The sequence below is a fragment of the Desulfatiferula olefinivorans genome, from assembly GCF_054657895.1.
This window is the reverse complement of the sequence record NZ_BAAHXV010000017.1, coordinates 1-57,671: the sequence shown is the minus strand read 5'-3', so window position 1 is coordinate 57,671 and position 57,671 is coordinate 1. Positions and strand designations below refer to the sequence as shown.

The window sequence follows — 57,671 nt, the reverse complement described above, 5'->3', positions numbered from 1 at the left end:
TTCATCAGCTCATCGTCGATTTCAAACCCGATTTCCGTCAGGTCGTTCAGAAAGGCCTTCCGGGTGTAACGCTGTTTTTTCGTCAATTCATCGTCCTCGATTTCGCCTTCGCGCTCGACCAGAAGATGAAGGGCGGCCACGGTGACCATATCAAGCTGCACGTCTTTCCCGAGCACGCTGATCTGGTCGAGTTTCCTCAAATTCCTTTCGAGAATGGCATCGAGTTTTTCCTTGACTTTTTTACTGTCGGAAGCGGCCGTCGTATCATTATTGTCCATGAAGTATCCTTGATGCATTATCCGTTAGCGGATCGGAACGGACCCACCGGGGGACGGGTCGTTTGCGTGCCGAATGACTCTGTGAGCGAAAAACCCTATATCAATACCGGATCACGTCGAATGAAAATACTTGAAATGACTGAATCATATAGTCAATATATATATCACTTCATTTTTGGATAATCAAGAGCCCCAAGCCCTTATAAAATAAGATTTTTCCAATGATCGAAAAAAAACGGACCGGTTCCGGTCGACCGGATACGATGAGAAGCCGTCAGCGAATCACGTCGAAGCGTCCGACCCCGGGTCGGATCACCGCCGGGTTAATCATTTATTTCATTAATGATATCAGCGATATGGGATGCCATAACCTGGGTTTTGCGCTGATGCTGAAGCTGTCGCAGGTCAGACACGTCGGCTGAAAGCTCCGGGGCCTGTTCCTGGGCAGGGGGTATGGGACCGTTAGACTCCGCAGAGGGAAAATCGTGGGGCACGTCATCGTCCCCGCTTCCCGAAGCCCGGATGTCAACGCACTCGCCGTCGCGCCCCACATAAAGAGACAGGGTTACACGCACATCAAAATCCAGCTTGTAGGCAATTTTTTTGTCATGGACGATGATATCGCCGGACGTGTAGGCCACATCGTCATGGAGCCTGAGGTGATACTTCTCCCTGAGCAGGGTTTCGATCACCTGCCAGTCCAGTTCGCCGATCAATCCGTCGATCAGATTGTTTTCACTGTTTTTGATGGTTTCCGAATCCGTCACTTTCACTTGAAGCCGCCTCGGGGTGTCTGATGCCGTATGTGTGATGCGTTTTCACGATACAGAAACTCAAAACACAAATCAAGAAAAGCTTCGGCGGCCGGGGATTTTAGGTCCGCAAGACACAGGGGGGAAACACGGTGTTCCTGCGGGATCTCCGGAATGGTCACGGGAAGAATGGCGCCTTCCGGCACGCCCCGGGAGGGATCGGTGGAAACGAGCGGAGCGCATCGACTGTCCGTGCAGTTCAACAGAAGGAGCCCGGACAGCGTCAGGGGGTCCTTCACGGCTTTTCGGACGTCACCGGCAAACCCCAGAAGGTCATCGAGAAGGTCGCCCGTGGACGGACCGGGCACAACGGGCATCAAAAGGCTGTCACAGGCAAGAAAGGCGCTTCGGGTGATCAGGTTTTTTTCATGGGACGTATCGAAGATAATGTAATCGTAGCGTTTAACAAACGGTCGAAGCACGATGGACAGAATTTTTTCTTTATCGGGATTCTGGGCCAGGGTGGTTTCGATGTCGCCCAGGCACAAACCGGGTGGAATCACGTCCAGAAAGGGCAACGCGGTCTTTCGAACCACGGCCCGGCCGCCGACAATGCCCGTCAGGAAATCATCCAGGCCGAAGTCCCCGTCGCCAATCGTGATCCCGAGGCAGCCTGCTGCCTGCCCCGTCGGATCGCAATCCACAAGGAGGACCTTTTTTTCAAGAACGGACAAAGACGCAGCGATATTGACGGCGGTAAAGGTCCGCCCCGCCTTCTCCGCGAGGTTTGCGACACAGATGACATGGCCCATGGTGTATTCCCGATGCTTACAATTAGAAAGATTTTTTATGATCTACCATACATTGATCCGTTTGTGAAGACAGCGGTGGGCCAAAACAGACAACCCCCTTACAATACCTTGATATACGATTGATTTTACTGTAACATCGGGCCATCGTAACATGAATATCGGTCGTTTTTTCTTCATTGACTATAGGCCCGACTGCATCATCGTCCATCCATCCGGGAGCCATCGTGAGCCCAGAGCTGTCCCTTTCACAGATCAGCGGAACCCTGACCGAAAACGGAATCGAGCAGGCCGTCTCCGGATTGAACTACACCAGCCCCGGCAGCCTGAAATACAAGTACCTGAACGCCATCAGACGGCGCTATGACTCTCCGGACGCCATAAGCACCCTGACCCGCATCGATCAGGACATCCTGATCCGTGAAATCTGGACCACCATAGACGACCCCGATGCGGTCCGGGCCAAGCGGAAAAACCTGAGTTCCATCCGCTCGACGGTCAATGCGGACCTCAACCGCCTGTACGAGTCCGGCGGCAACCCCGAAGGCATTACCATCAGCCCGGACCATGTGTTCGTCATGTCCGAGGAAGCCAAGAACGAACGGCTCAGCGCCTTTTCACAGACCATGCGGGCAGACGGGGCCATGGATCTGGACAAGGTGTCCGAAGTCCTGTCCCTGATCAACGAGTTCATTGCCTCCTACGAAGGAAAAACGCAGGATGCCGACACGGACCAGACCCTGGACAACATCAAAAAAATCCTGAACAGCCTTCGAAACATGGCCTTGGACGAAGAACCGCCGCCCGAGGCCGACGAGGTGGACGATACCGAACTTGATATCATCGACGACGACGATATCCTCGAGGAAATCGATGACGATGTCGAGATCATCGATGCGGACGAGGCGGATCTGATCGATGATGAACCCCTGGACATTGTCGACGATGAAGAATTCGAAGACATCGACGACGAGGTCGAGATCCTCGACGAGGACGAGATCGACGAGACGGACGGGGCCGAAACCGGACCGGGCGGCGGCGAAGACCTCGAACCCGTCGACGAGGCGGAGGTCGAGATCCTCGATGATGACGAAATCGACATTGTCGACGACGAGGAATTTGAAGACATCGACGACGAGGCGGAGATCCTCGATGAGGACGAGATCGACGAGACGGACGACGCCGAAACCGGACCGGCCGGCGGCGAAGACCTCGAACCCGTCGACGAGGCGGAGGTCGAGGCGGTCGATGAGGACGAGATCGACATTGTCGACGACGAGGAATTCGAAGATATCGACGACGAGGTCGAGATCCTCGATGAGGACGACCTCGACATTGTCGAGGACGAGGAATTTGAAGACGTTGACGACGAGGCGGAGATCCTCGATGAGGACGAGATCGACGAGACGGACGACGCCGAAACCGGAGCGGCCGGCTCCGAGGACCTCGAACCCGTCGACGAGACGGAGGTCGAGGCGGTCGATGAGGACGACCTGGAGATTGTCGACGACGAGGAATTTGAAGACATCGACGACGAGGTCGAGATCCTCGATGAGGACGACCTCGACATTGTCGAGGACGAAGAATTTGAAGACGTTGACGACGAGGCGGAGATCCTCGATGAGGGCGAAATCGACGAGGCGGACGACGCCGAAACCGGAGCGGCCGGCTCCGAGGACCTCGAACCCGTCGACGAGACGGAGGTCGAGACGGTCGATGAGGACGACCTGGAGATTGTCGACGACGAGGAATTCGAAGACATCGACGACGAGGTCGAGATCCTCGATGAGGACGAGGTCCGGCCGATCGAGGGGGGGGCGCCGGCCGGGGGTCTGCCCGACGACGGCCCGGATCGATCTGTAACGCCGGAAGAAGAAACCCGCCGGCTGGCCGAACAGTTCGACCGTCAATTAAGCGCCATGGACCGGTATTACAACAGCTATCTGAATATCCCCAAAGGCACCTACCGGGTGGGGAGCCCCGCTCCGGTAAAGCATGAACTGCCCGAGCGGGAGGTCTGGGTCGACGAATTTTTCATGGGTAAATTCCCCATCACCAACGCCCTGTTCGAGGTTTTTGTCTCCAAAACCGGTTACCGGACCACCGCGGAAAAGATCGGCCACGGCCTGGTCTACACGGGGCGGTTCAGAAAAACCGTCGATAAAAAAACCGGGCAGATCCGTTCAACCTGGTCGTCCAGCCACCGATACGATGTGGTCAAGGGCGCATGCTGGTATCATCCGGAAGGCCCCGACAGTTCGCTGATCAACCGGCTGCATCATCCGGTGGTTCAGGTCAGCCGGGAGGACGCCCTGGCCTTTGCGGCCTGGGTCGGAAAAAGCCTGCCCACGGAAGTAGAGTGGGAGGCGGCGGCCCGGACGGTCAAGGGCTATGCCTACCCCTGGGGTAACCAGTGGGTGCTTCACGCCTGCAACATGGAAGACAGCGCCGTATCCGGAACAACCGCCGTGGACCACTATCTGGATTTCATGAACGACTACCACCTGGCCGATCTTCTGGGCAACGTTCTCGAATGGACCTGCGACAGCATTCCATCTCCCTACAACGCCAAAAAAAACATGCGCTATCTGGTGGCCAAGGGCGGCAGCTTCATCTCCGGCGGCCCTGTGCCCCTCTGGGCCCGGTTCGTGTTCAAAGACGACTATACCTCCAACATCGTGGGATTCCGATGCGCCGTCCGGTAAAACCAATCGAACGTTTTTTGGAAACGATTCCGTGACGGCATCGTAATTTTTCTTAAAAAAAAACCGATTTCCTGATAATAAAACAACCCTGACCCAAACGACCGGACCCCCCGGAGAGGAGACAACGTTGATCGGATTGTTTGAAAAACGCGTACAGGCTTTCAGAAAGAAACTACGGCAGAACAGCGTCGACGGATTCCTGGTCCTTCACCAGGCCAACCGTCGATTTTTGAGCGGTTACACCGGCCACGACACGGGCATCGACGAATCGGCGGGCGCCCTGTTCGTGTTCGAGGACGCCCTGATCCTGGCCACCGATTCACGCTTCGAACTCCAGGCGGCCCGGGAATGCCCCGAGGCGGATGTCATCTGCTACAAGACCGGTATCCACGAAATCCTCCCCGAAATTCTGGGCGCTCATCCCTGCAAGAATCTCGGATTTGAAAGCAACCGGCTGTCCTATGCCAATTACTGCAAGATCAAGGAAAGCATCAACGCCACCAGCCTCAGGACCCAATTGTCCCCGGCGGACTTTCTGGTCGAGGATCTGAGGGTGGTCAAATCCGACGAAGAGGTCGCCACGATCCGCAAGGCGCTGGCCATTGCCGAAACAGCCTTTGTGAAAACCCGTGAACGCATAAGAAAAGGGGTCCGGGAAATCGACCTGGCCTGGGAACTTGAAAAAAACATGCGGGAGCTGGGCGCCGAAGGCATGTCCTTTCCTCCCATCGTGGCCTCAGGGCCCAACAGCGCCCTGCCCCACGCCATTCCCGGCAACCGCATGATCCAAAAAAACGAACCCCTCCTGTTCGATTGGGGTGCCATTTATGACGGGTACTGCAGCGACACCAGCCGGACCCTTGTCCTGGGATCGCCCGATGAGACCTTTCAGGAGCTTTACACGATTCTGCACGATGCCCAGGCCCTGGCCATCGAGGCCATCCGCCCCGGAGCCGGGACCAAAGACGTGGATGCCCAAGCCCGCCGGCACATTGAAAAGGCCGGATACGGCAAAAAATTCGCCCATGGCCTGGGGCACGGCGTGGGTCTTGAAATCCATGAGGCACCCCGGCTCAGCCCGCTCAAGGACACCCTGCTTGAGGCGGGCATGATCGTCACCGTGGAGCCGGGGATCTATCTGCCGGACTGGGGGGGCATCCGCCTTGAAAACATGGTTCTGGTGACGGAGACGGGCGCGGAGGTTCTCAACACCCTCAGCTACGACGACTATCGAATCGACGGGTGATGATGGCTGCCATCGATACCCATATCGATGTCTTTCTCAATTACATCCTGGTGGAAAAGGGCCTGGCCGACAAAACCCTGGAATCCTACAGCCGGGATCTTGCACGGTACGCCGCCTTTCTGGGTGAAAACGGCATATCGACGGTTTCAAACGAAGACACCTACCTGATCCTCAAGCATCTGATCTCCCTGAGAGACGAAGGGCTGTCGCCCCGTTCCCGGGCCCGGCATCTGGTCAGCCTGCGTGGCTTTTATGCCTTTCTGTTCAAGGAAAAAATCCTGACCCAGGACCCGTCCCGGCTGATCGATTTTCCCAAAAGCGGCCTTAAACTCCCCGACACCCTGGATCTTGGGGAAATCACCGCCCTCATCGACGCCCCGGACCCCACCAGCCACCGGGGATTGAGGGACGCCGCCATGATCGAGCTCCTCTACGCCGCAGGCCTCCGGGTCAGTGAACTGGTCTCGCTGAAAGTGAGGGACGTCAACCGGGAAGCCTCCTTTGTCCGGGTCTTCGGCAAAGGGTCCAAGGAGCGGGTGATACCCATGGGGCAGTATGCCCGGGAAAAAATCGACCTGTACCTGGCAGGCGCCCGGCCCCACCTTCTGAAAACAAAAGCAAGCGAGTATCTTTTCGTGGCCCGCCAGGGAAAGCCCATGACCCGCCAGGGATTCTGGAAGCTGCTCAACCGATACGCCCTCAAAGCGGGCATCCGCAAAACCATTTCTCCCCACACCCTCAGGCATTCCTTCGCCACCCATCTCCTCGAAGGCGGCGCAGACCTGCGCGTGGTCCAGATCATGCTGGGCCACGCAGACATCGCAACCACCCAGATCTACACCCACATCACCCGCGACCACCTGAAAAAAATCCACACACGCTTTCATCCCAGGGGATAAGTTGCCCTAAAAGCGAACGCAGAGCAATCGCATGTCTATCCCGCACGACACATGGGTCATGCCCTGTGGGGAGCGGCTCATGACATGCCGTGTGCCGGGAATTGACAACCCCCATTCCCTTCGTGTCCTTCAGGGAGCGCAGCGACCGGGTGGTTGAATGGTTTGACCATGACGGAAAAGAGGCGGGGCTCTTGTCCGTCACGGCATGGGATGCCCACAGGAGCGTTGCCGTGCGACATGCCCCGGCATGTCCGGCGTTCTCTGTGTCTCCGTGACTCTGTGAGAGCGATTAAACCGGCGTCTCCCAAGGGGGCGGTCTAAGTGATTTCTCACAAAGACACAAAGTCACAGAGAGGGTGTCGTATGCTCAAGCGGTGTATTTCTTGCCGGCACGGATGACGTGTTTAAATCCGGATATGAAACATGCGATTACCCTGGAAGGCGGACGTCTTGACACTTGACAATTCAAGGCCGATCTTTTAAACAGACAGTTTACGAAATTCGTTGCCTGAACCGTTTTTCGGTGGCATCATCAAAACAGACCTTAACGGGATGAACGGGTTATGACGTCAACCGGCAAAAAAGATTCCAGCGGCATGATGAAAAGCATCTTTGCCGCGCATCTGATCCTGGTGCTCCATGTTTTACTGATTGCGGGCCTGGGATGCCTGATTCTTTTTTTCGGCGTGATCGTTCAATACCTGGTCTGGATCCTGATTATCGGGTCGGCGGGCATTTTTCTGGCCGGCTACCTGCTCAAACGAAAAATGGTCCGTGAAGGGAAACAGCTTCGTGATATGCTGTCCCTTCCGGCCTTCACGGGGCGCACCATCGAGGTCAGCATCCTGGGCGGCATGGCGTCCCTGCGCCTGGAGAACCCCGGCAACACCTCGATTGACCCGCGCCCCCGTCTTGCCGAACACAGCGGGCACCTGATCGACTCGGGCAACTACCAGTTGCGGGAGCTGTCCGAACTGGCGGATCTTTACAAAAAAAACCTGATCACCCTCGACGAATACAACAAATTCAAAACCAAACTGATCAATTCCTGATGGTCTTGTAAAAAGTCAATGTTTGGACGGCTTCGTAAAATATTCGAGATCAAGGCTTGCGAGTCCCGAGGAATGAGGCGTACTAAGGGTACGCCGCAGTGACGAGGGATGATGCGTAACGCAGATATCAAACATTTTACGAAGCCGTCAATTCCTGAACACTCATTTTGTACCCCCCAAGAAGGAGACACCTCATGCAAACCAGCGACCGGACCAGGGGTCTGAGGCAATCGGAAATCCGGGCCATGACGCGGGCCTGCACGGAGGCGGGCGGCATCAACATGGCCCAGGGCGTCTGCGATCTGGATATTCCGGCCCAGGTGATCGAAGGGGCCAAGCAGGCCATGGACGAAGGCCAAAACATCTACATGCCCTGTGAAGGGTATCCGGATCTCCGAACGGCCGTGGCGAATCGTCTCGACCGGGAGCACGGCATGGCCGTGGACGCGGAAAGCCAGGTGTTTATCAGCGCCGGAGCCACCGGGGCCTTTTACGCGGTGTGCATGGCCCTGTTCAATCCCGGCGACGAGGTGATGCTGTTCGAACCCTATTACGGCTACCACCGGTCCACCCTGTCGGCCATGGGGGTCAACGCCGTGTTCTCCCGGCTGAAAGCGCCTTCCTGGGCCTTCGACTGGGATCAGATGGCCTCGCTCATCACCGACAAAACCCGGGCTCTGGTGCTGAACACCCCGGCCAACCCGTCGGGCAAGGTGATCAGCCGGGATGAGCTTTCCCTTCTTGCGGATTTTGCCGGGACCCACGACTTGTGGATCATCACCGATGAAATGTACGAATGGTTCGTCTACGACGGTCTTCGCCACATTCCTCCGGCCGGCCTGCCGGAGCTGGCCGACCGCACGGTGACCATCTCGGGTTTTTCCAAAATTTTCAGCATCACCGGCTGGCGGGTGGGCTACGCCGTCTGCCCCCCTGCCGTCACCACGGCCGCTGCCCACATGAATGACCTCATTTACGTCTGCGCCCCCTCCCCCTTGCAGGTGGGCGTTTGCCGCGGCCTGATGGAGCTTCCCGAATCCTATTACCAGGCCATCTGCGATGACCACCGGATCAAACGGGACCGTTTCTGCACCGTGCTGGCCGATCTGGGCCTCACCCCCTCCGTTCCCTCCGGCGCCTATTACGTCCTGGCCGACATCAGCCGTGTGCCCGGCAGGGACGATCTTGAAAAAGCCATGCACATCCTGGCCAAAACCGGCGTGGCCTGCGTCCCCGGCCGCGCCTTCTACCACGACGACGGGGGAAAAAACCTGGCCCGTTTCTGCTTCGCCAAAAAGCCCCGGATTCTGGACGAGGCCTGCGAACGGATGGGCCGACTGTTTCGCTAAGGAATCGGCCCTTTTTTCAGGCAGAGCCCGCCCAATGAGCGGCCGCCTGGGTGGAGAAGGTGGGGAGGGCGTCCCCGTTTCGCATCAACCTCAGAAAGGTGAAAGGGGCTTCTTCATGATGGCCACGTTGAGGGCCGGAACCATGCAGGTCCATCCGAAACGCCCGGCCAGACAATGCATGGTCTCCTCGCGGTAAAATATCACATGGGTCGGGTCACGCCGGTAATGCCAGGTTGAAAAATCCACCGTGTCCGTCCGAAATGTCGTCATCACCGCCAGAATTCCCCCGGGAACCAGCAACCTGTCCAACGTTTGAAACTCCTCGATCGGCCGGTAAAAATGCTCCGCCGCCTCGGTGCAGGTGACAAAATCATAGGTCGTTTCAAGCGGAGCCGAATCCGCGAAAAAAAAGGGATCGTACACGGCCGTGGGATGCCCCGCCGCGCGAAGCATCGTTGCCAGAACCGGCACGGGGCCGCAGCCGTAATCCAGCCCCCGGGCGCCCGGTTTGAGCATCGGGATCAGCGGATCGGCCAGGGTTTCCAGAAAACGCCGGTATCCCTTATCATCCGGCCTGTTTCGATGCAGACCGTAGCGTTTCCGCTCCTCCTCAGCCGACAATCTCTGATCCGGCTCAAGAAACGTCACCCCGCAGGCCGCACAGGAATAATACACCCCGGCTCCCGCCCTCTCGACCGTCTTCGCCCCCCCGTCACCACAGATCACACAGAGCCGCGTGCACGCCATCGTTCCTCCATGCCCTTCGCCAAAAAATTCCCGCAAACACTACCACGGATTCCCCTTCACCGGCAAGCCGCCCTGTGAATAAAAAGAAAGGGCCGGAGATGTTACATCTCTTCCATTTCGAAACCTAAGTCTCATTCGCCCAATGGGGCAACGCTGTCCGGGTTTCCGTCACAAATACCATTCCAGTCGGTGAATAAAGCATGGAATCAGGTCACGTAGGGGCTTCGGCGAGAAAAAATGATTTCTGATAAGCCTTACGATCTGTGCTGAAATTCGGGAGATGTGGCGGCATAGATAGAGCAAGGGATGCACAAAGCGATGATGTGCCTCGGCGATCTTTGATCTTTTGTCCAGTTGATCACGGTATTTTTTTTCGGCTTTTTTATCCGAGGTCTGGTGCTCGTTCTGAACCGTTTCAGAAAGGAAACGGATAAAGTTGTAAATGATGCCAATGGAATGTCCTTGGATTTGAAGCGCATTCAATCCGGTGGCCCAGGCTTTTTTCTCACCCAATGCGTTTTTAAAACAGTCAAAGGCCTTTTCGATATTCCAGCGCAAAAAATAAAGCCAACAGATAAGACCCGGCCGGAGATCATTTCCGAGAGTTGTGTAAAACGTTATTTCTTCACCGGTTTCGGGATGAACGTAGTCGATAATTCGAACCATGGCGGAAGAGTTTGGAAATCCCCCTGTGCGATCTCTGACGACCCCTTGGTTGACAGGATCATCGGCATCGAATGGCCTCTCTCCACAATAGATGGGCGACATGTTGGACTTGGTCCTTGAAATAACAAGATGGCCCCGCTTCTTCTGTTTTTCCCACCATGCGTAGTCCACATAGGCCCGATCGACAATCCAAATCAGGTTAACCATTATATTCATAGTCTCGATGGCTTTCCTGAAGTGTGGCAGCTCATGAGCTTTAGATGTCCCATCCGTAACGGGTGTAAGAAGTTGGACAAGGCCGTTCCGGATATTTTTCATGTAGATATTTCCAGGGGCATAAATTCGTTGATCACTCATTTTTTTCAAGTGGCTTGGATGTTCAATGAAATGGCCGTCAGCAGCGAAAATATCAAATTCGTTGAGTTCAGGAAATGCCGAGAGATTGTCAATGCCTCTGCCGGTCAGTCCCGCAGATAAAAGGTCGTGATAAAGGGCGCTCAATTCCTTGACGGCACGGCATCTTCGTTTTGATTTTAAAGCATCGAAAAACGTCGATCGGGGGACATGACTATTGAATACATCATGAAGGAATTGCAAAAAATCCCTTCCGCTTTGATTGAGAGTTATAACTCTCTTGACACAGGCGAGAATGAATTCAATATCAGTCAAACCAGGACATTTTCGTTTATGATGTTTAAGGCATGCCTCCAGCTGGTGGGAAAGCGTTTCGTGGATGGGCAGAGTTTCAACGTTTTTGAACGTAACCGGGCTGTGCGTCGCCATGATTATATCTCCTTTAATATCGGATATTTATAATTTTTGACTCACATATTTACCGTAATGTCAAGGGCTTATTTGATCCGGCACCATTTTTTCCACTATCTGTCAGGCAATCATGGCGGGCAAGGTTGTGTAAGGTCGTGGCTGCCGAAAGATTCTTCCCGACGTTGCGGATGACGTTGTTGGTTGCAGCCTGATCCTGATGATTTTGCCCCACGAAGAAAAACGTATGGACAGGCGGCCAGGCAGGAGAATCTTCACGGCATCTTTATAAAAGGAAGGTTGGGTCTGTATAAGCTCATATCGCCGTGACGGCTCAGGTCATGATTTTTGATGCGCCGTTTGAGATATACGCACAGCTTGGATGTTCAGGCGTCTAATGGGGGTCGGCCGGGTGGGGTAATGATTAAAACCCGGACACCGTTGCCTATCAGTCAAGATCGATGCCGCGCATGGCAAGAAGACTGCCTTCGGCCAGAAACAGGCGGATCAGGGCCATGCGGTAGGTGACCAGGGCCTCGACTTCGGCCAGGCGGGCGGATAGAAGGTCTCGCTGGGCCTGGGCCACCATCAGGGATGTGCCGGCGCCCACATCGAAGCGGTCCTTTTCAGCGACACAGGTCTGTTCCTGGAACAGACAGGTGGTCCGGGTGGCTGTGATCTGCTTTCTCAGACGCTCGACCTCATTGATGGCCAGCTTCACATCCAGGCGGATCAGGGAGATCAGGTTGTCGACGGCCAGCCGGGCCTGGAGCCGGGAGGTCCGGGCGGCCTCCTCCCTGGCCCGGGCCGATCGGTTGCCCAGCGTATGGCTGAACGACAGACCAACGGCGATATCGTCGGCACGGTTTTCGGATTCAAACACGTTGTCCAGCCGGTTGCCGTCGACGGTCCGCCCCAGGGACACGAAAAAATCAAGCTTGGGCAGCAGCCCGTTTCGGGTCATCACCGTCTCCAGATCATGCCGTTCCAGCCTCAGCCGGGACTCGGCCAGATCGGCCCTCAGGGCCTCGGCCAAAGCCAGCCGTTCGGAGGCATCGGTGATGGGAAGGGTATCGATGGACGGCGGTGTCAGAGCCCGGACCCGGGCCTCGTCCCGCTCCGGATCGATCAGGTTGAGAAGGATCAGGCGGTAGCGTTCGACCCGGCTCCGGGCGTCGATCAGATCCTGTTTACGTAGGGCCTCCTCGCTCCGTGCCGCCGCCGCTTCGGTCCGGGGCAGATGACCGATGGCGATCTGCTCTTCGATCTCACTCCGCTGTTTTCTGGCCACGGCCAGGGACTGCTCGACAATGATGATCGTCTCTTCGGCCAGCACCAGATTCCAGTACGCCAACTCCGTATCGGCCACCAGACGTTCGGTAAAGGCTTTCAGTTCTTCACGGCTGATGGTTGTGTCCAGAGCCGCCTGCCGGATTCGGACCCGGTTCACCGACGGTCCGAATCCTTTGAGCAGCGACTGGGTCAGACTCATCCCCACGGAGGATTCCCGGCGTTTCGGTTCGTCGGTTTCGCGAATGTGCTGTCGGGACAAGGAAAGTTCCAACCGGGTGCCGGTGTCAAAGGCTTTGCGCATGCCCAGCCGGGCCTCGCCCTGTGTCTCACGCGCAAGGACCGGATTGAGACGATCCTCGTCCCGGGTCCAGGCCAGTTCGGCAAACAGCTCCGGATCGAAAGCGGCCTGTTCGATGCGCGCGAAGGTATCGATGCGGATCGGTTCCAGGCGCTGCACACGCAGATCCCGATTGTGTTCCAGAGCCGACGTCACAGCCTGCTCGATGCTCAACGGCAGAAGATCGTCTGCCGGCAGGTCCGGCACGATCCCGTCTTCGCATCGAAGCGGGTCGGCATCGGAATCGGCTGATTCCGCCCGGCCCGACCCGGCCGAAAGCAGCAGACACAGAAGAAACATCGCACAACAAGCCACCTGTTTGAGCCCCAGACGAATCATCATCACACCTCCCCCGACCGTTCGGGATGGAACAGGGAATACATCACCGGGATCAGCACCAGGCTGATCAGGGTGGACCCGATCAGCCCGCCGACCACGGCCCGGGCCAGGGGGGCCTGGGCGTCGGCCCCCTCCCCGATACCCAGAGCCAGGGGCAGAAGTCCGAACACCGTGGTCAGGCTGGTCATGAGAATGGGTCTCAGACGCCTTCGGCCCGCCTCGATGACGGCATCACGGACCCCATGGCCCCGGGTGTTCAGCCGGCCGGCCTGATCGACCAGAAGAATGGCGTTGTTGACCACGATGCCGCCCAGCATGATGCAACCGATGTAGGACTGGATGTTCAGGGTGGTGTGGGTGAGAAACAAGGTGAAAAGAACACCCACGGCGGCCACGGGTACGGAGAACATGACGATCAACGGATTGACAAAGGATTCGTACTGACAGGCCAGAACCATATACACAAGAATCAAAGCCAGAAACAACGACAGCAACAGCTCACGAAAGGATTTCTGCTGCTCTTCATAGTTTCCGGCCAGGGCCAGGTCATAGCCCATGGGGCGAGGAATACGGTCCAGTTCTCGAAGAACGTCTTCGGCCACCGAACCCAGATCCCGCCCCGACACATTCCCTATGACGGTGATCAGCCGCTGCTGATCCTTGCGGTTGATCTGAGACGGCCCCAGACCGGCCTCGACGGTGACCACGCTTCTGAGGGCGACGGCATCTCCGGCGGGGGTGTTCAGGGTCAGATCGAGAATCTCGTCCATGGACCGCAGATGGGCCTCCTTCAGCTGGACAAAGATCCGATAGGCATCCCCCTCCGGCCTGAATTCCCCGGCCTTTGTCCCGGCCACCGCCGTCCGGATCACCTCGGCCACATCCCTGGCGCTCAATCCCAGGTCGGCAAGTTTGTCCCGATCCACGAGAAGGGTCTGCTGGGGAAGCCCCGCCACCCGATCGGAATCGATATCCGTAATGCCGTCAACCCGGCCCAGGGCCTCGATCGCATCGGTGGTCAGGGCATCGAGCAAGGACAGGTCGAAGCCCCGGACTTCCACGGTGATGCCTTCATCGCCGGCCAGCAGGCGCTGAAGAATAAACTGGCCCTGGGGGGCACGGACCCGAACGGTCATCCCCGGAATCATGCCGGTCAACCGTCGTCTCAGATCATCGGCAATGTCCGTGTTCGACCGGCTCCGAAGGCCGGCAGGCGTCAGTGACAACCGGATCTCCCCCTCGGGTTCGTCGCCGCCGCGGCTTGCGGCCACCACGGACACCGTCTCGGGCACCGCGTCCCTGACCACCGCCTCGATCCAGAGGAGCTGACGATCGACCAGATCAAGCCGCGTGCCCATGGGCATCTCCCCGGTGACCCGGACCTCCCCCTCATCGCTGGGCGGAAGAAACTCGGTACCGATCAGGGGCAGCAGCAGAAGACTGAACGCCAGCATCAGGCCCGTGATCACAAGGGTCGCCGCCCGATGGTCCAGAACCCTTGCAATCAGGGTTTTGTATCCGGATTCAAGGCCGTCGAAAAAGCCTTCGGCCCGGGCGCTCAGCGCATCGATCCACGTCAATGAACCGCTTCGTTTAGCAGGCATGCGGAGCAACTTCGATGAAAGCATGGGCACCAGACTCAGGGCCACCAGCAAGGCACAGATCAGGGAAAAAACAATCACGTAAGCCAATTCCCGGAACAGAACCCCGGTCACCCCTTTGAGAAAAATCAGCGGCAGAAAAATCACCAAAGTTGTGATGGTGCTGGCCACGATGGCGGCCGCCACCTCTCCGGTACCCGTGACTGCGGCGATCTGGGCGGACTCTCCCTCATCGGTTTTCCGGCGGAAGATATTTTCCAGCACCACGATGGAGCTGTCGACCATCATGCCCACCCCTAAGGCCAGTCCGCCCAGGGTCATCAGATTGAGGGTCAAGCCCCCGAAATAAATCAGGGTGAAGGTGGCGATGATGGAAATGGGAATGGAAAGAGAGATCACCAGGGTGCTTCGAACGTTACGCAGAAAAAACAAAAGCACCAGGATGGCGAAGCCGCCGCCGTAAAGCACGGAGCCGGCCACGTTTCGGATGGACCGCTCGATGAAATTGCCCTGGTTGATCACGGGCACGATCCGCAGTTGGGGAAATTCCCGATTGGCCCGTTCGATTTCCAGAAGGATGTTTCTGGCCACGTCCACCGTATTGGCCTCGGCCTGCTTGCGGATACCCACCCGGATACCCGGTTCGCCGTTGACACGGACCCGGCGGGTGACTTTTTCGTAAGTATCCTGAACATCGGCCACCTGGGAAAGGGTCACCACCGCCCCGTCAATGACATCCACCACGGTGTTTCGTATCTGATCGAGATTCCTGAACTCCGACGGCGCCCGCAACACCACCTCGTGTTGCCCTTTTTCGATGTTTCCGGCGGGCAGATCCACGTTGGACTGCTTGAGGACCTCCAGAATCCGGGGCAGAGAAACGCCCAAAGCCCTGATCCGTTCATGGTCCACCGCCACCCGGATCTCCCGGTTAAAGCCGCCCCAGACATCCACCTGGGCCACCCCCTCGAGACGGGAAAAACGATTTCTGACCCGGGTTTCGATCAGCTCGGTCATTTCAACCGGGTCCAGCGTTCCGGCGACGCCGAGAATCACCACCGGAAAACTGTTCACATCGAACTTGCGGATCCGGGGACGATCCACGTCGTCGGGCAGCTCATTGATTTCATCCTCGATGCGGGACTGGAGATCCAGAGACGCCGTGTTGATGTCCGTACCCCAGGAGAAACTCACCCGGATGGTGCTTTCCCCTTCCCGGGTTTCCGAACGGATGTCCGCAACCCCCGGCACCGTGGCCACGATCTCCTCGAGAATCTGGGTGACCAGACGTTCCATGACCTCGGGTCCGGCGCCCTCGTAATCCGTCCGGATGGACACGGTGGGCAGTTCGATGTCCGGCAGCAGGTCGATCCGCAAACGAAAAAGCGCGGCCAGCCCCAGGCTGATCACGATCAGGGTGATCATCATGGTGAAGATCGGCCGACGGACGCTGAACGATGCCAGGCTCATAGGGCCTCCGAGCCTTGGTCGGATGCCTGTTCGGGAATCGTCACCGCTGACCCGTCGGAAAGCATCTGCTGCCCCAGGGTGACCACAAACGATCCGGCGTCAAGACCGGATACGGCCACCACATCCCCCTGACGGATCCCCACCGCCACAGTCTGCCAGGCCACATGCCGGCTGTCGGCCTGAAGGACAAACACCCCGGTCTCCCCCTGGCGGACGGTCAGGGCCGCCTCGGGAATGACTCCGGCATCGTCCCGGTGATCGAGCACCACATCGGCCCGGATGAACATTCCCGGTTTCAGGCGGTGGTCCGGATTGGGCACCCGGATCTCCACCCGTGCCTGTCGGGTCTCCCGACGGAACACCGGGGCGATACGGGCGACGATGCCGTCGAAGTGTTCGCCCTGATAGGCGTCCGTGCTCAGCCGGACCGTCTGTCCCACCGTCAGCCGGGCATAGTCTTTTTCCGTGATGAAAATGACCCCGGTCAGGGGGTCGAGATTCACGATGGACAGCAGCGCATCGGTGGCCGATACCGTATCGCCCTCGTCCACAAACCGTTCCGCCACCACCCGCTCGTCGTCATCGCCCATCCATTCGGCCGTAACCCGGGTGTAACCCAGACGAATCCGTGCCGATTCCACCGAGGCCTCCGCCCGGGTCACCTGGGCTTTGGCCACCTCGAGGCGGGACGATTTTTCAAGTTGTACCGTTTTGGCCGCATCGAGCTGGGCATCGGAGGTGATCCCCCGGCGACTCAGGGTCCTGACCCGGTCCATTTCCCGGTTGGCGATGATCAGGGCATTTTCCGCCTCGGTCAGATTGGCGTTGGCCACCGTCAGATCGGCCTGGGCCTGGGCCAGATCCTGGACATACTCCTCGTTGTCCAGTTCACAGACCAGCCGGCCCCTCTGAACCGTGTCGCCGATATCCACCGACAGCCGCTTGACCCTGGCAACGATCTTGGGAGCCACGACAAACCGGTCCCGGGCCTCCAGGGTGCCGCTGAAGGTGCGGGTCCAGGTCATGGGCCGATGCTCGACCGGGGCGATCTCCACGGCAATGGGCATGGGCTCGCCCGCTCGCCCGGCACGTCCCGTTTCGCCATCGATCCGACTTGCGATGATCCAAGCCAGAACGGCGGCCGCAACCAGGGCCAGGGCAACGACGATGGTGCGTGTGGGGATGTTCATGTCCTCATTCCTCTATGAAAGATGATCCCACGGCCCGGACCATATGAATCAGGGCCACACGGTTGCCGGCGTAATCCGTCCGTTCTTCGATGCCGTGGGGCGTGAAACCCAGTTTTGAAAGGCACATATCGCAGGAATATCCTTCGCATCGACGGCACGGTATGTCAAGCGCATGGGAACTGTCTCCTTTTATCAGGCAATCAGGCTTTTTTTATCACGAAAACTAAGCGGTGGGAATACATCAGGGGAAACACATACAAATCGCATACGTCAGGTTGTTTAATATTTCGGAAACGACGCCCTTTGGGCCTTTTCGCCCCTCACCGTTCGCGGCCCAATGTCATCTGACACGGGCAGACGACTGACCGGTGATATCGACATAATAGGCCTGAAGCATCAGGCGGTCCGCATCCGGATCACCGGATGAGTACAGTATGGACCCCGCAGGCTCGATGATGCGGCTGTAATCGATGTACATGTAATCGTCGGTGATCAGACTCACATCGCTGGTCAGGTCCAGGTATTTGCCGGACACGTTGCCGTAAAAACTTTTGATCAGTTTCATATCCTCGTCGATGTCGCCGGTGGGCATCAGGGCCGGACCGATCCCGCCCTTTTTCAGCCTGTAATCAAGAAATCCCAGGGCAATGGGAACGCCTGCCCCATGGGCGATGTGGTAAAAACCTGTTTTCCAGTACCGCGCTTTGGATCGTGTGCCCTCGGGGGGGATCACCACGATCAGCTGATCGGCCCGGTCAAAGGCCGCAACGGATTGGGCCACCACATTGTCCGATTTGCTCCGGTCGATGGCGATACCGCCCATCCATCTGAAAAAATACCCGAAAGGCCAGCGAAACAGGGTGTTCTTGCCCATCCAGTAGATCTTGATACCCATGGCGAATGAGATCAGCATGGTGTAATAGAAGTCCCAGTTTGTCGTGTGGGGCGCCGCGATCATCACGTATTTCTTCAAATCCGGGGCCTTCCCCGCCACCGTCCATCCGCTGAGTTTCAACACCATGACCGAAACGAGGCGCATGATGGTCCGAATAACCGGGGTGTCAAAAATCGTGTAATGCATGGCAACTCCTGCTTCTTGAACCAAAAAAACCCGTCACAGGAATACCTGCAACGGGATCACTGAAAAAGCCGAACGAAATTTTTGCCATATTAACAGCTATCCCGTTGGCTTACAATACATCATTTATTACAGGATAAACGCAGGTGACGCTGAGGTTGTTTTCATTTGCAACACCGCTCGATGTTTTGTTCCGCCGCGTCGATTCTGAGCCTGTCTCTTTTTCTCCCTTCTCCGTGGTGTCCAAACGTTTCGCACGCGCCTGGTGGACAGGGTGGACGGAGTGGACCCCGTGGACGGGTGGCGGGCATTTGGTGGGCAGGCTTTGGGGTCGCTTGGTCAAGGGGTCCGCTGTGCGTGTTTTTCCGTGACCATGAGGATGGCCTTTCCAAGGGCCCGGTTGAAATCGGGGATGCGGTTCATCATCAGGAAATGATCGGCTTTTTGAAGAACAATGGCGTTGAAGGACTGCATGTGCCGTCGGTTCGCCTCGACATTGACGGGCCACATGTCGCCGTTGACCGTGACGACCGGGATTCGGATTTTTTCGAAGATCGTTGCCGCCCGGCCGGTGACGTACTGTGTCAGCATGTCATGCATCGCGCTCAGGGCAACGCCGGGCGGTGCGGCCGACATGTCGGAAAGAATCCATTCGCGGAGCCCGGGATCGGTTTCGGCTGAAATCATCTCGCTGACAAACTGCCTGCTGCCCTGGCGAAAATTTTCCGCAAGGGGTGCCGTCATCGCGTTCAGGGCTTCCGATGTCATCGGGTACTCGATATTCACAAGGGTATCGATGCCGATCAGTCCGACGACACGATCAGGCATCAGACAGGCCGCTTCGGCGATGACCGTACCGCCCATGGAATGACCGATCAGAATGACGTTCCTGCTTCCCGTCGATTCCGTGACGGCCCGCACATCCTCTCCGAACGAGGCCATGGTATAGTCCGTGCGGGACATTCCGGAATGGCCGTGGCCTGCGAGATCAAGCACTACGACACGATGCTTTTTTGAAAACACCGGCACCTGACCACGCCAGTAACGGGCATCGCAGCTCCAGCCATGAACGAACACCAGCGTCGGTTCGCCTGTGCCAAAGACCTCATATGAGATCGGCGTGCCGTCCTTTGAAAACGCCACGCGGGGCCACTCGGCCTCGGACGGTTTCGCCCCGGCCAGGAAAAACAGCGCCACCAGACAGACCCAAAGGGCCGCCCCATGGGTGGCCTTTGCTCGGGCGTACCGCGCCCGAGCCGATCGAACGATCGTTGACATACCGGTCATGATTCATCTCCTCCTTTATTGACATGATACGAGACCATCAAAAAATACCCAAAAATAGATATCATCCCCACCAGGAAGTCAAGCAAAAGGGCCGGGTCAGCCATTTCTTTTCCTATCTCTTTTTCTCCCTTCTCCGTGGTGACCAAACGTTTCGCACGAGTCGGGTGGACAGGGTGGACGGCGTGGACGGGTGGCGTGGTGTCCCTCGTTCACAGGTTCCGGCCATGCCTGTCCAAAAAAACAGCATCACATCACATGCCACCGCCCTTATTGAAAACCCCAAAACCCGTTTGGCCGCCTTTTCAAAAGGCGGTCCCCCGGAAGGGACGCCGGAGGCGTTTTTTCGATTTCGATTTGAAATTGGGGTTGGCGTCAGCTGTCCAGAGGGTTGCGGCCGGCGAAGGAGAGGGCTTCTTCGAGCCAGGTGTCCATGGCAAGGACGTTTTTGCGTTGGCGGTAGGCCAGGCGCTGGGCGGAGAGCTGGGCTCTGTGGTAGAGGGTTTCGCTGAGTTTGCGGACGGTGGGGCGGTTGGCGGCCAGGGCGTCGGCCAGGCGTTTGCGTAAGGGTTCGGCCACGAAGCGGGTGATCAGTTCGTCATCGAGGCTCATGAAGGCCCGGGCGCTGCCGGGATCGCCCTGGCGGGCGCTGCGGCCGAACAGTTGGCGGTCGATCCGGGCGGATTCGTGGCCTTCGGTGGCGATCACGTGGAGGCCGCCTTTGTCGGCCACGCCCTGCCCCAGCTTGATATCCGTGCCGCGACCGGCCATGTTGGTGGCGATGGTGATCCGGCCCTGCTGGCCTGCGGCCCGGACGATGCCCGCCTCCTCCTGATGATAGACCGCACTCAAGAGGTTGAAGGAAAGGCCCCGGTCACGCAGAATTGCCGCCACCGTTTCGCTGGCCGCCACATTGCGGGTGCCCACCAGAACCGGGCGGCCCAGGCGCTGAACGGCCTCGACCTCATCGGCCACCGCCTGCCAGCGTTCGTCGGCCGTGGCGAAAATCCGGCTGGGATAAAGGTCACGGATGCAGGGGCGGTGGGTGGGAATGGTCATCACCGTGAGATTGTAGATCTGCCAGAATTCTCCGGCCGCCTCCAGACCCGTGCCGGTCATGCCGGACAGATGGCGGAACAGACGGAAAAACCGCTGAAAGCTCAGACGGGCCAGGGTCTCGCTGGGATTGGAAAGACCAATCCCCTCCTTGGCCTCCACCGCCTGATGAAGGCCCTGACGCCATGTCCGGTTGGGCATCAGACGCCCGGTAAACTCATCGACGATGACCACCTTCCCGTCCTGAACCACGTACTGTTTGTCCCGCGTATAGAATTCCCGGGCCGACAGGGCCTGGATCATCAGTTCGGTCCGGCGGTCCCGGCTTTTCCACAAACCGGAAAGGGTCCGGGTCAGACGGTCGATGCGGTCCTCACCCTCCTCGGTCAGACGGATGTCCTTGTACTTCAGATCCTTCGTATAATCCCGATCCGGCAGTAAATGACCGGCCAGACGGCCCGCCTGTTCGATCACATCGATCAGCATGCGGTTTTCCTGGGGCCGGGAAATGATCAGAGGCGTCACCGCCTCATCGATCAGCACGCTGTCCGCCTCATCGACAATGGCCGTGAACAGGCCCCGCAGCACCAGATGATCGTGGGTGCGGGTTTCGGGAAAAAGAAACCGCCTGATCAGACGGCGGGAAGCCTGGGGTACAGCGCCCAGCATCAGCCGGTCCCTTAAAAAATCGGCGGTCAGTTCCTTGCTGGTGGTGTACACCACCCCCTTGTCATACTGCTCACGCCGTTCCTGCGCTGCCATGGTCGTCGTCACGGCCCCGACAGACAGACCGCAGGCCTGGTAGAAGAGCTTCATCTCCCCCGCATCCCGACTGGCCAGGTAATCGTTGACCGTGACAATATGACAGGGGCGTCCGGACCAGGCGGCCAGCACCGCCGGAAGGCAGGCCGTCAGACTCTTGCCTTCCCCCGTGGCCATCTCCGTGAGGCAGCCCCGTGACAGGGCAAGGGCCCCGGCCACCTGGACCGGATAGGGGCGAAGACCCAGGGTGCGTTCGGCACACTCGACCAGAAGGGCCAGGGCCTCGGGAACCCGGGCCTCCTGATCCCTGCCCTGCCGTCGGAATGTCTGTTTGATCTCCCGGAGCCGGGCGTTCAGATCCCGGCTGGACAGATCCTTCAACGCAAGGGATTTCTCCGCCACGTCCCCGGCCTCGACCAGCAGGCGGCGACGGTGAACGGCCCGGCGCCCCCACGTTCCCAGAAGACCGTGGGCATAGGCGTCCAGCCCCTGATGCAGCTTGCCGGGGATCTCGATTTTCGTCTTGCGGTAATCGGCGGTGGGACGCATCATATCCGGTACCGTTTCTGGAGAAGTCTGCGCAGGGCGCGGAAACCCTGGACCAGCAGGGGTTCGGGATCCATGGTGAAGCGGATTTTTCCGGATCGTCCGTGGAAAAACACGACCCCCTCGGTGGTGTCAAGCGTCGCGTCAATGCTGAAAAATGATTCGGCGGCCTGGGTGCCGCCGGCATCGTCGGCAGACACGGCGATATCGCCGCCGCCCAGCCAGCCCAGGGCTGCGGAGGGGAGTTTTTTCTGTTCAAAGGGAATGATGGTGTAATCGTTGACCGCCACGTTGCGGGCCGCATGCCCTGCGATCCTGACCTCGGCCTTTCTGATCCGGTCCACGAACAGATGGGCCGCGTCGTCCTGGGAGACGATGGAGGAAAACCGGAAGGCCCCGTGGTCCACGATTTCTCCGATGGGCGAGCCCTTGGGCAGAAAGGAACCGATCCGCTCGGCGGCCGTGGGTGCCACCCAGACACCCTTCTGCCGGGCCCGTACCACCAGATTGTTCTTCTGGTGCTCCAGATCGGCCAGTCGGCTTTCGATGACCGACAATCGCCGCCGCAAGGGTTTGAGATCCGCCACATCCTCGCTCATGGCCCGCATCAGAAGGGCACGGGTTTCCTGTTTCTGGGCTTTGGCGTTTTTCGTGTCGATCACAAGGGTCGGATCCGACAGGGTCAGAAGGGGCGTCCCCGGTGTCACCAGGGTTCCGGAGGGAACCAGCAGATGGTCCATGTAGCCCGGCGCCTCGTTGATCACCTTGATGTAGGCCACCGCTTCAAGAACGCCCGGCGCCCGGAACCGATTGGGAAAAGGGAAAATAGCCAGGGCGAACACCACTGTGAGAAAAAGGGCCGCCGACACCCCCACGGCCCGTCTGCGTGTGCGTTCCAGCCGGGGACTGGTGGCCAGGTAGTTGAAAAAGCGGTACAAGGGCACCAGGCCCCAGGAAATCAGGCAGATCACCGCCATGATCAGACCGGCCAGCAAAAACTTGTCGGCCACAAACAGCACGATCCCCGTGAACACCAGAATCCGGTACAAGCCGCTGAGCACACCGAAAACGCTCAGCCAGAAGGCTTCTTTGGACGTTCGGGCCGGGCTTTGGGAATCCTGATATCCGAACAGGTGTTTTTCGGCCAGATGGCGCAGTTGGAGGTTGGACTGCCGGGCCAGATTGGGAATGTCCAACAGGTCCGAAAGAATGTAGTAGCCGTCGAACCGCAGCAGGGGGTTGCCGTTGAATACCAGGGTGGACACCGAGGCGATGAACATGATGTTGTAGGCCAGGCTGTTGACGGTGCCCTGCCCGGTATGGGCCCAGACCAGGGTGGCCAGGGCCGCCACGAACAATTCGATGATCATGCCCGCGGCCCCGACGAAGGCCCGTTTCCAGCGGTTTCGAAACGACCAGCTGGAGGTGGCGTCCATGTAGGGAAGCGGCGTGAAGACCAGAAGCATCACCCCCATGGTGTGGACCTCGCCGCCGAACCTTCGGCAGACCACGGCATGGCCCAGTTCATGGAGGCTTTTGACGAACACCAGCCCCACATACAAAAGAAAAAGGTTGCCGGGGGAAAGGATCCCCTGGGCCTGATGGCCCGCCAGATCGGCGTGGTCGATGACGGTTTTCAGGGCCAGCCCCACCACCGCAAGAAAGACCAGCGCGCCCAGGGGACTGATCAGAAGGCGGAACAGCGGCATGGCGGCCCTAAGAAACCGGTCCGGATCCCAGAGGGGTATCCGCATGAACATGATGCTCAGAAACCGGGATTTTATTTCCCGCTGACGGCGTTTGCTGAACCGCTCGAACAGCGCCCGGCCGTCCGGGGCCTGCTCTGTGTAAAGAAGGTTGGCATGATAGAGCTGGGTGAGCAGCTGAAGCACATCCTCCTGGCCCGGCGCCGAGTCGGGCGCCATGGACAGGCACTGTTCCCAGACCTCCTCCACGGTCCGCGTGGGGCTAAGGCGGATCAGAAAGTCATAGGCCGGAGGACGGACCCGGTAAAAGCCGTTGGTGAAGGGATCGCTGAACACATACCATTTCTCACCGCGAAAGCGCTGCATGCGAACATGGACGCCGGGGCGCAGCGAAAGCCTTAGACCCGCGATACGGTGCCAGGATTCACTGAAGGTCTTGCCCGATCCCGCCATATCACCACCAGAAAAACAGACGCAGGAACTCCACGGTCCTGTGGGTGATGATCCACAGCACGTTGCGTTTGCCCGCGTTGATTTTAGAAATCCCGCTCATGCCCGGACGCCACCAGGTCTGGGCCGCATCGTCGAGACGGCCGCGCACGGGAAAGACATTGCCCTCATCCCGCGACAGGGCCACCGGATCGATGCGTTCCACCACGATGGGGTAACTGAACTCGGGACGGCTGACAAAGGCGATCTGACCGATCTGGGCCTTTTGGATCTCATGGATATCCCGCTCGTCCACATTGAGCTCGGCGTAGAGGTTTTCGATCCGGGCCACCTTGAACAGCACGTCGCCTTTGCGGACCGGCGCACCGAGCATTTCCCGCAGATCCCCCTCGACCACGATGCCGGCAAAGGGCGCCCGGATGTCGGCGTTGGCCAGATGATGGCGGATCAGCTCAAGCTTGGCTTCGGCCTGTTCCCGGAGGGCCTGGGCGATTTTCATTTCCGCCAGGGCGTAACGGGCCCGTGATTTTTCCGATTCCCGCTGATAGCGGCTCTTGTCGGCGATGGCCGCCGATTCCTCGATCAGAAGCTCACGGGTGTCGAGACTCAAAAGGGGTTGACCGGCGGCCACCTCATCCCCCACCTGGACATGGACGGTTTTGATGTAGCCCTCGAAGGGGCTGGGCAGGTAGGCCACATCATCGGTTTTCAGAATGAAGGGGGCCTCGACCCGGTATTCCAGCCGACCGAACAGAAGAAAGGCCAGAAGAAAAAATCCGACGATGGCCAGCGCCTTGGCAAAGGTGTGTTCCACCCCCAGAAGGCCCGACAGTTTTTTCCGGGCGGTCCGAGCCATCCGGCGGCCGAACCAGACATCGTTCACACGCAGATCGTCAAGGCGCCGGGTCGCCTGATCACAGAACAGTCGCAGACCCTGAATCTCGTTGTCCGAAAAGGGTTCTTTGTCCCGTTCACACATCAGAACGGCTTTGGGCCTGTCACCGGGCCGGATGGGCAGCGACAAGAGATAGCGTCCGCCGTGACTTTCGGCAAAGGCACCGTGGGCGCGGACCACGGCACTCTGGCCCTCGGGCGGGGGCAGGAGGATTTCCTCGTCCTGATCCAGGGTTTCTTCCATGGCGGCTTCGAGGCCCTGGACGGCTTCCATTTTCTTTTCGAACTGCTCCATGTGGCTGATGCCCTGGATGCGCACGTAGTCTCCGATCTGCCAGCCCAGGCTGACCCGGGAGCAGCGAAACCGCGCGGCCATCTCGTTCACGAAGGTCATCACCGCAGCCCGGTAGCGCTCCTCGGCGTTGAGCAGCACCATCAGATCCAGCGTCTCGGCGAAGCGGACCACATCGCTTCGGGCCTTGTCCGCCTGTTTCCGCATCTGATACAACAGGGGCACATCGGCCACCAGCGACAGACGCACCCCGGCCTCGTCGGCATTGAGGCCGTCTTCAAACCGGTCCACATGGACCAGGGCCACGGCCCGGGCGGCGGCCTCCCCCGCATCCAGCCTGAGCCCGATCAACGTGCCCCCGGGGGCCCGGTCCGTGACCAGGAGCCCCTGGTCACAGGTCGCATCCGCCACGCGGAGCGATTCGGCCTCGGCCTCGGGCTGATTCGCGTCCCGTCGCCGGGCCGGGGGCCAGACACCCATGGTTTTCCATGACGTCTGCCCGGTCTCCATCACCATCAGCCGGGCATACGCCCCGCCCACCAGCCGCCTGCAGGCCTCCATGTATTCCGCCCAGAAATCGGGGGGACTGCCGTCAAACCGCCTCAACCCATCAAAAACGCGGAGAGCCGCCTGGGCTTCCGCGTCGTGATTCCTGTGTTCAAAAGACATGGTCCGTCCGTTCAATAGGTCTCAAGGGTTTTGTCCGAAGCCACGGGGATGATCATGGACCCGGCCACACCGGGGCGGACCCGGCCGTCCGGGTTGTCGAAACGGGCCTTGACCATCACCAGTCCGCTGGCCGGATCGACCACCGGGGACACGAAGATCAGCCGGCCCTTGAACGCCAGCTGATCGAATCCCACGGGGATGGACAGATCCACCGCCTGTCCCTCTTTCAGGCCCTGGGCCAGGGGGGCTTCGATGTTGCAGACCAGAAGGCACTGGCTGGTGTCGACCAGATGCACCAGGGGCTGACGGTTTTCACAGCTTTCCCCCTCATCGAGCAGAATTTCGGTGATGGTGCCCGTAAAGGGAGCGGTCATGATCAACTTGTCCCGTTTCTCCACGGCCATACGATATTCCAGGTCTTCGCGCTTTTCGGCGATCACGCGGCTCTGGTATTCGGCCTCGGCCAGTTTGTATTCCAGTTCCTTGTTGTCCAGTTCCTCCTTGCTGATCGATCCGGTTTTCCGGTACAGGGCGAGGGTGGATTCGTAGACGGTTTTCATCGTGTCCGACCGGGCTTTGGCCGATTCGAGTTCGACCTTGCTTTCAAAGATCAGTTTGCTGTGCAGCACCTCGAGTTCCTCGATCTGTTTGGCCAGCGCGAGAATTCGTCCGCCCTTTTCGACCCGGTCCCCTTCCTTGAAATGAATGGCACCGATGACGCCGTCCACATCGAAACTCAGAACCACGTCCCCGATGGGTTCGGTCAGGCCGGACACGCTGACGGTGTAGGCGGCCAGGGCCGGTGTCCCGGAACAGAGGCTGACGGCGGCGAAAGCCGCCGCCAACAGGAAAAACAACTTATTCACCGGCGTCCTCCCTCAGATCGACATCATAGCGGCTGAGCAGCAGCCCCTGGGCCATGTCCAGGCTCACCTGGGCTTTTTTGCCGTACACGAAGCTGTCCACTTCCGATTCCCGGGCGAAGTTCAGATCCTCTTCCTTGTCCAGAACCAGGCGGCTGTTGCTGCGGCCCGCATCGAGCATGGAAAGTTCCGCGTCCAGCAGCCGCTGGTAGACCTTGCGGGCCCTGATGGCGTAGTCCACCTGTTCGTAGGCGCTGTACACATCCTTGACGGCCGTGTCCACCCGGTTGACGATCTCCACTTCCACGGATTTGAGCTGAAGGATGGCCTGACGCTTCTGGTGCCGGGCGATGGACAGACCGCTTTTGGACCGCAAGCCTCCGAACAGGGGAACGGTCAGGGTGGCCCCCACCTTCCAGGTGTGATAGTCCTCGTCCATGCCGTCGTTCCAGGAATCACCGGCACTGTCCCCCAGGCCGTTGATTCCGTAGCTGCCCACCAGATCGAGCTGGGGCCAGTGCTGATTTTCGGCAAATCGGACCTTGATGTTCTCCCGGTCGATGCGTTTGCGGGCCGCCAGGTATTCGGGGCGGTGTTTGAGGGCCTCGGTCACCACGGTATGGGCCTCGGGCTTGACCCGGTGGGCCGTGACGTGATCGTGAAAATCAATGGAAAGGGACAGGCGGCTGTCAGCCAGAGACAAAAAGGTCCTGACCGCATTGAGGGCCGCAATCACATCCTGGCGGGCCTGACTTTCCTGGGACTTGCGTTTGGCCAGTCCCGCTTCGGCCTCCAGCACCTCGGTCTCGGCCATCTTGCCCAGATTGAACCTCTCCCGGTTGTCATCGAGGATGGACTGGGCGATCTCGACCGAGGCCGTGCGGATGGCCAGTTTTTCCTTGGCGGCATAAAGATCCCAGCAGGTAAACAGGGCATTCTGGACCGTTTCCATGCGCGTGAGTCTCAGCCGCTGGAACGCCAGTGTCGCGTCTTTTTCCGCCACCTTCAGGTCTGCGGTCAGGGACTCGCCGGCCCCTTTGAGCAAAGGCTGGGTGATCTCGAGCCCCAGATAGCTTTTGAACTGGGTCCCGTTGCTGCTCGACGCCCGGTCCCTGTACTCCCGAAGGGTGTATCCCGCTTTGACCGCCGCACCCGTGGGGATTTTCCCCTGGACCATGGCATTGAGATCCGCCGCCCGCTCGTCCTTTTCCGTGGCGAACAGCATGGAGGTTTTGTCTTCGTTGGAATATTTGGCGTGATCGTCGCCCCGTTCATAGGAATTCACGAACTCCGGCTCGAACACGGCCCGCTCGCCGGTCACGGCGTCCCGACTGATCTGATAGTCCAGATGCTGAGAAAGAACGGTTTCGTTTCTCTCCATCACCAGCCGGACAAAGGCCTCAAGGCTCATCACCGACGGCAGGCGATCCGAAGCATCGGCAGGCGGTGTCGGGGGCGCCGTGGCCGCATCGGCGTCGGCCCGGACCGGCCGGACAGACAGCAGAGTCAGAAAAAGAAAAAGGGTCAGCATGCATGTCATCGCTGTTTTCATAAGCCACCCCAGGGAGGGTCCCCTGTGTTTCATGGTTACCAGCACCAGCCGACGGAACCCGTCAGGCCGCGCCGGTTGTCGATATCCAGTTGAAAAATCATGGCAAGCCCGCCGTCCTGAAAGGAGGCGAAGTAGCTGATTCCCAGGCCGAAGACCGCATTCATCTCCTCGTCCTCACCCTGGACATAGACCTCCCCCGTGGGGTTCGACCGGGCAAGGGAAACGGTGTTGGCCTGGGTCAGGCCCAGAATCAGGGTCACATAGGTGTCCGATTCCTTGATTTCCATGCCAATCTTGCCCAGAAGGCCCCGCTCCGTGCCGTCGTCCTCATCCCCCAGGACGATGAAATCGTTGTGGGGCACCGGCCCGGGATGGGTGCCGTCGGGCACATGGTCATCCCCGTGGAGAATCAGAGGAACCGCTGCGGCCACCAGAAAAGGACGACCAAACAGCATCACATCCCGTTTGCCCACCTCCAGCGTGAAGCCCGAAGCATCGGCATCGCCCCCATCTCCGGCTCCCACGGCATAGTACCAGGCAAAAGAAGGCGATGCGCCACACATCATCAGCAGACAGACGATCAGAAAACCCAGTGTTTGTTTCATAAAAAACCCTTTTATCTTTCGCGTGAAGGTCCCACACCGTCACGCCGTTTGTCGTCGCGTGACGCTTAAAACCACCCTCTGCCCAGACCCGTTCCGATAAAACAACCCGAAGAACCGTAACTGGCGGCATCCTCGTCCTCCTCGGTATTGATGGTCACGGAGAGGGTCCGTGAATCGGAAAATCCCTGGGGATCGGTGACGGTCAGCCGGAAGGTCAGAACACCGGCCCCCTCCTCGTCCTCATCGGTGACGGCAGGCGCGTTGAAGGTGGCCGTGACCGTATGATCGCCGTTGAGGGTCACGGCCTTGCCCCCGGTCTGTTCCCAAAGGTAGGTCAGATGGTCGTCCGGATCGTAGGTGTCGGTGCCGTCCAGTGTGACCGGCTCATCCGGATCCACGGTCAGGTCGTCGCCGAGAATAACCATGGGCGGGTAGGACAGGGACGAACCCGCACCGTCCAACACCCCGGCCTCGAAGGGATCGAAGGTGACCTCCGGCAGCAGGGCGTTGTCCGCGCCGTCATAGATCAGAGCCGCGATGGCGGCGGTGTCGGCCAGGCCCCACCAGTTGCCGGTCATGGCGATGGCTCCCGCGGGCGATCCGAAGTCATGCAGAAAGACCAGATGTCTGCCAAGAACCTGGACCAGATTGTTGCCGGTGATCGTGAGGTCCACGTTGGCGTTGAGGGCACGGGCCAGGGAAAGGGCGTTGGCATTTTCCGTGTCGTCATCCAGGCTGAAGTCGTTGCCGGTCACGGACAACACGGGCAGGGCCTGGGGATCCGATGAACCGGCGGCGCTCAGCGTGACCACGGTGCCCGGCGGCGCGGTCTGACCGGGACCCGCTACGGCCGTGGGCACGGTGCCCGTCGGATCTGCGGTCACATTGACGACCACGGTGTCGACACCGGTCTGTGCGCTGCCGTCGGTGACCGTCAGTTGAAAGGTCAGGCTCACGTAGTCGTCACTTCCCGCAGGCGGCGCGGTGAAATGGGGGGCCGCCGTGTCGGCGTCGAACAACGTCACATCGGGGCCTGCAATCTGTTCCCACAGATAGCTGACGATGCCCGTCACCGGATCTTCCGGATCCTCCGACGCACTGCCGTCCAGGGTCACCGGGTCGGTGTCCCAGGCCACGACCCGGTCGGGACCGGCATCGGCCACCGGCGGATCATCAGCGGCCAGCACCCGCACATGGACCAGATCCTGGACCGGAAACGCGCCGTCATTCACGGTGAGGACGAAAACCAGGGTCTCATCGGCCGTGATTTCCGGGGTGGCGAAATAGGCTTTGGCGGCATCCGCGTTGAACAGGGTCACCGGGGATCCCGAAATCTGTGACCAGAGATAGCTGGTGACGGCTTTGTCGTCGGTGGATGCCGATCCGTCGAGCAGGACCCGCAGGCCTTCGTTGACCGTCTGGTCATCCCCGGCACGGGCAACCGGCGGCTGGTTGGTCCATTCGACCACAAGGTCGATCTCGTCCACGGACCGGAGTCCCCCGTCATCGGTGACGGTCAGACGGAAACGAAGGGTGGTGTCCTCGCTCACGTCGGGTGCCGTAAACCGCTTTTCTCCCGTGCTGCCCGTGCTGGTCAGGGTCACCGTGGGACCAGCCACCTGTTCCCAGACATAACTGTCGATATTGAGCTCAGGATCCGTCGAGTTGGCGTAGCCGTCGAGAATCACGTTGGTCGTGCCTTCAGACACCGTGGTGATGCTCACGGCATTGAGGGTGATGTCGGCTCCGGCCACGGGGGGCTGGTTGGGCGTGGCATCATCGGTGTCCAGCACATTGACGATCACCGTATCCGTGCTCTGGTTGCCCTCATCGTCGGTCACCGTCAGCCTGAAGGTGTAGGAAGCCCCGTCCTCGGTCACATCGGTGACGGTGAACGCGGCATTCTGCGTGGTGGTGCCGGTCAGCGCCACATAATCCCCTGCGGTCCTTTCCCAGAACCAGGACACCACGGTGATGTTGTCTGCGGGGTCATTGGCAAGGGTTCCGGCCAGGGTCACCGCCGTATTTTCATCGACCGACTGCAAGGGCCCGGCTTCGGCCACGGGTTCGGGATGCACCACTGAATCGGCCACCCGGATCACCACCGTATCCCGGTCTGTAAGGCCGCCGGAATCGGTGACGGAAAGCTCGACGATCACCACCTCATCCACGGGTCCTGTGACCGCAGGGGCGGTAAAATAGGCCTGCCCGGTGGTTGCCGACTCAGACAGGACCACGGCGGGTCCCGAGGTCTGGAGCCAGTCCCAGGACGCGATGCCGTCATCGGCATCGAAGGAGGACGTCCCGTCGAGCATCACCCGTACGCCTTCGATCACGGCCTGATCGGCCCCGGCATCGGCCAGGGGAGCCTGGTTGTCCCAGCCGGTCTGGATGGTCACCGTATCCGTGGCGACCAGACCGTCCAGACTGGTCACGGTCAGTTGAAACACAAAGCTTTCATCCGCGCTCACGTCAGGCACGGTGAACGTGGGGGCAAGGGCCTGGGCATCGGACAAGGTCACGGCGGGGCCTTCGATCTGCCGCCAGCGGTAGGCGGACAGACGGTCATGGTACAGCAGGTTGAGGGCCAGGCAGGCGCCGTTGCCTTCGGACGAGGCGGCAACCACCGTGTTGCCGGAGATTTCGACTCCGTGGGAGGCCGAATCCACATCCATCCCCTGTTCGTTTTCGATCAGATGATTGTCGGTGATTTGGGCGGCCAGGGGTTCGATAAGCCGGATGGCACAGGTGGTGTCATGGATCCTGTTGGAAGCGATGTCAAAGACCCCGCCATAGCCCAGAACGCCTGCGGTTTTGCTGTACCTCACAACGCAATTCCGGATGGTTCCGGCGCCGCCGGTCATCATCACCGCCGCCTGACCATGGGCGCCGTCGCTGCCGTTACCGGCGTATTCCACGATACAGTACTCGAGGATCGATCCGGTCTCGGTGCCCTCGTCCCAGGCAGCGGCCGTGGCTGTAAAATTGATATATTCCCAGTAACGGCTGGTGTCTGCGGCGGTGAACACGATGGGATCTCCCTCACTGCCCCGGGCCGTCAGGGCCCCGTTGACCTCGATGTGATAGCCGTCCGATGAACTCGAGGCATTGGCGAATTCCACCCGGACCCCGGGCCCGATGGTCAGGGTGACCCCTTCGGCGATCACCAGATCCCCGGTGACGGTAAGAGGACTCATGCCCGCATCCCAGACCGTATCGGCCGTAATGTCACCAGAAACCTCGATGGCCCGGGCCGGGGCATTAAACACCATCGGCGCAAGAGACAGCACGATCAGCCATACCACCCGCATGCATGCTTTCATGTCACTCGTCTTCCTTCCTTATTTATTAATAGACTCGATTCAACGGGGCTGTGCGTTCGACGTTCAAACGGCTCGCCGACAGCGGACAAGGACCGAACCGTCGCCCCGCTTGCCGGGAAAAATCATTGACAGGACCGCTGAAAACGTCATGATGCGCCGCGCAATGACTACCAGGAAAAAGATCCGAAACTTGGGTGACTTCCCTGACACGGTTATTTCCCCGCTCGGGGTAAAATGCTTTTTATGAGACAAACAATGACAGTCCATTGAATGCAGGCGATCCCCCCCCCAATTGTCCGGCGATGCTTTTCCATATCAACCCCTGCCGTGCATGTCAAAACTATTCACGGGACAACGGCACGATTATTTCCTGTTTTTTTTAGGAAACACTGGCGCCTTTGCATCAAGTCTGATAATCAGACCGAATCATGCCACCGCTTATCAACGGCTCGTTGAGCCCCGAACCTGTCCGAGGAAACCATGACCGAAAAAATCTACCCCGCCCTGCAACTGACCGACGCCTGCAACAAACGCTGCAAAGCCTGCCTGAGAATCCCCGACCACCAGGCCCACAAGCTTTGTTTCGATGATATCGAACGATACATGAACGACCTGAGGGTTCTGGCAAAGCGCTACACCATCGGCTTCCAGTTTGTCACCGGCGGCGAACCGACCATCTGGAAGGACGGGGGCAAAGATGTGGGGGATGTGCTGATCGCCCTGTCCCGCCTGGGGCTGATCCGCAGCATCACCATGCCCACCAACGGCAAACGGTTCGAGAACCTCTCCTACGTGACCGACCTGATCAAGCGGCTGTCTGTCGCAGAAAACCAGACCCTCATCATCGGCGTCAGCGTGGCCGACTACCAGGAAAATTTCATCGACGGCCGCTGCCTGCCCCTGGAAAACCTCTGCGCCGCCGTGGCGGACACCGAAAGTCGCGTGCTGCCCATCGCCCTGGTGACCCTGTTCCGGGAGGACGCCATGCATGAAAAGCTCAAAGCGAGCTATCCGTCGGTATTCCAGCGCATTACCCCGCTTGCGCCGCTGGGAGCGGGCCAGGACTTCATCGCAGACTGCCCCTCGGTCAGTCTTTCAACCGGTGTCAAGGATACCATAGGTTCCTTCCTGCCCCATTTCCGAAAGGATGTGACCGCCCGCCTCGGACTCGATGATGCCCAATTCGACGCCTTAAACAACGGCGAGATCATGAACCGCATGAGTCTTTACGCCCATTGCGGCCAGAGCCCCTTCATCGACGACCGCTGGCACTACTGCCTGCCCTTCCGGGAAAATCCGGCCTTCGACATCGCCCCCATCGGCGAGATGCGGGAAAACAGCCTGGCCGATTTTATCGAAGAGCACCCCTTTCTCCAGAGCATCCGGAGCCGGGGCCTTCTGGCCACCGTGGATCACTATAAAGAATGCCTGACCGACCGCACGCGAAAGAAACTCGATGCGATGTACCAACCGGACTACCAGGTATCCGTGGCCTACCGGGGATGCATGATCTGCAAGGAACTTGCGGGGATGGGGGTGTGGACGGACATCGAAAGAGGCACACGGTGACGGGAACGGAACGGTCCAACTGACGTGCGAACAGAATCAATAAGGACTGACCCAGACCCCGTCCCAGCCTTTCGGAGTCTGTTCGATCAGCCGTTCACAACGATCGAAAAACACCCGACAAAGGGGGTCGTCGTCACGTCCCCGGTCGAACAACAGGGCCGCCTCCGTGAAATCGCCGCTGCGATAACGGGCAAGCCCTTCCATGAACAGATGCTGGGACGGCGAAAAATCCGTCCCGGCCTCCCCCAGCACCTCGAAAAGGTCCATGGGCTGTTTACGGCCCCGGACCTGAACCCGATCCACGGGGCGCACGGCAAAGACCTCGCCGAGCTCTCGGCAGGTGAATTCACTGATCAGGATCCCCGTCCCGAAGTGCTTGGTGAGTTTTTCGATGCGGGACGCCACGTTGACCCCGTCACCGATCACCGTGTACTCCATGCGCCGCTCCGAGCCGATGTTGCCGGACACCACCTCCCCGGTGGAAATGCCGATGCCGATCCGGATGGGCTCCTGCCCCCCGCTTTTTCGGCGGGCGTTCAAGCCCCCTAAGGCCCGATGCATGGAAAGGGCTGTCCGGACGGCCCTTTCCGCGTCGTCTTTTCGGGGATAGGGCACGCCGAACACACTCATGAGACCGTCCCCCATATACTTGTCCAGCACCCCCTCGTTCTCGAAAATTTCGTTGACCATCAGCGAAAAATACTCGTTGAGAAGGGCCACGGTCTCCTCGGCGGTGAGATTCTCACTGATGCCGGTATAGCCCCTGATATCCGAAAACAAAATGGTGGCCTTGCTCCGGTTGCCCCCCAGCACCTGCTGCCGGGGATCTTCGAGGATTTTCTCGACAATGTCCTTGGCCATGTATCTCACGAGGGTTCCCTTCATCCGTTTTTCACGGGTGATGTCGTCGAGAACAAGAACGGTCCCGGTCCGGTCGCCCGCAGCGTCGATCAGGGGGACGATGGTGCCGTTGACACTGTGCGCAGCCCCCGATGGGAACAACAGGTCCGTATCGAAAAAGGAGCTTGAATGTCCACTGCGATAAACGGTTTCGATGTCCCGGATCAGGCCCTGGTTGTCCGGACCGAGAAGGTCCCGAAGGGTCGTCGTCCCGCTGTCCGGCGGCGGGCATGCGATCATCGACAGGGCCGCCCGGTTCATGGTGACGACCCTGCCCTGGCCGTCCAGGGTGACAATGGCGTTTGAGATGCTTTCCTGGACCGAGGTCAGATACTGTTTCATCTCCTCTGTCCCCGCGAAAAGCCTGGCATTCTCGAGGGCGATGGCGATATGGGACGACAGAGCCGTAAGCAGGTCCTCGTCATCGTTGTCAAACACCCCGCCGACCTTGTTGATGGCCTGGGCCACACCGATGATGTCCCCGTCGCGGTTGATGATGGGGACCGAAAGGACCGAATGGGTGACAAACCCGGTCTGCTCATCGACGCCGGCCAGGAACCGTGGATCGTCGTAAGCGTTTGTGATATTGAGACGCGTGCCGGTCCGGGCCACATACCCGGCCAGTCCCTGTTCCACCGAAAACCTTATTTCGTTCAATTCGGATTTCTGGGCCACTTTGGCCCAAAGCTCACCGGCATCCCTGTCCAGCAGAAACAGCGAACTGCGCTCGGCCCTGAGGGCATCGGTGATTCTTGCGACGATGTCCACAAACAGGGTGTCAAGGTCCAGGGTATGGGCCACACCGGTGGCCACGTCGAACACCGTGGCCATTTTTCGGTGATCGTTCAGCAGCCGTTTGTAAAGCTGGAGATTTTCAACGGCAATGGCGGTCTGGTAGGTGAAGGCCGTGAAAAAGCTTTCGTCGGTCCGGTCGAATGTCCCGGATTTCTTGTTGATCACCTGAAGGGCTCCCACCAGCTCGCCCTGGTTGTTTTTAAGAGGACCGCAGAGAATGCTGCGGGTCCGGTAACCGGTCTTGCTGTCCACGACGGGATCGAACCGACAATCCCCGTAGGCGTCGGGAATGTTGGCCGTCATCTGATGCCGGACCACCCATCCCACAAGCCCCTGATCTTTCGGAATCCTTATTTCGCGGCTCGTCATGCCCTCGGCCAGCATGGACCAGAGTTCCCCGGTATACGTATCGAGGAGAAACAGCGTGGCCCTCTCGGCGTTCATGGTCTTCCTCGCCGTTTTCACGATCCGTTCGATCTGGTCTTCAATCCCCTTTTTCAGGGACATGGCGTCGCTCATATCCAACAGCTCATGGATGTTTTCCAAATATTTTTCCGTACGCCGGGTCCGGGTCATGGAGCGTTCGAACCGAAGGTTGGTCTGTCTCAGCCGACCGGTGATCATCGACAGAAACGTCCGGGCAAGAACGGGAACGGCCTCGAAAATCCGGTCGAGATCGGCATAACTGATCTTCAGACACTGACTGGGTTCAAGGGCCTTCACGCTGGCGAGGCGGGTGCCGTCACTGAAATATCCCATTTCACCGATGCTTTCCCCCGGTTTGACCAGACAGATCGGGGTCTGCTCACCGTACTCGTCCCTCCGGTAGACAAAGGCCCGGCCCGAAACCAGCAGGTAAAAGCAATTCCCCGGACTGTCCTGGACGATAAATTCCTCATCCTCCGCAAAGCCCGCCTCCACCGTGAAGGTGCCGATGATTCGCAGATCATCGTCCATGAGCCCCTCAAACAGGATGCAACGGCGAATGCGATCCAGCCGCTGGCGAACCAGAGCCGATGCCAGAGCTTCCTTTGAAATATCCCCTTCCTTCACCAGGATTGCGCCCAGACGGCATGGTTCACCGGAAGCCTGAAGGGACCGTTGAAGGATCAGGGCCGACTCGATCCGTTTGGGATCACAGCTCAGGTAGTCTCCGATTTTCCTGGGACCGGAACCGGTCTTCCGGGTCTTTTTCATATGTTCGCCTCTGCTGGTGTGGGGGACTCAGGAAGGATCTCACGGGCCTTAACGGTTTTTTACGTATCATAAAATCCATGGCGATGCCTATTCTTTTTTCTCACACACGCGGGGTTGAGCCGCATCATGGCCAGGATATTATGATTGTCATTTCAGTATCTCTGGGTTAGTATGGTGAAAAGTGTTTCGGAAACAAAACGGAGCTGTTAAATCACGATGCCGTGTTGCCGACGGCCATCTTGCGGCGACCCCATCTTCTATCTGGAAAGCGGCTGATTTATGGAACAAACCCTACCCCCCCACGTAAACCGCCGCAGACGCCGGGATCTGACCAAATTCTCGGCCCTGGCCCTGTTGGTCTACCACATTCCCGTCACCGTCGGTTATCTGGCGGTCTGGCTGGGCCTGGCTCAGTATTCCTACCGGGACATGCATCTTGTTTACGCCGCCGTTCTTTTCACCAACATCGTCACCCTGATCGCCATCCAGCTCAAGGACCAGGTGACGGTTTTCTTTATCTACTTCATGCTCTACGCCCAGGTGGTCACCAGCGTGTTCCACATCACGGCAAACTTCTACGTGATGCACGACCTGCGCTACATGACCCTGATCTGCTGCCTCCTGGCCTTCATCTTCGTGTTCACCCAGGCCAGCCTGCTGATCTCCTTTCTGGTCATCGGGGTCTGCGCCCTCGATTACCTGGCAGTGTCCTATGTCAGCGAGGTGTTCAGTAAGCACACCGGGCATTTCGGCGAAGACGTCCTGACCATCATGGTCTTTCTGCCCGTATCGACCTTCACCGCCTACATGTGCGGCATTTTGCAAAAACAGAAGAAACAGATCAAAAAATCCCGGGACGCGATGAAGGCCACCTATCAGGAGCTGGAACAGACCCACGAAACCCTGGAGACCTACAACCAGCGCATGGTGGACAGCCTCCACTACGCCGAAATGATCCAGCGGTCCCTCCTGCCCGGCATGGACCGCATGAAAACCGAAAGCCCCGAGAGCCTGACCATCTGGATGCCCAAGGACATCGTGGGCGGCGATATCTTCTATACCTGCACCTATCCGGGTAAAACCATCATCGCCCTGATGGACTGCACCGGCCACGGGGTGCCCGGCGCCTTTCTCACCCTGATCGCCTACACGGAGATCCGGAAGATCATCCTCGACCAGAAATGCTACGACCCCGCCGACATCCTCAAGCGCCTCAACCGGACCATGAAAAACGTGCTGCACAAGCATTCGGAAGACAAGACCAACGACGGCCTCGACGCCGCCATCATCGACGTGGACCACGAAACCTTCACCCTCCGCTACGCCGGGGCACAGATCCCGCTCTTTTATGTGGAAGACGGCTGTCTGGTCGAAATCAAGGCCGACAAGCAGAGCATCGGCTACATCGATTCCGACGTGAATTACACCTTCACCCGCCATACCATCGAGTTGTCCAAGGGCACCTGCGTCTACCTGAAAACAGACGGCTTCACCGACCAGCTGGGCGGCCCCAAACGCCTGCGTTTCGGCACCCGGCGATTCAAACAGCTGGTCACGGACATCCACACCAAACCCTTCGCCGACCAGCGGCCGGAATTTGTCCAGGCCCTGCTCGCCTACAAAGGCGACATCGAACAGCTCGACGACATCACCGTGATCGGGTTTCGCATGTAACCGTCCCCTGAAAAAATGAGTGCCCCGAGGCCCTGATCGGCGTTGTCACATCAGGGCGATTCGATCCCGCATCCGTGCAAGGTCTGCCTTGAGGTCGGCCACCCGGGTTTCCAGGGCGGTGAGTTCGGCAAGAACCGTGTCCTTGTCGAGCTTCTTTTCGCGGATCAGAACGGCCAGGGATTCCAGATCGGTCACGCAGGCCTGGAAATGGGCGGTGTGGAGATCGTAGAAGGCGTTTGACACCGCGTCGGTCAGTTTGAAAAAATACTGGAATTTGATATTTTCCCGATAGCTTGTAAAATGGGTCCGCACATGGTCAAGGGTTTCCTTTTTCATGCGGGCCAGCCCGTCGGCCAGGGCCAGAATCTGATCGGCCTTCCTGTCCACGGTTTTCTTGCGAAACACTTTTTTGAAGAAACTGATCAGATTGTACATCCCGAAACGGACCAGCGCTTCGGCCCGGGCGCGGTGGGAATAGATCATCATCTGCGACGCGGGCTGGTATTTCAGGTTGACCATGCTTTTGAGGGTTTCAAGATCGGGAAGGCCCCCCGTCTCCCGGTGTTCGGGCACATCGAGGGTGATGCCGAAATCCGCCATGGCCCGATTGTATTCGTTCAGGGCATCGTCGACCATGCCCGCGTAGGGCCGGGTCATCTGGTCCAGGTCGTCCAGGATTTTTTCATCGATGCGGCGGACGAATCCGACGATTTTGGGGGTCACGGCTTCGGCGATGTGATGGTCCAGAGCCTGCTTGAAATCCCCGTAGACACGATACAGGTTGTGATTGAGCCCCGGCAGGACGCCCCCGTCGAAGTAACTGTCGTAGGACGGTTCGTACCGGCCGATAAAGGCGGTGATGGACGTCAGGATCTCCCCGCGTTCATCGAAAAACCGGTCCACGTCGTCCCGGAGTTGCCGGTTGACCGTGGACACGGCCCCATCGAGGGTGCTGCGGATCATCTCGCTGACCTTCGCGGTTTTCTCCTTGCTTTTCCGGAGGTTCGCCATGATATCGTCCGCGATGCCCACATCCCGGGACAACACATCCTTGTTGGCGCCGGCCCACTGGCCCAGCCCGCCTGCGATCAGCATCAGCCGCCGTACGTGGTTGCCGAGAAGCAGGGCGTAACGCTGCCGGGTCAGTTTGTCGTGAAGCACGGACATAAACCGTTCCGTTTCCCTGTCAAACACCTCGATAAACGCTGATTCGGCAGCCCATTGCGAAAGGCGGGTCATGTCCTTGGGGGGGAGGGCCTGATCCCCCTTTCCCTGCCTCTGGGCCGTAAACAGGTTGTAAAGGGCCGACAGGGTGAACACCTCGGGCCGGGGAATGATCAACGCCAGCTCCGAACGGATCTTGGCCATCAGACGGCTGAAATCGTCGAAGTTCTCGTGCTCGGACACATCGCAGTTGATCACAAACAGCATGTTGTCCATGATGCCCATGTCCCGTATCATGGTGAGGAACCGTATGTCTGCCTGACGAAGGCCCGTCCTGCTGCTGATCACGTAGACGATGAAGTGGGTGACGGAAAGATAGTCCTGGATCATGGCAAGATGCAGGGGGTTGGGGGAATCGCTGCCCTGGCAGTCGGCGATTTCGATGGCTTTGTCGATCACGGCGGACTGAATCTCAAGCTGAATGTCCTTGATGAAAACGGCGAGAATCTCGTCTCCCGTGTAGGTCCGGTGCTCATGGAAGTCCTCGTTTTCATGGTGGCGGACCACCTCGTCGGGACCGATCACATCCTTGACCCGATCGTACCCCGCAAGATAGGAGGACAACAGTACGCTGCTCATGCTCCGGGTGTCATGGGTGATCAGCTGCTCGGCGGTCAGGGCGGTCAGGGCCCGGGCCAGCATGTCCCTGTGGGCGCTTTTCCGCAGGTCGAAACGGAAATCCTCGGTCTCGGGCGTAAACGATGGAAAATGCTTGAGTCCCAGCTCGATATCGCGATTGATCTCGTCCCAGGACTTGAAGCAGATGGACGCCCGGAGGTTCTCCCCGCAGCGGATTCGGGTCACGACGGAGGTGATGACCCCGGCCCCCCGTTTCAGGTAATCGTCTGCGAACAGGGCGTTCACGAAGGTGCTTTTCCCCGATTTGATGGGTCCCACCACGGCCACCCGCACCAGATCCTCGGCGATCTGCACGCGAATCTGTTCCAGGGTGTTTTTCCAGTTCCTAAAAAGGGTTCCGGACATGCCGGTAAAGGTTTCGGCGCCGGCCAAAAGGGTCAGGAACACCTGCCCCGCCTCCTGAAGTTCCTGCTTGAGTGCATCGTATGTATTCATCGTCATTATCTTTCCGGCCGTCACCGGGCCTGTTCATCGTTGCGGGTATCTTCTTGCCCCCCGAACCGTCATCAGGGGCCATGCAAATGGATGTCTTATACCCCGTTCAGGAAAGCTTGTCCAACCCAAATCCACCGGTTTTTCGCGCATGTGCCCGATCGTTCGCGACACGGCGCGTCATTGCTCTGAAGGCCCTAACGGCTTGTGTTCACACATTTATATTGACATGAAAACGGCAATGCTGTTAGAGATAAAGCATCTTCAAGACCAACATAACCGAATAACCGAATAACAAAGGGGGACTTTCATGACCAAAGCCGAACTGGTTGAACAAATGTCAAAAGACGCCGGTATCACCAAGTTGAGCGCCGCCAAGGCTCTGGACTCGTTTATGGAATCGGTGGTCAAATCGCTCAAGAAAAAAGACGGAAAAGTCACCCTGGTGGGTTTCGGAACCTTCACCAAGGTCAAACGGAAGGCCCGGACCGGCCGCAATCCCCAGACCGGTGAATCCATGAAAATCAAAGCCTGCAACGTGGTCAAATTCAAACCCGGAAAAAAACTCAAAGACGGAATCTGATCCCCCGCTTCCCCGGTTCACCCTCAGCGCTCCCGTGCGCACCGCGCGGGAGCGTTTTTTATCCGCTCTCTCAGGCAGATCCGATCAGATCGTAAAACTCATTTTCGGTCAGAATCCGGGTTCCGGCTTGACCGGCCTTTTCCATTTTTTTGGCGCCCACGTTTTCCCCGCAGACCAGCACATCGGTTTTGCCGCTGACGGCCGTCTGAACCTGGGCGCCCAGTCGCCGCGCCAGATCCTGCATCTCTTCCCGGGTGCCCCGTGTCATTTTTCCGGTAAACACAATCCCTTTACCGGAAAGGGGGCTGTCTGCGACGGAGGCCTCAGAGGCCAGGGGCGTCCTCATCAGGTTGAACCCCAGATCCATCATGTGGGCCATGGTCTCTTTGACCTGGGCCAGCCCTTCGGTAATGGACACGCTGGTGATATCCCCAAAGCCGTGGATGGCCCTCACGGCCTCGGCGTCCATGGACAGCAGATCCTCTAAGGTGGCATGGGCCAGAAGCTTCCGGCTGTCTCCTTTACCCAGGGCCGGAACACCGAAAGCTGAAAGAAAACGCCAGTCCTCCACGGCCTTGGTCCGACTGATCCCAAGGGCGTCCACAAGATTCCGCGACTGCACCGGGCCAAAGCCCAGGGAAAGAAAATCCTCTTCGGTCATCGCATAGATTTTTTCCAGCCGGTCGTAGCCCTGATCGACCAGTTTTTTCACCGTTTTGATACCGAACCAGTCGGCGTTTCCCAGACTCTTGAACCAGTGCACGATTTTCTGTTCGATCTGGGCCGGACAGGCCGGATTGGGGCATCTTAAAAAATCGTTCTGCCGTATCAGCGCTGTGTCGCAGACCGGACAGGTCTCGGGAACCGTCAGGCTCTCCGACGGGCGGATCACCTTCTCCAGCTTGGGAATCACCTCCCCGCTGCGGATGATTTCGATGTCGGCGCCCGGTCCGATTTTGTGCTTTAGGACCATGCCCGCGTTGTGGGCCGTCACGCGGCGGATGGTGGCTCCGGACAGTTTGACCGGAACGACTTCCATCACCGGGGTGACGTTGCCGGTGCGTCCCACCTGCCAGACAACGGCTTCCACCCGGGTTTCGGCGGTTTCACCCCGGGTTTTGACGGCGATCTGCCAGCGATAGTGATGGTTGGTTGCCCCCATGTGATTCCGAATCGCCTCACCCAGCACCTCGGCCACCAGCCCGTCAACGGGATAATCGATCTCGTCCAAGAGCTCCCGGGTGATCGCCTCGATGCGGTCAACCAGTTCCGCACCGTCGCCGGTCCACCGGGGCAGTTCTCCGTAAGGGACGAAGTGGACCGCCCCCTCGTCCAGAGCCTGCCGGGCATAGGCGTTCAATGTATCCGACGACACGATGCCCACCACCATGTTCCGGGGATGTTCGAAGCGATCGGCCAGACGGGTGTCAAAATAGGACTTGACCATGACGATTTCACCGAGCCCGCGGCCGCGGCCTCCGACGGGAATCACGCCCTTGGTAAAGGCGCTGCTGATTTCATAGCCGACCTGACCGTTGCCCCGGGAGGCGAAAACCGTGCCGTCGTCCCGTCCGGCCAGTCCGTCGAGCTTGGGCATGGCCGCAAAACGCGGTTCGCCGGCCCCGATCTCGGCGGCGGCTTTGCGGACCCGGCCGACAAACCTCTCCAGATCATCGGCACTGTAAGCTTTTTCCGTGGACAGCATGGGCATGGGGTGCCGGACTTCGGCCTTGCCCTCGAAGGATTCGGGCTCCACCGTATCGAGAAAGGGGTGGGAGGGATCGAGCATGCGAAGCTGTTCGACCAGACCGTCGTACTCCCTGTCGCTGATCAGGGGCTTGCCCTTGCGGTAAGCCTCGCTGTAGGTGATCAACGCCTTGACAAGGGCATCGAGCTTATCCATCAACGGCCATCCTTTCAATCTGTGTTGCAAGCGTGTCCGTCACCGACGTGCGGCTCTGTTTGAATCGCGAATCGCCGAACCCCGGTTTCCAGTCGTAGGTCCAGACCTCGTCGGAAACGACCAGCACCGAGGCCAGGGCAACGGACCGGAACGCCGACACCGTGAACAAAGCCGACAGCTCCATGTCGACACCCAACGCCCCCCGATTCCGGTAGTGATCGATTTTGTCCGGGGTTTCCCGGTAGATGGCGTCGGTGGTCCACACCGGGCCGCGGATGATCGGCAGGTTTTGACCGTCAAACGCCGCATCGATCCGCTGCTGAAACGATCCGTCGGGCCGGACGCAGAAAGACGGATCAGTCAGGCCGTAATGGCGGGACGTGCCCTCGTCGGAAAAGGCGGAGGTGGGCATCAGGATATCCCCGATGCGGGCCTCGGGACTCACCGACCCGCACCAGCCCATAAACACAAGGCGGTCAATGCCCTGGCCGATCAGGTTTTCAAGAAGCATCACCGCGTGGGGCGCCCCCATCACCGGACCGACCAGAGAGAAGCCCCGCCCGTCTTGAACCCGTGTGAACCGCCGGGCGTTAAAAAAAGGCCGGCTTTCCCCGGCGTCACACCCCAGGGTTCGAGCCAGCCGATCCAGATCCGGCCGGGTGGCCGAAAGCACGGCCACCGTCCCGAAGGCCCCGTTTTTTTTCCCGGCCACGGGACGTATGACGGCGCAGTCGTTCTTCATTTAGGCCATGGGATCAAGGTTCTTTTCCAGCTCATCCTTGATTTCGTCGATGTGGTCATACAGCCAGGCCACATCCTCGATGGACAGACGTCCCGCCTTGGCCGGAGCCCGTTCGGTGCCGTCTTTCTTGAGCAAAATCCTCGGACCGATCTGCAATTTGGGCTCACCCCCCGCATAGGAATGAATGGCCATGACCAGACCGGTTTCCTCACATTTCCAGCTTTTAAGCACCTTGTCCTTCTCAGGATCAAACCCTGCCATATGTCCTCCTTGAATCGTCGTCTTGGTTCAGATTATCAGCATCCATGTCACTCTCACACGCCGGATCACCGTCAGGTGGATATCTTGGAAAAATCGGCAATATCGGCAAACAGCCCGGCAATATCGGACAGCAGGGCCAGACGGTTGTTCCGAAGGGCCATGTCCTCGGCCATGACCATCACGTCGTCGAAAAAGGTGTCCACCGGCGCCCGCAGGGTGGCGATTTCCCCCAGGGCCCGGTCATAATCGCCCTGGGCCAAAAGGGGCGCGACGGTGTTCCTGACCCGTCCCACGGCCTCGCTCAGGGTTGTTTCGCACGGATCGGCGAACAGGGCGGGGTCCACCGCCGCCGGACCGATACATTCGGTTTTCCGGATGATGTTGACCACCCGCTTGAAGGCCACGGCCAACGGTTCGAAGCCGTCCTTTTGCTTGAGGGTCTCCAGGGCCCGGACCCGGCGCTTGACATGGGGAATCACGTCAACAGACACACTGGTCACGGCGGCGGTCACATCCTTGGAAAAGCCTTCCTCCACCAGCAGGTGCTCCATCCGGCTCCGGATGAATCCGGTCACGTCGGCGATGACGGCACGGATGTCCTCGTCGCTGCGCTCGCCGTAGAGGGAAAGGCTCCGTTTGATCAGACCGTTCAGGGAGAAGCAGAAATCCTTGTCGATCATGATCTGGATCAGTCCGATGGTCTGGCGGCGAAGGGCGTAAGGGTCCGACGCTCCTGTGGGAATGAGGCCCGCTGAAAAACAGCCGCAGAGGGTATCCATTTTATCGGCCAGGGCCACCAGGGAGCCGGCCAGGGTATCAGGCAGGCGTGCACCGGAGGCCACGGGGCGGTAATGTTCTTCGATGGCCCGGGCGGTCTGGTCGCCCAGGCCTTCCCTTCCTGCGTAAATCCGTCCCATCAGACCCTGGAGCTTGGTGAATTCCACCACCACCTGGCTGACCAGATCCGACTTGCAGTAACGGGCCGCCCTGACGGCCTGATCCGTGACATCGCCCGCACCGGCCTGATCGGCCAGATAGGCGGTCAGGGCCTCGACGCGCAGGGTCTTGTCATACATGGATCCCAGCTTGGCCTGGAACAGGACGCCCTTGAGTTTTGACAGGCGCTGTTCGGAGGTTTCCCGAAGATCCCCGTGGTAGAAAAACCGGGCATCGGCCAGGCGGGCCCGAAGCACTTTTTCGTGGCCGCGGACCACCACGGCCATATCCTTGGTCCGGGTGTTGTTGACCACCACGAAATGGGGCATCAGTTTTCCCGCCTCATCGATCACGGCAAAATATTTCTGGTGTTCGCGCATGGCGGTGATCAGTACCTCGTCGGGCAGTTCCAGAAGGTCCTCATCGAAGCTGCCCACCACCACCACGGGATATTCAATCAGGTTGGCCACGATGGTCACCAGTTCCGGATCATCGAGGATCCGGCCGCCCACCGATGCGGCGGCCTTTTCGATCTCCTCACGCACCATCGCCCTCCGGGTCTCGATGTCCGCGATGACCGAGGCCTGTGCGAGACGTTCCTTATAATCCGCGGCGCAATCGATGGTGATCCGGTCCGGGCACATGAACCGATGGCCCCGGGTGGTCGTCCCGCTGGGGATATCGCCCACGGTGAAACGGACGGTCTCCGTTCCGAGAAGGGCCAGCACCGACTGGATGGGGCGGGCGAAATGGATGTCCAGATCGGCCCAGCGCATGGTTTTGGGAAAGGGGGTTTTCAAGACGGCCTCGGGCAGAAGACGGGCCAGGACATCGTTTGTATCCAGGGTGTCTTCGGTTTTCATGCCGAACAGGTAGCGCCCCTTGTCCGTGTCCTTGACCGTAATCTGATCGACGGAAATGCCGAGTTTTTCAGCAAATTTCTGTGCGGGTACGGTGAACCGGCCGTCGGCGTCTACCCCCACCTTTTCCGGTGGCCCCATCACCTCGGTGGTCAGCGCGGCCTGGCGTTCAGCCAGACCCTCGATGTGAATCGCAAGGCGGCGCGGCGTGCCGTAAGTTTTGACGATGCCGTGGCTGATGCGGGCCTCAGCAAGGCGGGCCGTCAGGTCCGAGGCCAGGGCGGCAAGGGCCGGTTCGATGTATCCGGCCGGAATCTCTTCCGAACCGATTTCAAGCAGTAGATCGTTCATGGTGTCCTCATGGGTTGAATCGTATGGGAATCAGCGCTGTTTGAGCATGGGAAAGCCCAGGGCCTCCCGCTGGTCGATGTAGGCCTGGGAACAGAGCCGGGCCAGGGTCCGGATGCGTCCGATGTACCCGGTGCGCTCGGTCACGCTGATGGCCCCCCGGGCATCGAGCAGATTGAACAGATGCGAACATTTGATACAGCATTCGTAGGCCGGAATCACCAGTTTCTCAGCGACAATGCGTTTGGCCTCGGCCTCGTATCGCCCAAACAGGTCCAGCAGCATGGCCACATCGGCCTTTTCGAAATTGTAGGTGGACTGCTCGACCTCGTTCTGGTGAAAGATGTCCCGGTAGGTAACGGTGTCGTTCCATTTCAGGTCGAACACATTGTCCACCTCCTGCATGTACATGCAGATCCGCTCCAGTCCGTAGGTGATCTCCACGGAAACCGGTTTCACGTCGATGCTGCCGGCCATCTGAAAATAGGTGAACTGGGTGACCTCCATGCCGTCCAGCCAGACCTCCCAGCCCAGACCCGAAGCACCCAGGGTGGGAGATTCCCAGTCGTCTTCCACAAAACGGATGTCGTGATCCAGAGGATCGATGCCCAGCACCTTGAGGCTCTCAAGATAAAGGTCCTGCACATTGGACGGAGAGGGCTTCAGGATCACCTGAAACTGGTAGTAGTGCTGGAGACGCATGGGGTTGTCGCCGTAGCGCCCGTCGGTGGGACGCCGGCAGGGCTGGACGTAGGCCACGTTCCAGGGTTCGGGCCCCAAAGATTTCAACAGGGTGGTGGGATGAAAGGTACCCGCCCCCACCTCCAGGTCCAGAGGCTGGCTGAGTACACAGCCCCGCTTGGCCCAGTATGTCTGCAATGCCAGTATAACATCTTGAAAATTCATGATTTTATCCTCAAATCAAGCCTTTGTAAGCACGTATCGTTCAACAGGGACCGTGATCCTGTCCCAACGCCTGCCCATCCATTTTCAAAAAAAATGGAAATTACATCAAATCAAAGCTTTAGTCAATCAAAAGCCGGGGATTCCACACGCAACCCCTGGGCGGCGATGACGGTCGACAAAAAATCCGCATGGGGACGGCTCCGGAGCACCGGGCCCCAGTTATTCTTCACGGTCGCGATGGCGGCAGGCTCACCCAGGGCCCAGACACAGCCGCCGCCGCCCGCGCCGGTAAAACGGACACCGCAGCCCGCCGCACGGGCCAGTTCGGCCAGACGTCGGCCCGTCTCATCGAACACGTCCGGCGTCAGACCCACACGCAGGTCGGTTTCCCGGTTCATCCATTCTGCGGCACGCAGGTAGTCGCCGGCCGCCAGGGCATCGGCAAAGCCGTTGCAGCAGTCGAGAATCTCAAACCAGACCGTCCGGTCTTTCCCGGCCATGAAATGGCTGACCCACTTCCCGTTGATATTCACCGATTCATGGGGATCACCGCCGTAGGCCGCCAGTACGGCACCTTCCAGAGACGGGTAGGACGCCGGGGAAAGAAGGGGTCGCCGCTCCCAGGGGCTGCCGGTCACATCACCGGTAAACCGCCAGGCATTGACCCCGCCGTAAGCCGCGGCCAGCTGATCCTGCATGCCGCAGGGCACACGAAGCACACTGCTCTCGACGGCATAGGCCAGAAGCACGATGGCGTCAAGGGGCAGCGGCCCGTTCTCCGGAATGTCCCCCCGGGCAATCATCAGGGCGGCGATCAGGGCCACAGCGGCCACGGACGAGCCCCCCAGGGCGCTGCGCGGCGGGGATGAGGAACGAATATCGATATGCACCCCGTCGGCATGGAAGTAATCACAGATACTGAGCATCAGTCCCAAAGGATGGCTGTAAGGCGCCTGGCCGCAGTCGAATTCCACGCTATCGAAGCCCCGCGACGAGACGGCTACCTTACCCGGAGTCCAGGGAGACAGGCTGACCTGCGTCCGCATGTCAAGGGCGATGTTGACGGTGGTGGGATCACGGTGTCGCAACGGGAAAAAAAAGGTGCTGATATCGAGGGTCCCCCCCATGTCCAGACGACAGGGGGCGGACACACTCACCGGACGGGTATCGAGGTATTGCCTGATCATCGCGTGTGGTCTCTCAGTTTGTTCAGAAATTTCAGACTGGAAAGGTCCTTGTCCAGATGGAAGGCCAGAAAGGTTTCCAGAAACGACAGCCCTTCGGACAGGGCCTGCCTTGAAAAACGGACCACCCTGGCCTTTTCCGGCTCGCTTTGCTGAAACCAGAGCAGCTGTTTGAGGGTCCCCTTGGACAGCACGACCCGCAAGGCGCCGTCGTTGGCGCATCGGTCGCAGATCAGCCCTCCCTGACGGATATCGAATCGCCATCGCTGCAGGCCGGACCGGTCCAGATCCATTCGGCAGGCCAGGCAGTGGGACAGTTCCGGGGTGTGTCCGGTCAGCGCCAGGAATTTCAGATGAAAAAAGATGCTCCACTCCTCCGGCGGTCGCATCCCGGCATCGAGACCGCCCAGACTGAGAACCATCAGGCTGAACAGGCCGTCCTGGCGGACCTTCTCTTCCATGAAACGGATAACCGCTTCGGCCCAGTAGCCGGCATAGGCCAGACGCATGACGTCGGACCGGATGGCCTCGAACGGGTTCTCCACCGACGCTTCCACGGCATAGGCCGTGCGGTTGTTTTCCCGGATGACCACGTCGAGCAGATAAAAAAGCTCCAGAACGCCGGAAAACCGCTTGACGCTCTTCCGGGCGTTTTTGGCCATGACGCTGATCTTGCCCCGCTCACGGGTCAGAAGGGTCAGCATCATATCGTGGTCCCCGACCTCCACTTTCCGGAGAACAATGGCCGGCGTCCGGTAGAGCAGGCCGTCCTCACGATGTGATGTCATGGCTGCCTGCCGTTTTCCCGCAATGCATCATCGAACCTTCTCCGCCGCAGCACAGCCCATCAGCCCAGAAGGGTTGTGGCGATGCTCAGGTAAAAAAAGACGCTGACCACGTCGATGGCCGTGGTGATGAAGGGTCCCGAAGCCACGGCCGGATCGATGTGAAGCTTGCGGAACACCATGGGCACCACCGACCCCATCAGGGCGGCGATGGACATGGAACAGAGCACGGCCAGCCCCACGACCAGGGCCAGAAGGCCTGCGGTCAGTTCGTGATTGTATTTGAAATGGGCCACCCCGCCCAGAAACAGGCCGTAAATCACCCCCAGGATCACGCCGATGGCCTGCTGCTTGAGCACCACCTTCCAGAAATCGCGGACATCGATCCGGCCGGTGGCCAGACCGCGGACCACGATGGTCGAGGACTGGGCTCCCACGTTACCGCCCATGCCGGTGATAACCGGGATGAAAGCAGCCAGATACGCGAACTTCAAAAGCCCCCCTTCGAAATGGCTGATGACGAGGGACGCGAGGATGCCCCCCAGGCAACTGGCGAACAGCCAGGGCAAGCGGATGCGGGTACTCTTGAAAATCGACTGGGTTTCGACAAAGTCATCCCCCACACCGGCCATTTTCAGGAAGTCTTCGGTGGCCTCCCGGCGGAAGATGTCGATGACGTCATCGACGGTGACAATGCCCACCAGGCGGTTCTGGTCGTCGACAACCGGAACGGCCAGGATGTCGTAGCGGGCGACCAGCTTGGCCACCTCTTCCTGGTCCATGTCCGTGCGCACGGAAAAAATATCGGTGGTCATGAAGTTTTTCAGCGGCGTGTTGGGCTTGACCACCACCAGCTGACGCAGCGAAACCACCCCCAGCAGACGGTTGAACTCATCGACCACGTACAGGTAAAAAGGCATTTCAACATCATGGTACTCTTTCTGGAGGGATTCGATGGCCTCCTTGGCGGTCACGATCTCCCGCAGGGCGATGAAATCCGGCACCATGATCCCGCCTGCGGTGTCGTCTTCATAACGCAGCAGCCCTTCGACCTCTTCGGACTCCTCGATATCCATTTTTTCCAGGATGGCGGCGGCCCGTTCCTGGGGCAGCTTGCCGATCAGGTCGGCCACGTCGTCGGCGGGCATGTAATTGAACAGCTCGACACACTCATCGATGCTCAGGTGTTCAATGAAATCCAGAAAGGTGTATTCTTCAAGCTCACTGATCAGAATCGATTTCTTTTCGATATCATCGATCAGATCGAAGAGTTTGCGCTGGTTTTCGACGGGGAGAGAGCGGAAGACCAGCGAAAGGTCGGCCGCGTGGGATTTGTTGACGATTTTTTTTAAATGGGAAACGGCTTCCCGGCGAAGAAGTCGCTTGATGGTTTCACTGAGAATCTTGTTTGAATCGTTTGTCATGGCATTCACCTGTTGCTTTCATCGTTAAGCGTCACGAAAACAAGAGGCTGCTTCAAAACATCCGGATCAAACCTATCAGAACGCTTTGGAACCTCCTCTTTGTTTACGAATTTTCATGGATAAACGGTACGGCGGCATGATGCCGATCCGAGGGTCTGGGTCCATACGGTTTCGTTCTTTCCTCAGGGTAATTGAATGGTTGCTGTCTGACCGCATTTCCCAGGTACGGTCACAGGTGTATTGTTCAAAAACAAGGTCACCCCGCAGGTGTTGTCAATCAGGATCGTGTACCCCTGATCGGCGTTGAGCTCGACGTGATCCTCGGGTTTGAGACGATATTCCTCGGGGGCGCCCCCGTCGGTGATGATCTTGAGGGTGGTGTCCTCCACGCAGACCACTTCAAGATGCAGACCCGCTGCCGGCGGGACCGTCGCTTCACCCGGTGCACGCTCCGTCGTGCGGGCGGGCTCCGATGTCCGGGTCTCATCGGCTGTCGTTACCACCCTCGACCCGGCATCCGGCGGCTCCGTCTTCCGAACGGCGGCGACCACCATGATCAGCACCGACAGGATCAAAATGATCGCCACGGCCGCAATCATTTTCACCGGTGCATTCGACGGGAGCGACGTTTTATCCCGGGCCGGAACAGCCCCCTGGGCCTCGTTTACGCCGCGCGCCGCCCTGTATCGTTCCAGCACATCGAAGGGATCCACCTCCACCGCTTCCGCATAGGCCTTGAGAAACCCTTTAAGAAAAACGTCCTCGGGGAGCTTTTCCCGATTTTCCGCTTCAATCTGCTGAATCACAAACTTGGAAATCCGCGTGTGGTCCATGATGTCTTCGATGCTGAGCCCTTTGTCAAGTCTTGCTTTTTTCAGATAGGCTCCGAATGACATTTCGGACAAACCGGCTCCGGTCGTCGGCTCCGGCTGATGATCCATGTTCTCCATAACCTTACCTGTCTTACTGTATGATCTTGATTTGAGATTGTTCCCTCAGGGCCGAAATCCACCGACTGAATTTTTCATCCGCCTGCTTCTGAAAAAGCGTGTCCATGATCAGCGACGACACCTCGTCCAGGGGCTTGTCCCCGAACTCGTCTTTGTTGGCGTTGTAATAATCCTCGATGTCTTCCCGGGTGATGACGATTTTCGAATTGATCTCATATTGAATCAGCTTGTTCCGGAGCAGCAGATTCCTGATCTCCTTCCGGTACTGAGCGATGGAAACCCCTTCCGTTTCAAGCATCTTGCGAAGGTCTTCTTCCGTAAACCCGTTGCGTTCCTTGATCCGTTCGATATAAAGGCTGATCTCCTCCTCACTGACCTCGATCTTTGACCGCCGCATCTCCTGCTCGGTCAGCTGCTGGTCGATCAGCTGCTGGATCAGATTGTTGCGAAGCTTGTACCGGATTTCGATCTCCTGCTCGAGCGAATAGTTTCTTTCCCGAATCTTTTTTTCAAAGGGTTTAAACGCCTCGGTGAGCATGGTATAGGTGATCAATTCATCATTGACAATGGCCACGATGCGATCCACCACCTCCCTGTCCACCGAATAGGACAGGGTCGGACACACCGTGAAAAACACGAAAAACACGGCCATGATCAGAGACGGACGGCCCGCCCGACAGTTTGTTTTTCCCACGTCACACCTTCCTTGCATTGTATGCACAGCGCCCCGCCCGTTCACCGGCAGGGCGGCGATACCGTCATAAATCAAGTATCTTTTCCCATATTTTCTGATTAACTTCAATCGAATAATCAGACTTCTTTCGATCGATCCAGGCCTGATAGGCGGCCTGTTTCTTTTCGAGCTTCATACGCTTGAGGATGCGGTCATAGACCTCGGCCTCGTCCTGACCGTGATCGAATTCCTCCTCGATCACGGCGGCGTTTTCCTCATAATACCGGGTCATATCTTCGGGGCTGACGGAAATCCCCCCGTCGAGTTCGGCCTCGAGAACCTTTTCCATAAGCATCCGCTGCCTGAGCCGGGTCTCCCACAGACGCTCGGTCATGGCGTTTTCAATGAACATTTCCTCGAAAACGCCTTCGGGATAATCCTTTTTGATGGCCTCGACTTCGGCCTTGAATTCGGTATCACTGACCGTAATCTGTTTCTCCTCGGCGGATTTCATGATCACCAGCTCCTCGATCAGCTGGGACAAAAGCCGGGTCTTGATGGTCTTGAACGCCTCGTTTTTTACAATCAGCGCATGGGGGTAGGCCGTCTTGGTCACTTCCAGAGCCTTCAGATAGTCGTTGACCGTGATCACCGTCCGACCGGAAGAAATCAGCGGCTGATATTCAAAAAGCCCTTCCCGTTCACGACAGGCGGTGATGATAACAAGCATCAGAAGCAGCGCCTGAAGCAAGCGCGGCCGGGCCATGTTTTTTTCTTTCACGTTTTTCGTCCTTTCACGGTCATGGGGAGGGAACGACGCGGCTTTGAACGCGAAGACAACCTGAAAATCAAGCCCATCAGCCGTTAACATGTTGAGCGATTTCTTTCAAGATCTTTTTCGAATGGGCCACCAGCCCATGAATCCTGCCCTTGGGCAGCCTGACTTTCAGCACGCCGTCCCGGCTCAGCTCATAGAGTTCCGGCTCCGCCGCGATCATATCGATCACCCCGTGGGGGGTTTTCTGATGAACGGCGGAAAACGCGACAATCAACTGGCTGCCGCTGATGTCCATCCGCTTGATGCCCGCCTTGACCGCCATAATCTTGAGCATGATTTTAAGCAGTACGTTCTGGGCCTCTTCGGGCATGTCCCCATATCGGTCGATCAGCTCTTCCTTGATATCGGCGACATCCTTCAACTCAGTGAATCCGGCAAGCCTCCGATAGACGCTAAGACGCTGATCAATGGCAGGGATGTAATCCTCGGGCAGAAATGCCGAAAGCCCCACGTTGATTTCCGGCTCCAGGGCCTCGACCGCCGGTTCGCCTTTGATATCTGAGATGGCGTTCTCCATCAGCTGGAGAAACATTTCATAACCCACCGCAGCGATATGTCCGGACTGGGAGGCGCCAAGGGCCGCCCCGCCGCCGCGGATCTGAAGATCACTCATGGCGATCTGGAACCCCGCCCCCAGGTCACTGTGCTCCATAAGCACCCGCATGCGTTTGCGAGCATCCCGGGAGACGGCGCTCTCCTCGGGGATAAACAGATAGGCGAAGGCCTGTTCGTCACTGCGCCCGATCCGTCCCCTGAGCTGATACAGCTGGGAAAGCCCGAAACGATCCGCCCGGTTGATGAACATGGTGTTGGCGGCCGGAATGTCCAGGCCGGACTCGATAATCGTCGTGCAGACCAGCATGTCCACCTCGCGATTGACGAAATGCATCATGACCCTTTCAAGGTCCGTCTCTTTCATCTGACCGTGGGCAATGGCCGTTCGGACCTCCGGAACCAGGGTTTTCAGATGCTGATCGAGTTTCTCGATGGTCTTAATATTGTTGTGCACAAAAAAAATCTGGCCCTTGCGCGCCAGCTCTTTGCGGATCGCCTCGGTGACGATCATATCGTCAAATTCGGCCACATAGGTGATAATGGCCTGACGTTGTTCGGGCGGCGTTGAAATCACGCTGATGTCCCGCATGCCCGTCAGGGACAGGTGCAGGGTCCGTGGGATGGGCGTGGCCGTCAGGGTCAGCACGTCCACCGAGTTTCTGATTTTTTTCAGCTTTTCCTTGTGTTTGACACCAAATCGCTGTTCCTCATCAATGACCACCAGTCCCAGATCCCGGAACCTTATATCCTCGGACAGCAGGCGATGGGTTCCGACAATCACATCGACCTTGCCCTGGGCCAGATCTTCAACGATGTCCTTCTGCCGGGTCCGGGTCTTGAACCGGCTCAGGCTTTCAACCCGGACGGGATATTGGGCGAAACGATCGGAAAAGGATTTTAAATGCTGTTCGGCCAGCACCGTGGTTGGAACCAGTACCGCCACCTGCTTGCCGTCATGCACGGCCTTGAAGGCGGCACGAAGAGCCACCTCCGTTTTGCCGTAGCCCACATCGCCGCAAACCAGACGGTCCATGGGCGTATCGGCCTCCATGTCGGCGAGAACATCATCGATGGCCGCAATCTGACCGGGCGTTTCCTCGTATTCGAAACCGGTTTCAAAATCCTTGTAATACGTGTCTGCCTCCGCGAACGCGTGCCCCTTGACCACCTTGCGCTCGGCATAAAGCTTCAGGAGATCCCCGGCCATTTTCTCGACATCTTTTCGGGCCTTGTCCTTGACCCTGTCCCAGGTCTTCCCTCCCATTTTGTCCAAAATGGGCTGATACCCTTCCACGCCGATGTATTTCTGGATAACCCCCATGCGTTCGACCGGCAGGTAAAGCTTGTCGTCGTCCCGGTAGGCAATGTGGAGAAAATCATTGGTCAGACCATTGAGGCTTATTTTTTCAAGACCGACATAACGGCCAATCCCGTGATCGGCATGAACGACGATATCCCCTTCCTTCAATTCGCTGAATGTAAACAGTTCCTTGCCGCCCTGACGGGATGAGACACTGCGTGCGATACGTCGCTTCAAACCGAAAATTTCATCTTCGGTAATCAGGGCCAGACCCTGATCCGGCCAGACAAACCCCGTGGAGACACGGCCGATGCAGATAAACACCTGGCCGGGATGCCTGGCCCAGTCCGGGGCAGGATCATACATATCGGGAGAAAGACCATAGGGGGAAAGAAGCTGCTTGAGCCGACCGGCCTGGGAGCGGGTACTGCACACGATCAAAACGCTTTGCCCCCGCTGTTTTTTGTCTCTGATCCATTCGACCAGAGGGAGCAGGAAGTGCTCCTGGCCGTGACGGTGCCGAAGTTCGGCCGCAACCGTTGTATTCTGCTCAATCGAGCAGAAAAAACGGTCCGGCCTTCCCTTCTGAAAGGAGGCCTCACAAAGTGAGAGTGTCCGGCAGGCGGCCAGACGCTCAGCGACATTCTCACCGGTCAGGTACAGGTCGTCCGGATGGACGCACAATTTCTTTTCACTTCTTGCTTTCTCGTAATTTTCAAGGGCCTTGTCGCGAAACTCCTCGATTTGATGTCTGATTTCATCCGGATCACTCAGCACGTAAACGGCCTGAGACGGCACATAGTCGAAAAAGGTGTCCAGATGTGAATAAACAAGGGGCAGAAGGTTTTCGACCTCCGAGGCGCCCGTGTCCCCTTTGATTCTCTCGACGATATGCCTGATCTTCGACACCGGCACACCGGAAACGGCGCTTTGTTTGCGAACCCGATTGAGAATGTCGTCGATGCGCGAAGGCTCGAGAATCGCCTCCTTGGCCGGAACGATCAGGGCCTCGGCCAGCGGATCGGTTTTGCGCTGGGTGGCAACTGAAAAAAAACGCAGCGACTCGACCAGATCCCCGAACAGTTCAACCCGGACGGGATGGGCGTACATGGGAGAAAAGAAATCGAGAATTCCACCGCGAATGGAAAAATCACCGGGTTCTTCAACCAGCGTGGTGCGCGTGTAACCGCCTGCAATGAATTTGGACACCAATGCGTCCAGATCGAGTTCCTCGTTGACCATGATAATATCGGTGAAGTCGGCCAGCTCTTTCCTCGGCATCATGCGCTGGATCAGGGTTTCAGGCGTGGTGATCAGAAACGGTATGGACTGTCCCATACTCAGAAGACTGAGCACCCGTATACGCTGTGAAACGGTATCGGAATGATACGACAGGGATTTGAAGGGAAGGAGGTTGTATGAAGGGAAATACTCCCAGGCGATGCGTCCCGTCTGATCAAAAAAAGCCAGATCGTGGGCCATGTGTTCAACATGCTTGCGGGTGGGAACCACAACCACAAAAAGTCGGTTGGCGGCCCGTTGAACGCGGTTGACAACAAGACCTGACGCAGAGCCGCAGAGCCCCTCAACCGTCAGAGAGGAAGGGAGGCCGTCTAAACGCTCGTTGACAACCTGGATCATGGGAAGTGTTTGTGTTTCATTCATACCCTGTGTCCCGAATCACATCGGTGCAAGACCCGACGCCCGGCCCCGTACCCGATCAAATCCGCATATCATAAAGGATTTGGCCGAGTTTATCAAAACATATTCCAACGAAGCGAAGGAGAATCATCGTATTTGACATGACAATCCTGCAGAACCGTCATGCCGGACCCATGGGCAAATGCATCCGGACGGCCGGGCGTCTAAGACGCCCGCCGCTTTATTCCCGGAGTCAGCTTCATTCAGTTTATTGAGGATATGAATCGTATGGAAAGGTATTAGGCTTGTCTAAAGTTCTGAACGGTTCTTCATCCGGGAATAAAGCGCCAGGCGCCTTGTGACGATCGGGCAACAGGGCCGATGAACACACAAAGCATCCCAACAAGCGGTACCGGACGGTTGAATTGATCTTGAATGACAAAGGCCGTCGGCACGTCGAATCACCGAGGCTGGTCTGACAGGATAGGGTTGAAACCGATTGGATAAATACCGGGGCCATGCCGCTCCTGAAACAAGAAAAATAACAAACACAACGGGTGTAAGACAAATGCATGCCCTAAACCACATCCATACCGCCTCGCCATGACGTGCAGATATGCAAAACCATGGCTGCGCAACCGTTTGGTATCCTTCTCGTTTCAAAACAAGACGTTTGAAGGTCAGGCGAAAATCCGTCCCCCCCTTACCTCGGACAGATCCGTGATGCGCCGTGACGCCGTCTTGATGTGACGTTTATATGTTCAAACAGAAAAAAAA

General features: G+C 58.4%; 40 protein-coding genes (1 of these 40 running past the window's edge). 8 read left to right on the top strand and 32 right to left on the bottom strand.

All coding sequences use genetic code 11. The features are described 5' to 3' along the window. The 3 genes from ACYQ11_RS13015 to ACYQ11_RS13005 all read right to left on the bottom strand — a co-directional run. Positions 1 to 278, bottom strand: the start of a protein-coding gene (locus ACYQ11_RS13015; protein WP_459924231.1) for a hypothetical protein. The gene continues 1,168 nt to the left of window position 1, outside the view; 278 of the gene's 1,446 nt are visible here — the first part of the coding sequence; it begins with the start codon at positions 276 to 278; the stop codon falls past the left edge of the window. 323 nt (positions 279 to 601) lie between these two features. Then, positions 602 to 1,051: a hypothetical protein gene (locus ACYQ11_RS13010; protein ID WP_459924230.1), complete on the bottom strand. Its 450-nt coding sequence runs from the start codon at positions 1,049 to 1,051 to the stop codon at positions 602 to 604. Beyond that, complete coding sequence (locus tag ACYQ11_RS13005) at positions 1,048 to 1,842, bottom strand: ParA family protein (protein WP_459924229.1); 795 nt, start codon at positions 1,840 to 1,842, stop codon at positions 1,048 to 1,050. Before ACYQ11_RS13005 ends, ACYQ11_RS13010 begins: the two co-directional genes overlap by 4 nt. A 224-nt stretch (positions 1,843 to 2,066) precedes the next feature. Between ACYQ11_RS13005 and ACYQ11_RS13000 the strand changes: the two genes are divergently transcribed. The 5 genes from ACYQ11_RS13000 (at position 2,067) to ACYQ11_RS12980 (ending at position 9,090) form a co-directional block, all read left to right on the top strand. Next, positions 2,067 to 4,544, top strand: a complete 2,478-nt coding sequence (locus tag ACYQ11_RS13000; protein ID WP_459924228.1) for a formylglycine-generating enzyme family protein — start codon at positions 2,067 to 2,069, stop codon at positions 4,542 to 4,544. Between the two features lie 127 nt (positions 4,545 to 4,671). After that, positions 4,672 to 5,790 carry an aminopeptidase P family protein gene (locus ACYQ11_RS12995; RefSeq protein ID WP_459924227.1) on the top strand — a complete coding sequence of 373 codons (1,119 nt, stop codon included), beginning with the start codon at positions 4,672 to 4,674 and terminating at the stop codon, positions 5,788 to 5,790. After that, positions 5,790 to 6,689, top strand: a complete 900-nt coding sequence (gene xerD, locus ACYQ11_RS12990; RefSeq protein ID WP_459924226.1) for a site-specific tyrosine recombinase XerD — start codon at positions 5,790 to 5,792, stop codon at positions 6,687 to 6,689. Before ACYQ11_RS12995 ends, xerD begins: the two co-directional genes overlap by 1 nt. A 563-nt stretch (positions 6,690 to 7,252) precedes the next feature. Beyond that, complete coding sequence (locus ACYQ11_RS12985; RefSeq protein WP_459924225.1) at positions 7,253 to 7,741, top strand: hypothetical protein; 489 nt, start codon at positions 7,253 to 7,255, stop codon at positions 7,739 to 7,741. A 194-nt stretch (positions 7,742 to 7,935) separates the two neighbouring features. Beyond that, complete coding sequence (locus ACYQ11_RS12980) at positions 7,936 to 9,090, top strand: pyridoxal phosphate-dependent aminotransferase (protein WP_459924224.1); 1,155 nt, start codon at positions 7,936 to 7,938, stop codon at positions 9,088 to 9,090. Positions 9,091 to 9,180: 90 nt separating this feature from the next. Here the strand turns inward: ACYQ11_RS12980 and ACYQ11_RS12975 are convergent, their stop codons facing one another. From ACYQ11_RS12975 to ACYQ11_RS12905, 15 genes are all read right to left on the bottom strand, one after another. Continuing rightward, positions 9,181 to 9,837 carry a class I SAM-dependent methyltransferase gene (locus ACYQ11_RS12975; protein ID WP_459924223.1) on the bottom strand — a complete coding sequence of 219 codons (657 nt, stop codon included), beginning with the start codon at positions 9,835 to 9,837 and terminating at the stop codon, positions 9,181 to 9,183. Between the two features lie 168 nt (positions 9,838 to 10,005). Further along, complete coding sequence (locus tag ACYQ11_RS12970) at positions 10,006 to 11,286, bottom strand: transposase (RefSeq protein ID WP_459924222.1); 1,281 nt, start codon at positions 11,284 to 11,286, stop codon at positions 10,006 to 10,008. Positions 11,287 to 11,713: 427 nt separating this feature from the next. Then, a complete protein-coding gene (locus ACYQ11_RS12965) occupies positions 11,714 to 13,237 on the bottom strand; it encodes a TolC family protein (protein WP_459924221.1) in 1,524 nt (507 codons plus the stop codon). Further along, positions 13,237 to 16,305, bottom strand: a complete 3,069-nt coding sequence (locus ACYQ11_RS12960; RefSeq protein ID WP_459924220.1) for an efflux RND transporter permease subunit — start codon at positions 16,303 to 16,305, stop codon at positions 13,237 to 13,239. The genes ACYQ11_RS12965 and ACYQ11_RS12960 overlap by 1 nt, the downstream gene beginning before the upstream one ends. Beyond that, on the bottom strand, positions 16,302 to 17,495 hold the full coding sequence (locus tag ACYQ11_RS12955) for an efflux RND transporter periplasmic adaptor subunit (protein WP_459924219.1): 1,194 nt from the start codon (positions 17,493 to 17,495) through the stop codon (positions 16,302 to 16,304). Before ACYQ11_RS12955 ends, ACYQ11_RS12960 begins: the two co-directional genes overlap by 4 nt. A 4-nt stretch (positions 17,496 to 17,499) precedes the next feature. Next, positions 17,500 to 17,622 carry a hypothetical protein gene (locus ACYQ11_RS12950; protein ID WP_459924218.1) on the bottom strand — a complete coding sequence of 41 codons (123 nt, stop codon included), beginning with the start codon at positions 17,620 to 17,622 and terminating at the stop codon, positions 17,500 to 17,502. A gap of 213 nt (positions 17,623 to 17,835) precedes the next feature. After that, a complete protein-coding gene (locus tag ACYQ11_RS12945) occupies positions 17,836 to 18,576 on the bottom strand; it encodes a lysophospholipid acyltransferase family protein (protein WP_459924217.1) in 741 nt (246 codons plus the stop codon). A 336-nt stretch (positions 18,577 to 18,912) separates the two neighbouring features. Continuing rightward, the gene (locus tag ACYQ11_RS12940; RefSeq protein WP_459924216.1) at positions 18,913 to 19,860 is read right to left on the bottom strand and encodes an alpha/beta fold hydrolase; all 948 of its coding nucleotides are present in this window, start codon (positions 19,858 to 19,860) and stop codon (positions 18,913 to 18,915) included. A gap of 372 nt (positions 19,861 to 20,232) precedes the next feature. Beyond that, a complete protein-coding gene (locus ACYQ11_RS12935) occupies positions 20,233 to 22,227 on the bottom strand; it encodes a preprotein translocase subunit SecA (RefSeq protein ID WP_459924215.1) in 1,995 nt (664 codons plus the stop codon). Then, complete coding sequence (locus ACYQ11_RS12930; RefSeq protein WP_459924214.1) at positions 22,224 to 24,380, bottom strand: hypothetical protein; 2,157 nt, start codon at positions 24,378 to 24,380, stop codon at positions 22,224 to 22,226. The genes ACYQ11_RS12935 and ACYQ11_RS12930 overlap by 4 nt, the downstream gene beginning before the upstream one ends. A gap of 1 nt (position 24,381) precedes the next feature. Continuing rightward, complete coding sequence (locus ACYQ11_RS12925; RefSeq protein ID WP_459924213.1) at positions 24,382 to 26,232, bottom strand: GAF domain-containing protein; 1,851 nt, start codon at positions 26,230 to 26,232, stop codon at positions 24,382 to 24,384. An 11-nt stretch (positions 26,233 to 26,243) separates the two neighbouring features. After that, positions 26,244 to 27,098, bottom strand: a complete 855-nt coding sequence (locus ACYQ11_RS12920; RefSeq protein ID WP_459924212.1) for an efflux RND transporter periplasmic adaptor subunit — start codon at positions 27,096 to 27,098, stop codon at positions 26,244 to 26,246. Then, a complete protein-coding gene (locus tag ACYQ11_RS12915) occupies positions 27,091 to 28,647 on the bottom strand; it encodes a TolC family protein (protein ID WP_459924211.1) in 1,557 nt (518 codons plus the stop codon). The genes ACYQ11_RS12920 and ACYQ11_RS12915 overlap by 8 nt, the downstream gene beginning before the upstream one ends. 35 nt (positions 28,648 to 28,682) lie before the next feature. Next, complete coding sequence (locus tag ACYQ11_RS12910) at positions 28,683 to 29,252, bottom strand: hypothetical protein (protein WP_459924210.1); 570 nt, start codon at positions 29,250 to 29,252, stop codon at positions 28,683 to 28,685. A 65-nt stretch (positions 29,253 to 29,317) separates the two neighbouring features. Then, positions 29,318 to 32,575: a PKD domain-containing protein gene (locus tag ACYQ11_RS12905; RefSeq protein ID WP_459924209.1), complete on the bottom strand. Its 3,258-nt coding sequence runs from the start codon at positions 32,573 to 32,575 to the stop codon at positions 29,318 to 29,320. A 480-nt stretch (positions 32,576 to 33,055) separates the two neighbouring features. Here ACYQ11_RS12905 and ACYQ11_RS12900 point away from each other — a divergent pair, with 480 nt between their 5' ends. Continuing rightward, the gene (locus ACYQ11_RS12900) at positions 33,056 to 34,144 is read left to right on the top strand and encodes a radical SAM family protein (protein ID WP_459924208.1); all 1,089 of its coding nucleotides are present in this window, start codon (positions 33,056 to 33,058) and stop codon (positions 34,142 to 34,144) included. Positions 34,145 to 34,180: 36 nt separating this feature from the next. Here ACYQ11_RS12900 and ACYQ11_RS12895 read toward each other — a convergent pair whose 3' ends face one another. Next, complete coding sequence (locus ACYQ11_RS12895) at positions 34,181 to 37,036, bottom strand: GAF domain-containing protein (protein WP_459924207.1); 2,856 nt, start codon at positions 37,034 to 37,036, stop codon at positions 34,181 to 34,183. Between the two features lie 279 nt (positions 37,037 to 37,315). Here ACYQ11_RS12895 and ACYQ11_RS12890 point away from each other — a divergent pair, with 279 nt between their 5' ends. Beyond that, entirely contained in the window at positions 37,316 to 38,710 is a 1,395-nt protein-coding gene (locus tag ACYQ11_RS12890; RefSeq protein ID WP_459924206.1) for a PP2C family protein-serine/threonine phosphatase, read from the top strand. A 45-nt stretch (positions 38,711 to 38,755) separates the two neighbouring features. Here ACYQ11_RS12890 and ACYQ11_RS12885 read toward each other — a convergent pair whose 3' ends face one another. After that, positions 38,756 to 41,014 carry a dynamin family protein gene (locus tag ACYQ11_RS12885; RefSeq protein ID WP_459924205.1) on the bottom strand — a complete coding sequence of 753 codons (2,259 nt, stop codon included), beginning with the start codon at positions 41,012 to 41,014 and terminating at the stop codon, positions 38,756 to 38,758. A 301-nt stretch (positions 41,015 to 41,315) separates the two neighbouring features. On the opposite strand from ACYQ11_RS12885, the gene ACYQ11_RS12880 reads away from it, so the two are divergent. Continuing rightward, complete coding sequence (locus tag ACYQ11_RS12880; protein WP_459924204.1) at positions 41,316 to 41,588, top strand: HU family DNA-binding protein; 273 nt, start codon at positions 41,316 to 41,318, stop codon at positions 41,586 to 41,588. 70 nt (positions 41,589 to 41,658) lie between these two features. Here ACYQ11_RS12880 and ACYQ11_RS12875 read toward each other — a convergent pair whose 3' ends face one another. The 12 genes from ACYQ11_RS12875 to mfd form a co-directional block, all read right to left on the bottom strand. Beyond that, positions 41,659 to 43,491, bottom strand: a complete 1,833-nt coding sequence (locus ACYQ11_RS12875; RefSeq protein ID WP_459924203.1) for a BRCT domain-containing protein — start codon at positions 43,489 to 43,491, stop codon at positions 41,659 to 41,661. Further along, a complete protein-coding gene (locus tag ACYQ11_RS12870) occupies positions 43,484 to 44,233 on the bottom strand; it encodes a nucleoside phosphorylase (RefSeq protein WP_459924202.1) in 750 nt (249 codons plus the stop codon). Before ACYQ11_RS12870 ends, ACYQ11_RS12875 begins: the two co-directional genes overlap by 8 nt. After that, on the bottom strand, positions 44,234 to 44,494 hold the full coding sequence (locus ACYQ11_RS12865) for a hypothetical protein (protein ID WP_459924201.1): 261 nt from the start codon (positions 44,492 to 44,494) through the stop codon (positions 44,234 to 44,236). Positions 44,495 to 44,565: 71 nt separating this feature from the next. Then, positions 44,566 to 46,641 (bottom strand): glycine--tRNA ligase subunit beta, encoded by a 2,076-nt coding sequence (glyS, locus tag ACYQ11_RS12860; protein ID WP_459924200.1) that lies wholly within the window; start codon positions 46,639 to 46,641, stop codon positions 44,566 to 44,568. Positions 46,642 to 46,671: 30 nt separating this feature from the next. Then, the gene (gene glyQ, locus ACYQ11_RS12855; protein WP_459924199.1) at positions 46,672 to 47,544 is read right to left on the bottom strand and encodes a glycine--tRNA ligase subunit alpha; all 873 of its coding nucleotides are present in this window, start codon (positions 47,542 to 47,544) and stop codon (positions 46,672 to 46,674) included. A 122-nt stretch (positions 47,545 to 47,666) separates the two neighbouring features. Next, positions 47,667 to 48,731 (bottom strand): GHMP family kinase ATP-binding protein, encoded by a 1,065-nt coding sequence (locus ACYQ11_RS12850; RefSeq protein WP_459924198.1) that lies wholly within the window; start codon positions 48,729 to 48,731, stop codon positions 47,667 to 47,669. Then, on the bottom strand, positions 48,728 to 49,516 hold the full coding sequence (gene recO, locus ACYQ11_RS12845; protein WP_459924197.1) for a DNA repair protein RecO: 789 nt from the start codon (positions 49,514 to 49,516) through the stop codon (positions 48,728 to 48,730). Before recO ends, ACYQ11_RS12850 begins: the two co-directional genes overlap by 4 nt. A 59-nt stretch (positions 49,517 to 49,575) precedes the next feature. Then, positions 49,576 to 50,937, bottom strand: coding sequence for a magnesium transporter (gene mgtE / locus ACYQ11_RS12840; RefSeq protein ID WP_459924196.1), 1,362 nt, complete (start codon positions 50,935 to 50,937; stop codon positions 49,576 to 49,578). A 182-nt stretch (positions 50,938 to 51,119) separates the two neighbouring features. Next, positions 51,120 to 51,878 (bottom strand): helix-turn-helix domain-containing protein, encoded by a 759-nt coding sequence (locus tag ACYQ11_RS12835; protein ID WP_459924195.1) that lies wholly within the window; start codon positions 51,876 to 51,878, stop codon positions 51,120 to 51,122. Between the two features lie 22 nt (positions 51,879 to 51,900). After that, a complete protein-coding gene (locus ACYQ11_RS12830) occupies positions 51,901 to 52,581 on the bottom strand; it encodes a SurA N-terminal domain-containing protein (RefSeq protein ID WP_459924194.1) in 681 nt (226 codons plus the stop codon). Between the two features lie 64 nt (positions 52,582 to 52,645). Further along, positions 52,646 to 53,341, bottom strand: a complete 696-nt coding sequence (locus ACYQ11_RS12825; RefSeq protein WP_459924193.1) for a SurA N-terminal domain-containing protein — start codon at positions 53,339 to 53,341, stop codon at positions 52,646 to 52,648. Positions 53,342 to 53,417: 76 nt separating this feature from the next. Next, positions 53,418 to 56,918: a transcription-repair coupling factor gene (gene mfd, locus ACYQ11_RS12820; RefSeq protein ID WP_459924192.1), complete on the bottom strand. Its 3,501-nt coding sequence runs from the start codon at positions 56,916 to 56,918 to the stop codon at positions 53,418 to 53,420. Positions 56,919 to 57,671 lie beyond the last annotated feature (753 nt).

Coding starts and splice junctions, on each gene's coding strand:
- ACYQ11_RS12950 (WP_459924218.1), bottom strand. CDS start 17,622: ATGTGCCTTTCAAAACTGGGTTTCACGCCCCACGGCATCGAAGAACGG.
- ACYQ11_RS12915 (WP_459924211.1), bottom strand. CDS start 28,647: ATGAAAACAGCGATGACATGCATGCTGACCCTTTTTCTTTTTCTGACT.
- ACYQ11_RS12975 (WP_459924223.1), bottom strand. CDS start 9,837: ATGGCGTGCACGCGGCTCTGTGTGATCTGTGGTGACGGGGGGGCGAAG.
- ACYQ11_RS12985 (WP_459924225.1), top strand. CDS start 7,253: ATGACGTCAACCGGCAAAAAAGATTCCAGCGGCATGATGAAAAGCATC.
- ACYQ11_RS12945 (WP_459924217.1), bottom strand. CDS start 18,576: ATGCATTACACGATTTTTGACACCCCGGTTATTCGGACCATCATGCGC.
- xerD (WP_459924226.1), top strand. CDS start 5,790: ATGATGGCTGCCATCGATACCCATATCGATGTCTTTCTCAATTACATC.
- ACYQ11_RS12925 (WP_459924213.1), bottom strand. CDS start 26,232: ATGTCTTTTGAACACAGGAATCACGACGCGGAAGCCCAGGCGGCTCTC.
- ACYQ11_RS12970 (WP_459924222.1), bottom strand. CDS start 11,286: ATGGCGACGCACAGCCCGGTTACGTTCAAAAACGTTGAAACTCTGCCC.
- ACYQ11_RS12865 (WP_459924201.1), bottom strand. CDS start 44,494: ATGGCAGGGTTTGATCCTGAGAAGGACAAGGTGCTTAAAAGCTGGAAA.
- ACYQ11_RS12870 (WP_459924202.1), bottom strand. CDS start 44,233: ATGAAGAACGACTGCGCCGTCATACGTCCCGTGGCCGGGAAAAAAAAC.
- ACYQ11_RS12930 (WP_459924214.1), bottom strand. CDS start 24,380: ATGGCGGGATCGGGCAAGACCTTCAGTGAATCCTGGCACCGTATCGCG.
- ACYQ11_RS12935 (WP_459924215.1), bottom strand. CDS start 22,227: ATGATGCGTCCCACCGCCGATTACCGCAAGACGAAAATCGAGATCCCC.
- ACYQ11_RS12875 (WP_459924203.1), bottom strand. CDS start 43,491: ATGGATAAGCTCGATGCCCTTGTCAAGGCGTTGATCACCTACAGCGAG.
- ACYQ11_RS12890 (WP_459924206.1), top strand. CDS start 37,316: ATGGAACAAACCCTACCCCCCCACGTAAACCGCCGCAGACGCCGGGAT.
- ACYQ11_RS12835 (WP_459924195.1), bottom strand. CDS start 51,878: ATGGATCATCAGCCGGAGCCGACGACCGGAGCCGGTTTGTCCGAAATG.
- recO (WP_459924197.1), bottom strand. CDS start 49,516: ATGACATCACATCGTGAGGACGGCCTGCTCTACCGGACGCCGGCCATT.
- ACYQ11_RS12955 (WP_459924219.1), bottom strand. CDS start 17,495: ATGAACATCCCCACACGCACCATCGTCGTTGCCCTGGCCCTGGTTGCG.
- ACYQ11_RS12880 (WP_459924204.1), top strand. CDS start 41,316: ATGACCAAAGCCGAACTGGTTGAACAAATGTCAAAAGACGCCGGTATC.
- ACYQ11_RS12910 (WP_459924210.1), bottom strand. CDS start 29,252: ATGAAACAAACACTGGGTTTTCTGATCGTCTGTCTGCTGATGATGTGT.
- glyQ (WP_459924199.1), bottom strand. CDS start 47,544: ATGAATTTTCAAGATGTTATACTGGCATTGCAGACATACTGGGCCAAG.
- ACYQ11_RS12905 (WP_459924209.1), bottom strand. CDS start 32,575: ATGAAAGCATGCATGCGGGTGGTATGGCTGATCGTGCTGTCTCTTGCG.
- ACYQ11_RS12960 (WP_459924220.1), bottom strand. CDS start 16,305: ATGAGCCTGGCATCGTTCAGCGTCCGTCGGCCGATCTTCACCATGATG.
- mgtE (WP_459924196.1), bottom strand. CDS start 50,937: ATGACAAACGATTCAAACAAGATTCTCAGTGAAACCATCAAGCGACTT.
- ACYQ11_RS12895 (WP_459924207.1), bottom strand. CDS start 37,036: ATGAAAAAGACCCGGAAGACCGGTTCCGGTCCCAGGAAAATCGGAGAC.
- ACYQ11_RS12885 (WP_459924205.1), bottom strand. CDS start 41,014: ATGACGATGAATACATACGATGCACTCAAGCAGGAACTTCAGGAGGCG.
- ACYQ11_RS12980 (WP_459924224.1), top strand. CDS start 7,936: ATGCAAACCAGCGACCGGACCAGGGGTCTGAGGCAATCGGAAATCCGG.
- ACYQ11_RS12850 (WP_459924198.1), bottom strand. CDS start 48,731: ATGATCAGGCAATACCTCGATACCCGTCCGGTGAGTGTGTCCGCCCCC.
- ACYQ11_RS12940 (WP_459924216.1), bottom strand. CDS start 19,860: ATGACCGGTATGTCAACGATCGTTCGATCGGCTCGGGCGCGGTACGCC.
- ACYQ11_RS12965 (WP_459924221.1), bottom strand. CDS start 13,237: ATGATGATTCGTCTGGGGCTCAAACAGGTGGCTTGTTGTGCGATGTTT.
- glyS (WP_459924200.1), bottom strand. CDS start 46,641: ATGAACGATCTACTGCTTGAAATCGGTTCGGAAGAGATTCCGGCCGGA.
- mfd (WP_459924192.1), bottom strand. CDS start 56,918: ATGAATGAAACACAAACACTTCCCATGATCCAGGTTGTCAACGAGCGT.
- ACYQ11_RS13005 (WP_459924229.1), bottom strand. CDS start 1,842: ATGGGCCATGTCATCTGTGTCGCAAACCTCGCGGAGAAGGCGGGGCGG.
- ACYQ11_RS12900 (WP_459924208.1), top strand. CDS start 33,056: ATGACCGAAAAAATCTACCCCGCCCTGCAACTGACCGACGCCTGCAAC.